The organism is Curtobacterium flaccumfaciens (genome assembly GCF_018598405.1).
Taxonomy (GTDB): Bacteria; Actinomycetota; Actinomycetes; order Actinomycetales; family Microbacteriaceae; genus Curtobacterium; species Curtobacterium aurantiacum.
Genome location: NZ_JAHEWS010000008.1, coordinates 56671 through 112922 on the forward strand (window position 1 = coordinate 56671; position 56252 = coordinate 112922).

Here is a 56252-nt window from a genome sequence, read left to right on the forward strand (position 1 = left end):
CTGCTTGGACAGGAACGCGCTGAGCACGCCGCCGGCGACGGCGATGACGCCAGTCAGGGCAGCAGTACCACCGGAGGCCGTCAGCATGTCCACCGTGTCGGTGATGGGCATGATGCCTCCTTCGGGGTTGGCCAGGTGCGGCCAGAACCCACCCGTCCTCGGGTGGGGGGTACGAGGGCGCCGGCGCGCGTCGAAGCGCGCTCGGCGGAAGGCAGGAGCGGAGAGAGCTTCCTGCGGATGCCCGAGTCAGATCAGGGTATGAAAAAGGCCGGTCCCGAGAGGGCCGGCCGGAGACAGCATCGTGCTGTCTTGAATGTCAGCGTACAGCGCCTATGCGACACCCCCGAGATTCCGGGCAGACGCGTGCCGAGCAGCCTCAGGGTAGCGGAGCAGGCGGGCATGAAAAAAGCCGATCCAGAGGACCGGCTGTAGGCGCGCACTATGAACGCAGGACGATTGTGACACGGCCGGCGGACATTCCGCAAGCACTTCGTGCCACCAGGTCGCGGTGGACTACTTCGCCGGCGCGGTGATGAGGCCCGCGAGAGTGTCGAGGGCGCCTGGGATGAGGGAGAAGTAGGCCCACGTTCCGCGCTTCTCGCGGTGGAGGATCCCGGCGTCGACGAGCACCTTGAGGTGGTGCGACACCGTGGGCTGGGAGAGGCCGAGCGGTTCCTGCAGGTCGCACACGCATGCCTCGGCGCCGTCGTGCGCGGCGACCATCGAGATCAGCCGGAGCCGTGCCGGGTCGGCGATCGCTTTGAGTGACTTCGCGAGGACCTCCGCGGATGCCTGGTCCATCGCTTCAGTGGTGACGGGTGAGCAGCACGCGGTGACGTCCTGGATGGGGAGCAGCTCGATCGTCATGGGCCCATCATCCCACGGACTTCGACGGGCGTCTATATTTGCATTCATCGATATCGACGTGCTTCGATGTACGCGCCGGCTCTCGGCTCCCGCTCGATCCGTGAAGGACCAGCCTGATGACTCACCTCCTCGCCGTCGGCGGCAGCGACGCCGGCATCGCCGCAGCGCTCCGCGCCCGCGAACTCGACCCGTCGACCGATGTGACGGTGGTGCTCGCTGACGAGTTCCCGAACTTCTCCATCTGCGGTATCCCGTATTGGGTGTCCGGCGACGTTGCTACGGAAGCGTCCCTCGCGCACCGCACCCGCGGCGACCTCGAAGCCGCCGGCATGACCGTGCGTTCTTCGACCTGGGCCTCGGCCGTCGACGTCGACCGCCGCCGGCTGACCGTCACCAGTCCCGCCGGCGAGGAGGAGATCTCCTACGACGAGCTGCTGATCGGCACCGGCGCTGAACCGGTCCGCCCGGCCGGGGTGCCGTTCGGGGAACCGGGCATCCACCTGCTGCACTCCATGACTGACGCCGAGCAGGTCGTCGCCGCCCTCGAGCTGCTGCCGGCGGGGAGCCGGGTGGCAGTCGTCGGTGCCGGCTACATCGGCCTGGAGATGACCGAAGGGCTCGTGGCACGTGGGTTCGACACGACGCTCATTCAGCGCGGTCCGGAAGTGCTCTCCACCCTCGACCCGGAACTTGGGACCCTTGTCACCGCCGAGGTCCGCCGGCACGGCGCGACCGTCCTGACCGGTTCCACCGTCACTGGGATCACCCCGGCAGGCGGTGGGCAGTGGCGCGTCGCCACCAGCTCCACCTTCGGTGACGCGGAGGGCACGTTCGCGCTCGTCGTGGTCTGTGTCGGTGTCCGCCCGGTCACGGACCTTGCCGTCGCTGCCGGCGTGCAGCTGGGCCAGGCCGGTGCGATCGTCGTCGACGCGTCCATGCGCACCGGGGTGCCGCACGTGTGGGCGGCTGGCGACTGCGTCGTGACGCACCACCGCCTCCTCGGCATGACCTGGTTGCCGCTCGGGACGACAGCGCACAAGCAGGGCCGCGTCGCCGGGGAGAACATGCTCGGCGGCTCGAAGACGTTCGCCGGCTCGAAGACGTTCGCCGGTTCGGTGGGGACGCAGGTGGTGAAGGTGTTCGATCTCGTCGCCGCTCGCACCGGCCTCCGCCAGCACGAGACCGCACCGCTGGAGGTGTCGGCATTGACGCGGGTCACGGTGGCGGATGACCACAAGCGGTACTACCCCGGCGCCGTCCCGCTGACGATCAGCGTCACCGGCGACCAGAGCACCGGTCGGCTCCTCGGTGCGCAGATTGTCGGCCAACGGACCGCGGAGATCAGCAAGCGCATCGACACGTTCGCCACCGCCCTCCACGCGGAGCTCAGCGTGGACGACGTCATCGACCTCGACCTCAGCTACACGCCGCCGCTCGGGTCCCCGTGGGACGCCGTACAGGTCGCCGCGCAGGGCTGGGAGCGCGCCGCCGCAGCGGCGAATCGGGCCGCAGTGAGCCAGGCTGCGGTGATCGCCTGATGGTGATGGCTGTGGTCGCTGCGGCGATCTTCGTCGCGACGCTCGTGGTGGTGATCTGGCAGCCTAAGGGCTTCCCGATCGGCTACACGGCGCTGATCGGCGCCGTCATCGCCCTCGCCACCACCGTCGTCGGCCTCTCCGACGTCCCGACCGTCGTCGGGCTCGTGTGGAACGCGACGCTGACGTTCGTCGCCGTGGTGCTGATCTCGTTGATCCTCGACGAAGCGGGGTTCTTCGAGTGGGCAGCGCTTCACGTTGCCCGCTGGGGGCGCGGCAACGGACGACTGCTGTTCGTCCTCATCGTCGGCCTCGGCGCGGTCATCGCAGCGGTGTTCGCCAACGACGGGGCCGCGCTGATCCTCACCCCGATCGTCGTTGGGATGCTTCGGGCACTGAACATGCCGCAGAAGGCAGCGCTCGGGTTCATCCTCGCCACCGGGTTCATCGCCGACACCGGCAGCCTGCCGCTGGTGGTGTCGAACCTGGTCAACATCGTCTCCGCCGACTACTTTCACCTCGGCTTCGCCGAGTACGCCGCCGTCATGATCCCCGTCGGCATCGTCTCCGTCCTCACGTCCCTCGGCATGCTGCTGCTGTACTTCGGCAAGAGCATCCCGAAGCGGTACGACGTCCTCGCCCTCACCAGCCCCACCGCCGCGATCACGGACCGGGCGACGTTCCGCGCCGGATGGGTCGTCCTCGCCCTGCTGCTGGTCGGCTACTTCGCCGCCGACCCGCTCGGCATCCCGCTCGCGGCCGTCGCCGGTGTCGGGGCGGTCGTCATCGTCGCCGTCGCGGCTCGGCAGCCCGCGTTCCTCTTCGCCCGCGCGGAGGCTGCACCGGTCCTCGTCGCCACGGGTGGTACCGCCACCGTCACTGCTGGTGGTGCTGGACTGGGTGCGCCGTCGGGGCGGGTGATTCCGGTGTGGAAGACGATCCGGGAGGCGCCGTGGCAGATCGTGCTGTTCTCCATCGGCATGTACCTCGTCGTCTACGGCCTGCAGAACCAGGGCCTGACTGACCACCTCGCGACGCTGTTCGACGTGTTCGGTGACCACGGGGTGCTCGTCACGGCGCTCGGCGTCGGGTTCACCATCGCGATCCTCGCGTCCCTGATGAACAACATGCCCACTGTCCTCATCGCCGCCCTCGCCATCGGCGGTGCCGGCGCGACCGGGCTGACGCACGAGGTGATGGTCTACGCCAACGTCATCGGCTCCGACCTCGGCCCGAAGATCACCCCCATCGGCTCCCTCGCGACGCTGCTGTGGCTGCACGTGCTGGAGAAGAAGGGCATCCACATCGGGTGGGGGCAGTACTTCCGCACCGGCATCGTCCTCACCATCCCCGTCCTCGCCATCACCCTCGCCGCCCTCGCCGGCTGGCTCACCCTCATCCACTGAACCCGGAAAGACACACACCTATGAGTGACAAGCCCACGATCCTGTTCGTCTGCGTCCACAACGCCGGACGCTCCCAGATGGCCGCCGGCTACGCCCAGGCCCTCGGCGGCGACCGCGTCGAGGTCCTCTCCGCCGGCAGTGCGCCGAAGGACCAGATCAACCCGATCGCGATCCAGGCGATGGCCGAAGACGGCATCGACATCGCCGGCAACCAGCCGAAGATCCTCACCACCGACGCCGTCCGCGACTCCGACGCCGTGATCACGATGGGCTGCGGCGACGCGTGCCCGGTCTTCCCTGGCAAGCGGTACGAGGACTGGGACCTCACCGATCCCGCCGGCCGCGGCATCGAGGACGTCCGCCCCATCCGGGACGACATCAAGCACCGCGTCCAGACGCTCCTGACCGAGCTGCTGCCCGCCGAAGCAACCGCGTAACAGAAGAAGGACCAGGACCATGACGCTCACCCTCACCGTCCCACCCCGGACCGACGCGGACCGCCTCACCGGGCTCCCCGTTGCCGTCATCGGCGCCGGCCCCGTCGGCCTCGCTGCCGCCGCGCACCTCCTCGAGCGCGGCCTCGACGTCGTGGTCTACGAAGCTGGGCCGACCGTGGGGACGAGCGTCCGCGCCTGGGGGCACACGCGCCTGTTCTCCCCGTGGCAGTACGTCATCGACCCCGCCGCCCAGCGACTCCTGGAAGCCACCGGCTGGGAAGTACCCCGGGCATCATCGCTGCCCACCGGTCGCGACCTCGTCGACACGTACCTGGCGCCCCTGGCAGCGACCCCGCAGCTCGCACCGGTGATCCAGTACGGCACCCGCGTGGAAGCGGTGTCCCGGCAGGGCATGGACCGCACCCGCTCCACCGGTCGCGCCGACACCCCGTTCCTGCTTCGCCTCCACACCGCAGACGGTGCACACGACGTCACTGCGCGTGCGGTCGTCGACACCTCGGGCACCTACACGTCCCCGAACCCCCTCACTGCCGCTGGCCTCGCACCGGCCGCGGATCTCGGCGACCGGGTCGTCCACGCACTTCCCGACGTCCTCGGCGCAAACCGGGCCCGGTTCGCCGGTCGACGGGTCCTCGTCGTCGGTGCCGGCCACTCCGCGGCGAACACGCTCATCAAGCTCGCCAGCCTCGCCAAGACCGCGCCGGGTACCGAAGCGCTGTGGGCTGTCCGGAACGCCGGCACGGCCCGGCTCGGCGCGGACGCAGCGGACGGGCTCGCCGCCCGCGGTCAGCTCGGTTCCACCGTCCACGGGCTCGTCGAGTCCGGTCAGGTGCAGCAGATCGCCTCGTTCGAGATCGACGACGTCCGACCCGACGGCGACCAGGTCACCGTCACCGGCCGCCGCGCCGGAGAGTCCTTCGCGGTGACCGTCGACGTGATCGTCAACGCGACTGGGTTCCGGCCCGACCTCAACATGCTCCGCGAGATCCGCCTCGGGCTCGATGACATCGTCGAAGCACCCCGAGCCCTCGCCCCGCTGATCGACCCGAACCTGCACTCCTGCGGATCCGTTCCCCCGCACGGCGTCGCCGAACTCGCGCACCCAGAGCCGAACTTCTTCATCGCCGGCATGAAGTCCTACGGCCGCGCACCCACGTTCCTGCTCCTCACCGGATACGAGCAGGTCCGCTCCATCGCCGCCGAACTCGCCGGAGACCACACCGCAGCCCGACAGCTCGAACTCGTCCTCCCCGAAACAGGCGTCTGCTCCACCGACATCGGAGGCAGCTCCTGCTGCACCACCCCCACCGCCACCGCCACTCCTGCCGCTGAGGACGCTGCCTGCTGCACTCCGCCAGAGCCGACTACTGACAGCACCTCGTGCTGCACCAACTGACCGGAGTCCCGCCCATGACCACGAAGCCCACTGTCCTGTTCATCTGCAAGCACAACGCCGGCCGCTCACAACTCGGGGCCGCCCTGCTCGAAGTCGCAGCCGCCGACCGGTACGCAGCCACCTCCGCCGGCATCAGCCCTGCCGACGAGGTGAACTCCTCGATTGCCGCGACCGTGGGCGAGCTCGGCCTCGACATCACCGGACGCGTGCCCCGGCGAGTGACGCCCGACCTGCTCGAGCAAGCGGACATCGTCGTCCTCATGAAGCCCGGCCTCGAGCTCCCCGCAGAACCACGCGGCACGGTCCTCGAGTGGGCCTTCCCCGACCCCACCTCCTGGTCACCAGAAGACGTGCGACCCATGCGGGACGCCGTCGCAGAACGCATCGAACGAGAGCTCCTGCAGCCGTAGCGACCGGGCTACCCGACACGAAGCGAAGCCAGAAGGACGACACAGAGCGAAGCTGTTCACACCTTCGACGCCTCCTTCTCGACACCGGCATTGCCGTGACGGTCACGGACGTCCCCCGACGGCAACCTCGAGCACGAGGACCGGAACTTCGTAGCCGAGATCACGGTGTGTCCGCACGGTGGGTGAGCCTCGCCCGTGACTCGGCCGCGTACCGACCGGAGGCGCGGTGCCAGCTGGCACCGCGCCTCCAGGCCTTTGTGGGGTCGCGTCAGTTCGCGGTGTCCTCGAGCGCGTCGAGCGCGGCCACGTCCTCGGCGGCGAGGACGAAGTCGACGTCGGCGTTCTCGGCGATGCGCGACGGGGTGGTGGACTTCGGCAGGGGCAGGACGTCCTTCTCGAGCAGGTAGCGGATGGCGACCTGGGCGACGGTCTTGTCGTACTTCGCCGCGATCTCGGCGATCTGCTGGTTCTCGAGCAGGCCACCGGTGGCGAGCGGGGAGTAGCCCTCGGTCAGGATGTCGTGCTCGCGGTCGAAGGTGGTCGTCTCGTCCTGGGTGTTGCCGATGAACCAGCGGATCTGGTTGGCGTGCGGGACGACGTCCGTGCGGCCGAGCAGGTCCTCGAGGTCGGCGACGGCGAAGTTCGAGACGCCGATGCTCTTGGTGCGGCCGGCGTCGTAGAGCTCCTCGAAGACCTTCCAGACCTCGACGTTGCCGTCGCGGTGGTCGGAGCCCATGTCGCTCCAGGGCCACGGTGCGTGGATCAGGTACAGGTCGACGTATCCGAGGTCGAGGTTGCGGCTCGACTCCTCGAAGGCGTCGCGGGCGCCCGAAGCCGTCTTGATCTCGGCCGGCAGCTTCGTGGTGATGAAGAGTTCGTCGCGGGGGATGCCGCTGTCGCGGACGGCCTCGCCGACGCTCGCCTCGTTGCCGTACGCCAGGGCGGTGTCGATGTGGCGGTAGCCGAGGTCGAGGGCGGTCTTCGTGGCGTCGTACACGTCGGAGCCGGACGGGATCTGCCAGGTGCCGAAGCCGATCTTCGGGATGTGCAGACCGTTGGACAGAGTGAACGTGTCGATGAGTGCGGGCATGCAGCGGACAGTACGCCGGTCGGGTTCAGCCACGGTCACGGTGCGGAACGCTGCTGCGCCCGGGCTTACGCACACTCGGGGAGGAAGTGCCGGTACTCATCCTTGCGGGCCGCGGTGCCCACTGCGCCATCGAAGTCGGTCTCCGGTACCACCCCGACCGCGACGTCCCCGTGGCCATTCCCATCGCAGACAGCGACGATGACGCCGTCCGCTCCGTCGGCTTCGGACAGGGTCGCTGGGCGATGGAGCACCTGTGGAGACAGGTCGTACCAGACGAAGGCGTCGCCGTCTGGGACGAGGGCACCGGCTTCGGTGACCGTCATCCCGACCCTGACGTCCGCGCGGGTCGGGTGACCTGCTGTGGAACATCCCGCCAACAGCAAGGCACCGACGGCGATGCTGGTCGCGCTGATGCTCAGGCGCAGGGCGGACATGTTCAGCGGTACCGGATGATGTCGCACGTCACGCGTGCACTGCCCGGGTTGAAGGCGTACAACCAGCCGGAACGACCTGTGACGTAGTCCTTCCCAGCGCCGGTCATGTGCTTCTCGATCTTGTACTTGTAGCGGCTCCCGACCGGGTAGGCGACGAGCATCCGTCCCTTGGGGACACGCTGCCTGCTGCAGGTCACCGAGACGCTCTGTGTGCGGGAAGCGCTGAAGGCGAGCTTGCCCGCGGCCCACTTCCTCGTCGCACCGAACTCCAGACCGATCGTTCGTGTTGCTGCGCGGCCCTTCGTGAGGCCGCAGTTCATCGAGGACGTGCGGGACCCGCAGGATGCGAGGATCTGCGAACCCGTGTGGTGGGACTTCTTCGACTTGTTGACGATCTTGTTGTAGTACCCCCACGCGGCTCGAGGCTCGTGCGGTTGCGTCGCTTCGGCTGCGGTGCCGCTGGCGAGCAACAGAGAGATGGTGGCGGCAGCGACGAGGGCGCTCTTGACGGAAGTCTTCATGAACGTCGAGCCTGGCGGAGAACCAATGAAATATGTAGAACATCAAACTTCGATGCGAAGCTGTTACCTCGCCTCCGACGCCAGCAAGGGCGTTCCGGGTTGCATGGCGCCCACCTCGAACGGACGGAAGGACGCCCCATGCCCCTGAACCCCACCGTGCACGACCGGAAGACCGGTGTCACCCCGCCCGGGGCGGCCGGCGGCTTCGAGCTCGCCCTGCTCGACCGCGGCGCCGACGCACTGCAGACCTCGGCGCCGCTGCGGGGCTTCGACGTCTACGTCGTCGGCTTCCACTGCGTGAAGGGCGAGCCCGACGTGCAGATGGAGGCGCACCACTTCTGCAAGGTGGTGAACGCCGAGATGCTGCAGTGCGTGCTCTTCGACGGCAACACCAAGGACGCGAACCTGATCGGCATCGAGTACATCGTGTCCGAGCGGCTCTTCGACTCCCTGCCCGAGGACGAGCAGGCGTCGTGGCACCCGCACAACCACGAGGTGTTCTCCGGCGAACTCGTCGCTCCGGGCCTGCCGATCGCGGTGGAGACCGAGCTGATGGGGCACCTGGTGAACTCGTACGGCAAGACCTGGCACACCTGGCACAGCACCCCGATGGGCTCGCAGCCCGCACACGACCTGCCGATCGGCGACCCGATGCTCATGTGGTCGTTCAACCGCGAGGGCGAGGTGGACAGCGCGCTGCAGCAGGACCGGAACCAGGCGATGCGCACGGATCCGGAACCGCGCAAGGAGTCGCGGGCGAAGTACCTCGACCAGGCACGCCCGCAGCGCGGTGTCGGCACGATGCGCGACGCCTTCACCGGCACCACCCCGACCCCGGGCGTCGTCGACGCGGACGACGGGCGCCCCTGACGACGGACGGGAGGCCCGTGGCGGTGTCGCCACGGGCCTCCCGTCCGTCATGTGGTGCGGTTCAGCGCGCGGTGCGCGTCCCGATCCGCGGCAGGACGAAGCCGAGCACGATCATCGCGACGGCCAGGAAGGCGTGGAGGACGTTGTCGGCGCTGTTCAGCGGGACGAAGTTCGCGGGGTCGGCCATGCCGGCGGTGAACAGGCCGTAGACGAAGAGCACCGCGTAGACGATGCCACCGGCGATGAGGTACAGGCGTGCCGAGGCGGCACGGCGGGCGGCGATGAGCCCGACGATGCCGAAGAGCAGGTGCACGATGTTGTGCAGGACGGACACCTGGAACAGGCCCAGGAGCAGGGCCATCGAGCCGTGTCCGGCCATGGACATCGAGCCCATGTCCATGGTGAGTCCGGGGACGAAGCCGGCGATGCCGACGATCAGGAAGACGACACCGAAGACGAGCGCACCCCGCTGGGTCCACGTCGATCCCGAGCCGGTGCGTGCGGTTGCTGCGCTGCTGGTCATGATCAGCCCTCTTTTCTCGTGCGCGCCGCAGTGTGCGGCACACATGACATTCGGAGCGCTTCCCCGGTCGGTTTGCAGGTCAGTGCTCGGCGGTCACCGCGCTCGTCAATCCGCGCACCAGCAACGCCCGCGATCGGGCGGTCGCGGTGCCGTCCGGATCGCTCCACGCGGCGCGGGCGAGCCCGTCCACCAGGGTGATCACGGCGTCGGCGACGACGGGCACCGGCTCGGACGGCGTCGTCCCGTGTCGTGCGGTCCAGCGCTCGATCCCGGCAACCACGCCGTCGCGCCAGAGCCGTCGTTCGGTGTCGAGCAGGTCCCCGTCGCCGTCCGGGGCGAGGGCCGTCGCGCTGAGGGCTTCGAGCACCCGGAACCGCTCGGGTTCGCGCCGCACCAGGTCGAGGTACGCCGAGATCGCCGCCTCGAGCGCGGCGGCGAGGTCGTCGTGCTCATCGGCGGCCGCGAGCACCGGCGGCAGGACCGCACGCGCCTGCCGTTCGAGCAGCGCGACGACCAGGTTGCGCCGTGCACCGAAGACGTAGTGGACGACACCGTGGGCGACGCCGGCACGAGCGGCGACGGCCCGGGTGGTGAGGCCGCGCAGGCCGTCGTCCCGCACGACCAGGGCGGCGGCGTCGAGCAGTTCCGCACGCCGGTCCTGTCGGCTGCGGTACCCGCGCGACTGCTGGTCCTCGGTCATCACAGGAAGCGTACGGGGCGCGTGCAGGACCGGCCGCGAAGATGAAGTCGGCCACGTGGCCAAATCAGCGAACCCGCGAGGAGTCAGCATGGAGATCGTCGTCCGAGCAGCAGGACCCGCCGAACTCGAGGCGGCCGCGGCCGTCCTCGCCGAGGCCTTCGCCGACGACCCGGTGCTCGCCGAGTTCCGGCCGCCGCGATCCGGTGAGGACCGCCCCGCCGTGCTGGCCGGGCTGTTCGCCGCGCTCATCCGGTCGGTGCCGCTGAGCGCGCGGCGGGTGGACGTGGCCACGATCGGTGACCGCGTGGTCGGCGCCGCGTTCTGGCAGGCGCCCGGGCGGCAGCCCGGAGGCGTGCGGGCCTTCGTGCGACAGGTGCCGGCGTTCCTCCGGACCCTGGGGCTCGGCGGGGCGCTCCGCGCGGTGGCCAACCTGCGCCGCATGGAGCGCGCTCGCCCGGTCGCCCCGCACTGGTACCTCGCCGAGATCGGGGTGTCGGCGTCGGCACGTGGTCGGGGCATCGGCGGACTGCTGCTCGGCCACGCACTCGAGCGCGCGGACCGGACGGCGGACGGTGCCTACCTGGAATCGTCCACCCCGGTGAACCGTCGGCTGTACCGACGGCACGGGTTCGCGGACGGCGCGCCGATCGCGGGGTTCCGAGCGGCGACCCCGATCGGCATGTGGCGTCCGGCGGTCGGCTGACCCGACGCCGGGGGACACCGACCCTGTACCGCCGTGCACGACCGCTGCCTACCGTCCAGGGCACACCACGACGAGAGGAAACACCATGGCAAGTGGAGTCGCAGCAGTCTGGGTCCCGGTCAGCGACATGGAGCGCGCCGTCGCGTTCTACCGCGACACGCTCGGTCTCACCGTCAAGGACCAGTCTGAGGACTGGAGCGAGATCGACGCCGGCGGCCTGATGATCGGCCTGAACGGACGCGAGTCGGCCAGCCAGGCGAGCGACGGCGGCGCCGTCGTGTCGTTCCAGCCGGACGGCAGCATCGAGGACGAGGTCGCGGAGCTGAAGAGCCGCGGCGCGGACATCCAGGGTGAGATCAGCGAGCACCCGTGGGGCAAGATCATCCCCTTCAAGGACAGCGAGGGCAACGACCTGCAGCTCTACTCGCCGCCGCAGGGCTGACCCCGCCGGGTGCGGGACGCACCCGATGGACCGACGGGAGGCCCGTGGCGATGTCGCCACGGGCCTCCCGTCCGTCCATGTGGTCGCGCTGGACGCTACGCGACCGCGATCTCGTTGGGCACGCCCGGCAGCTCGTCGCTGGAGGCGACGACCTTGCCGGTGGTCAGGTCGACCGCGTGGATCTTCTGCTCGGCGGTGTCGGTGACGTAGGCGACGTCGCCGTCGACCTTCAGTGCGGGGTGGGCGTCCTGCCACTCGGCCGGGCCCTCCCACGGGTCGATCACCGGGTACGACTCGAGCTGCTCGCCGGTCGTGCTGTCGAAGGTGTGCAGCGCGCCGTCGGAGCCGAGCACCACGGCCTCGTCACCGGGGCCACGGCCCAGGTCGCGGAAGGTGAAGCCGACGTCCTCCGGCATGTCCGCGACGGTGTACTTCCCGGACGCCGCATCGATCAGGGCGATCTGGTCGAGCAGGTAGCCCTCGCTGTCGGGGTCGTCGTTGTAGTCGCCGACCGCGACGGACGAGTCCTCGGTGGTGAACAGGTTGCCGGTGCGGCCGTACTCGGTCGGGGCGTCGATCTTCTCGAACGCGCCGTCGTCGTAGACCAGGGCGCCGTCGGTGCAGCCGAAGACCGCGACCTCACCCTTGACCGCACCCTCGCCGTGCACGTCGGGGCAGTCCTCGGAACGGGCGATCTCCTCGCCGTCGGCGTCGAGGGCGCGCACGCCGGTGCGGCTCTCCTCGGTGCCGATGGTGGTCAGGAGCGTGCCGTCCTCGAGCTCGATCGCGACGCCGTGGTGGGCGGCCTCGGACTTCGTCGTCTCGACCTCGGGCAGGTCGGCCCCGTCGAGCTCGGTGTGGTCGAACGTCGTCACGTCCCCGGTGCCGTCGGCGAACAGGGCGGTGCGGTCCCCGTGCACGACCGCGTGACCGCCGGTGTCCGCGGGGAAGACCGCGTCGGTCAGGGCGGGCTCGGCCTGTGTGTCGAGGACCCGGAAGCCCTCGGGCACGGTGACGAGCACGTGGCGCCCGTCGCCGGCCGGGTTGACCCGCGTGAAGCCGTCGATCGCGTCGTCGGTCACCACCTGCAGGTCCTGGTCGAGGACGAGGAGGCCGCCGTCGTAGGTCAGGGTGATGCGGGTTCCGTCGGCCTTCGGGGTCGCAGTGCTGTCGGACCCGGCGTCGGTGGCGTTCGTGGCGCACCCGGTCAGGGCCAGGGCGGCCGCGCCCAGCAGGGCGGCGGGCCACATGGCCCGGAGCATCTTCGTGTTCGTCATGTCGCTCACTGTATTGATTCTCATTCTCATTTACCAGTCGACAGGCCGTCGACGATGGCCTCGGTGTTCGAGCGCATCATGCCGAGGTAGGTGGAGGCGTCGCCGTCCTCGGTGAGGGACTCCGTCGCCAGGGGGCGGATCTCGACGTGCAGGTCGACCTCCTCGGCCAGCACCTCGGCCAGGCGCGCGGGCTGCGAGGCGTCCGCGAAGATAGTCGGCACCCCCGCCTCGTCGATGGCGTCGGCCAGGTCGCGCAGGTCGGCGGCGCTCGGGGAAGCCAGGGTGGTCCCGCTCGGGATCACCGCACCGACGACCCGGAACCCGTACCGGTCGGCCAGGTAGCCGAACACGTGGTGGTTCGTCACGAGGGCGCGGCGTTCCTCGGGAACGGTCCGGAACGCGCTCGTCATCGTGTCGTCCAGGTCGCGGAGCTCGTCCAGGTAGGCGTCGGTGCCGGTCGGCTCGATCCCGGCGTCGCGCAGGTCCTGGTCGAGCGCCTCGACCACGTCGACCATCCGGGCCGGGTCGGTCCAGAAGTGCGGGTCGGGGCCGCTGTCGTCCTCGGTGGTCCACTCGAGCGGGTCGAAGGCGTCCCCGGCGGTGGAGACCGGGACGCCGTCCTCCGCCGCGGCCGCGACGTGACGGGCGACGCCCTCTTCGAGTCCGAGTCCGTTCTCGACCACCAGGTCCGCGCTCCGCAGCCGGGCCGCCTGTTGCGCGGAGACCTCGAACGAGTGGGGGTCGGCCCCCGGGGGCATGAGGACCATGACGTCGGCCTGGTCCCCGACGACCTCGGTGACGACGTCGCCGAGGATGTTCGTCGTCACCGCGACGAGCGGACGGTCGGAGCCGGCTGCGGTGCACCCGGCGGTGGTGACGGCGACGGCGGCGGCGACGACTGCGGCGGTCAGCACGCGCTGTGCGGACCGGCTGGCCCGCGTGGTCCGCGTGGGCTTCGGGGCGCTCACAGCCCGACCTCCGCGAAGGCGACGGGGGTGACCGGCAGCTCGATGGTGCGGGTGACCCGGGCGTCGTCGGCGAAGTCGATCTCGTGCACGGTGCCGTCCGTGGGGTCGGCCAGGTAGGCGCGCTGCGCGTCGAGCTGCAGCAGCGGAGCGGCACCGGTGCCGGGGTCGATCAGTGGCTCGGTCGTCGCGACCGTCCCCGTCGAGGCGGTCACGACGACCACCCGGCCGGTGTCGTCGACCCCGACGACGTGCTCGTCCTCGTCGTCCACCGCCACCACGGCGCGCAGGGGTCGTTCGGTGGGCACGAGGCGCCAGGAGCCCTGTCGCACGTCGAGCAACCAGAACCCGGAGTCGCCCGCCAGTCCGGCGACGGTGGGACGCCCGGCACGGGCGGCGAAGGCCGTCGGCCGTTCGGCGCCGTCGGGCAGGTCGACGAACGAGGTCTCGCCGGTGTCGTCCACCACGACGGCTCCGTCGGCGCAGCCCACGACGGCTCCGACGCGGGTGACGATCCCGCCCGCGGGGTCGGTGCAGGCCTGCTCGGTGGCGTCGGCGTCGGCGTCGTCGGTCGCGCCGCCGTCCGCGTCGAGCACGCGGACCGCGCCGCCGTCGGCCGCCACGAGCTGCTCGCCCATCGGCAGCAGGACGCTCGCGTCGATCCGTGCGGTCTCGTCGACCTCGCCCTGCCCCAGGGCCTCGCGGTCGAGGACGACGGCCTCGGCACGGTCCGGCCAGGTGATCGTCGTCATGGTCTCGGACGAGTGGACCTCGACCCGGCCGCCCCCGTCGATCGTGCCGACGACCCGGGGCTCGGCGGCGTAGTAGTGCGTGTGGTCGCCGTGGTCGACCGTCCAGGACCCGCCGTCGACGATCGTGGTGCGGTCCGCATCGCTCGTCACGAGGAACCGGCCGTCGGTGGCCGAGTGCTCCGGTGCGTCCACACCGTCGAGGTCGGTGGACTCTTCGCTGAGCAGGTCGTGCAGTGCGGTCGCGCCGGATGTCGACACGGCCAGGAGGCGCAGCTGGGGTTCCTGGGACTCGCTCGCGCCCGCCACGTAGCCGTGGGGGCGGGCGGTGCCGGTCGAGCTGTCGGCCGACGGGGTGCCCGTGGAGCAGGCGGTGGCGGTGAGGGCCAGGCCGGTGGCGAGGCCGATGGTGGACAGGATGCGCGCGGGGGCGCGGGTGGTGGTCGAGTGCTTCATGCTCCCTCTCGAGACGGTGCGGCGGATCGTGGTGCTGTCGGCGCGGCCGCGCGCGCCGGTGTCGGGATCGGGGTGCGCCGCAGGACCACGGCGGCGAGGGCGCGCGAGACCACGACGCCGCCGACGGCGACCGCGGCGATGCTCGCGCCGGCGGCGGTGCCGGCGTGCCAGGAGACGAGCAGCCCGACGAGCACGGCGGCCGTGCCGATGCCGGCGCCGAGGAGCATCGTCGAGGCCACGTGGCGGGTCCACGCACGCGCGGCAGCAGCGGGCGCGAGCAGCAGGCCCACGACGAGCAGGGTCCCGACGGCCCGGTACGAGGCGACGACCGCCAGGGTGACGAGCCCGATGAGCACGACCTCGGCCAGGCGTGGGTGCAGTCCGAGCGTCGCGGCCTTCCGGGTGTCGAACGCCAGGGCGGTGAACGGCCGGTGGAACGCCACGGCGACGGCCAGGGCGACGGCGGCGGCGATCGCGAGCCCACCGACGTCGGTTCGGGTGACGGCGAGGACGTCCCCGAACAGGATCGCGGTGACGTCGGTGGCGAACGATCGCGAGGACGAGACGATGATCACGCCGAGCGCGAGCATCCCGACGAACAGCAGGCCGATCGACGTGTCGTACGACAGTCGGGCGCGCCGTCGCAATGCCCCGACGCCGAGCACCATCACGCCCGCGCTCACCGCGGCGCCGAGCACCGGCGGGACCCCCGTCAGGGTGGCGATCGCGACGCCGGGCAGCATCCCGTGCGAGAGTGCCTCGCCCAGGAACGCCATGCCCCGGACCAGCACCCACGTGCCGACCACGGCACACAGGACCGCCGCCAGGGAGCCGCCGACGAGGGCGCGCACCATGAAGTCGACGGAGAACGGATCGGTCAGCCAGGTCACGCCCCGAGACGCTACATGAAAACGAGTATCGATACTGATAGCGTCTTCAGGTGCCTCCGACCGCTCCGACCGAGCCCCGATCCGCCGTCCACCTCGACCGGGTGACGGCCGTCCTGGGCGACCGGACCGTCCTCGACGCGCTCGACGTGACGTTCCCCGCCGGGGTCGTCACCGCGCTCACGGGACCGAACGGATCCGGCAAGTCGACGCTGCTCGACGTGGTCGCGGACGTCGTGCGGCCGACCGCCGGGCGGGTGACGGGCCTCCCGTCCGACGGTGTCGCCTACGTGACCCAGTCCGTGCCGCCGACCACGCTCCCGCTCACCGTCCGCGCGGCCGTCACGATGGGGCGGTGGCGGCACCGTGCGTGGTGGCGGCCGCTCGGACGCGCCGACCGGGCGATCGTCGACGCGCAGCTCGAGCGGATGGCGATCACGGACCTCGCCGACCGGCCGCTCGAAGAACTGTCGGGTGGGCAGCGTCAGCGGACGCTCGTCGCACTCGGCCTGGCGCAGCGGGCGGGGGTGCTGCTGGTGGACGAACCGACCGCGGGGGTCGATGCGGAGTCGGCGGCGCTCGTGGTGGCGGCGCTCGCCGACGAGGCCTTGACCGGGGTGGTGGTCGTGCACGCGGCCCACGACCCGGGCGCCATCGCCGCGGCCGACCGCACCGTCACCCTGACCTGACCCCGCGTCCGTCGGGCCGATCCGCAAAACACCGGTGTTCGCCTGTCGAACCGCGGTCTGCGCGTGTTCAGTGCGCGAACACCGGTGTTTTGCGACCAGCCCCGACCGGCGTCAGGGGCAGGCGACGGCCACCGGGCCGGTCGGCGTCGGCTCGTCCGCGACCGGCTCGACCGCCGGCACGGCACTCGACTTCCGCAGGCCCATCGCGACGAGCACCACGGCACCGACGATCGCGACACCACCGGCCAGCCAGAAGTCGGCAGCCAGGCCGAACGACGACACCGCGGCACCGCCGAGCACCGACCCGGCGGCGATCGCGAGCTGGATCGTCGTGACGAACAGGGCCAGCCCGGTCTCGGACCCGGCCGGTGACGCCGTCGACATCCACGTCTGCATCCCGAGCGGCAGCGCACCCCACACCAGGCCCCACACGACGAGCAGCACGAAGACCCCCACGACGGAGTGGGCGAGCAGCGGCAGCAGCACGACGGCCGCCGCGAGCACGAACTTCGACGCCCCGATGGTGCCGAGGACACTGCGGTCGAGCGTGAAGCCCGCGGCGAAGTTCCCGATGATGCCCGCGATGCCGAACACCAGCAGCGCGATCGTCACGGTGTCCGGTCCGACCCCGACGAGCTCCTGCAGGTAGGGCGCGATGTAGGTGTACGCGGCGAACTGGGCGGCGAAGACGAAGGCCGCGGCGATGAGTCCGACGCGGGCGCGGGGCACGCGGAGCAGCGACCCGAGCGTGGCGAACCGCACCCGCTGCTGTGCGGGGATCCGCGGCAGCATCGCGAGCTGCAGGACGAGCGCGACGAGCCCGAGCGCCCCGCCGATCACGAAGCCGAGGCGCCAGCCGGCGAGCGACGACACCAGGGCGCCGAGCGGCAGGCTCACGACCGTCGCGACGGAGACGCCGGCCGTGATGAGCGAGGTCGCTCGGATCGTCAGCTCCGGCCGGACGAGTCGCCCGGCGATCCCGGCACCGATGGCCCAGAAACCGCCGATGCCGACGCCGAGCAGCATCCGTGCGATGAGCAGGACCGAGAACGACGGCGCGATCGCGGCGAGGCCGTCGGCGACCACGAGCAGCACGGTCAGGGACACGAGCACGACCCGGCGGTCGAGTCGCGAGGTCAGGACGGTGACGACCGGTGCCGCGACGGCGCCGACGAGTCCGGTGGCGACGACCATCAGGCCGGCGGTGCCGATGCCGACGTCGAGGTCGTCGGCGATGGCGGGGAGCAGCCCGATGGGCAGGAACTCGGACAGGACGAGGACGAACGATCCGAGTGCGACGGACGTGACGCTGAGCCACCCGCGGCGCGCTGCTGACGAGGTCATGGGGGCATCAAGCCCCGGAGTGTGACGATCCATTCCCGTCGGCACCGAGCTCGGTCCACAGGTGCGCGATCGTCGCCGCGCCGTCGAGCAGCGTCCGCAGGTCGACGCTCTCGTCGCTCGAGTGCCAGTGGTCCTCCGGCAGCCCCGTGCCGACGAACAGGACGGGGGCGTCGAACACCCGACCGAGCAGCTCCGCCGGACCACCCCCGGCGTTGCCCATCCGTCCCGCGGTCTCGGTGCCGTGCCCGAGTTCCATCGCCCGCACCAGCGCGTCGAGCGCCGGACCGGTCGGCGTCACGTACGGATCCTGGCCGGTCTCCTCGGGGATCTCCAGCTCGTAGGTCACCCCGTCGGGCATCGTGTCGGCGACGAACCGGCGCAGCTGTTCGGCGACCGCCGGCACCCGCTGCCCGGGGACCGTCCGGATGCTGATCTCGGCCGTCGCCTCACGCGGGACGACGGCGCGGGGGAACCCCGTCGGGTCACCGGCGAGCAGCGTGAGGACCTCGATCGCCGGGCGGGCCCAGAGCCGCTCCTCGACCGAGTACCCCGCCTCGCCGGTGATCGCCCCGGTCTCGGTGCGCTCGACCCACACATCCGGGTCGAAGTCGAGCGCGTGCAGCTCCTCGCGCCGCTCGTCGCTGAGCGCGTCGACGTCGTCGAGGAACCCGGGGATCACGATGCGCCCCTCGTCGTCGTGCATCGCGGCGAGCACGGTGACGAGCGCGTGCACCGGGTTCGGTGCGGGGCCGGAGACCGCGCCGCTGTGCACGTCACGTGCGGGTCCCGTGACGGTGAGGGTCGCACCGGTCATGCCGCGCATCGAGGTCACGACGGCCGGGTTGCCGGTCTTCCACTGCAGCGTGTCCGAGAACACGACGACGTCGCACGCCAGCCGCTCGTGCTCGGCGTCGAGCAGGTCGGCGAAGTGGCTGGACCCGAGCTCCTCCTCGCCCTCGACGATGAACTTCAGGTTCACGGCCGGGGTGCCGTCGGGACGGGTGGCGAGGTGCGCGCGGAGCCCCCACAGGTGGGCGAGCACCTGCCCCTTCGCGTCCGACGCCCCGCGCCCGTACAGGCGTCCGTCGCGGAACACCGGTTCCCACGGCGAGGTCTCGACCCACTCCTCGGGCTTCGCGTGCCGCACGTCGTGGTGGCTGTAGACGAGGACGGTCGGCAGCGCGGGGTCGACGAGCAGTTCGCCGTGGACGGCGGGCGACGGACCGGCCTGCAGGATCTCGGTCTCGAGCCCGACCTCACGCATCGCTCCGGCCAGCCAGTGCGCGGACCGGTCGACCTCGACGGAGCGTTCGGGTTGCGAGGCGACGGACGGGATCCGCACCCACTCGCTGAGCTGCCGAACGAGGTGCTCGCGGTGCTCCTCGAGGAAGCGCGCCACCTCGGCGCGGCGGGTGTCGGGTTCGGTGCTGTCGGTCACGGGAGCGGACATGGTTCTCCGTTCGGTCAGGTGGTGCCGACCGTAGGAGCGGGTCCCTCCGGGGGGTCACGGATTGGCCTGGAGGCGCGGTGCGCGTCCGCCACGCGCCGCCCCGAGGCCGCGGTGCGGGTCCGGGAACCCGTGCGGGTCCGGAACCCCTCAGGCGTCGAGCGCGCGCCGTGCGGCCGCGACGACCTCGGCGTCCGTGACGAAGTGCGCGGACCCGTCGTCACCGGCGCCCATCGGCACCCCGGCGTGTGCGCTGTCGGCGGCCGGTCGCTTGGCCGACAGGTGCACGGCGGCGGCACCCGTGGCGAGCAGCGCGCGGACGTCGGCGGGGGTGACACCGGCGCCGGCCATCACCTGCACGGGCCCGGCGGCTTCGACCATGCGCGCGATGGTGTCCGCGCCGGCGACCGCGGTGGGGGCGGCACCGGAGGTCAGGACGCGTGTGAACCCGAGCGCGGCGAGCGACCCGACCGCGGCGACGGGGTCGGTCGCGTGGTCGATCGCCCGGTGGAGGGTGACCTCGGCCGTGGCGCTGACCGAGCGGGCCGCGTCCACGAACCGGCGGAGGGCGTCGTCGTCGAGGGTGCGGTCCGGGCGCAGGGCCCCGACCACGACGCCGGCGGCCCCGGAGCGCAGGACCGTGCGGACCTCGCGCACCATGAGCTCGACCTCGTCGGGGGTGTGCACGAACCCGCCCGGGCGGCAGCGCACCAGGGCGTGTGCCGGGATCCCGGTCTCCTGGGTCGTCTCGACCAGCGCCTGGGACGGGGTGAGCCCGCCGAGCTCGAGACCGACGCAGAGTTCGACGCGGTCGGCGCCGCCGTCGCGCGCGGTGATCGCGCCGGCCGGTGAGGTGACGGCGATCTCGAGTGCGGCGGTGGTGCTCATGCAGGGGCTCCGAGCGGTTCGGTGGAGGCGGGGACGATGCGGGCGCGGAGGTCCGGTGCCGTCGGGAACACTCGATCGTAGGGGAACATCGGGCGCTCGATCCTGTGGTGCCCGAGGCGCAGCAGGTCCTGGTCGACACCGCCCGGGGTGAGCGCGAGCATCCAGTCGGCGGACATGTCGAACAGCTCCGGTTCGAGGTACCCGATCTTCACGATGACCACGTCCGCCTGCCGCGGCGCCAGGTCGAGGTCGGTGAAGTCCTGCTCGTGGTGGTACGGCTTCCGCAGCTTCGTCAGGATCGCGAAGACGCTGCCGACCTGCAGCACGACCTCGGTCTCGGCGTCGCGGTCACCGTGCTTGATCGCGTGCACCCGGCCGGTCATCGTGATCGGGCCAGCATGCACGTGGTCCACCGACGCGCCGGCGGTCACGGTGATCGTCGCACCGACGCCGGCTTCCACCGCCGCGGCGACGGCGGCTGGTCCGGGCACGCTCGCGTAGATGACCGTCGGGCCGGACGGGCCCTGGAACTCCGGACGCGCGAGCACCTGCGTCAGGCCCCACGTCATGTCCCCGGAGCCGCCGGCCGTCGGGTTGTCGCCCGAGTCCGAGACGAAGTACGGCTTGGCGGCGCCGGGTGCGAGCGCGGCGTCCAGGCACTCCTCGAACGTGCCGGTCGGTGCGACGAACGCGAAGTCCTCGCGGGCGTCCCAGAACGCTCGCGCCAGTCGTTCGGCACCGGCGGCGACGGCGGCCTCGTCCCACCCGGTCACGACGGTGACGGCCTGGTCGCGGGGCTGGTCGGCCCAGGCGTACCCGACCCAGATCGCGGCGTCGAGCACGCCCTCGGTCTGCTCGACGAGCGGGACCTGCGCGTACAGGGACTTCGCCGGCTCGAGGCGGGTCGAGGTCTGCTCGCCGGGTAGCAGGACGGGGATCGGGATCCAGGCCTTCACGGGCCGCTGCGCTCCGACGGGTCGTTCGGTCAGCACGTCGACGAGGTTCCGGACGGCACGCTCCTTCGTCTCGAGGGTGTCCTCGTGCGGGGCCATCCGGTAGCAGGTGACGAGGTCCACCCGGTGGGCGAGCTCGCGCGTGACGTTGCCGTGCAGGTCCATCGACGCGGACACGATGACGTCGGGGCCGACGACCGCGCGGATGCGGCCGAGCAGGTCCGTCTCGGCGTCGTCGAGGCCCTCGACCACCATCGCGCCGTGGATGTCGTACCACAGGCCGTCCACCGGGCCCATCGCACGCAGCCGCTCCACGATCTCGTCGGCCAGTTCCTCGTAGGACGCCCGGTCCACGATCCCGCCGGGCAGCGCGTGCCCGATGAGCGCCCCGCGGAAGTCCGCACGGTCGGCCATGGTCGCCAGGAACGGGTAGCGGGCGACGACCTCGTCCCCGCGGTCCGGGTGGAAGGCGGCGGCGTGGGTCCGGGTCGGCGTGAACGTCGAGGTCTCGATGGCCAGGCCGGCGATCGCGATGACCGGACGACGGACGCCAGCGGGGACGGTGGGGGTGACGGGGTCGGTCTCAGACACGGACGCTCCTGTTCCTGGTGGTGGACTGCGGGATGGGTGCGGAGAGCTCCTCGAGCGAGGCGGCGAGGCCCCGCTGCAGGGCGAACTGTCCGGCGCCGACGAGCCCGGCGTCGGCACCGAGCGACACCGGCTCGATGGCCAGGTGCTGGGTCATCAGCGGGTGGCAGCTCTCGTAGAGCTGGCTCCGCACGGCGGCGATGAAGGGGTCGAGGGTCGACAGGATGCCGCCCAGGTAGACGGCGTCCGGGTTGAAGAAGTTCACGTTGGCGGCGAGCACCTCGCCCAGGTACCTGCCCGCCATCCGGACGGCACGTGTGGCCTCGGGGTGCGCGTCCGAGGCGAGCCGGACGACGTCGGCGGTCGAGGCCACGTCGACCCCGGCGTTCGACAGGATCCGGACCAGGGCGGCGCCGGACGCCACCGTCTCGAGGCAGCCGGTGTTGCCGCACGAGCACGGGGTGTCCCCGGCGGCGTCGATGCGCACGTGCGTGATGTCCCCGGCCGCCCCGGTCGACCCGCGGTAGAGCCGGCCGTCGATGACGATGCCCGCGCCGATCGCCGAGCCGGCCTTGATCGTGATGGTCTGGCGTCGAGCGGGGTCCTGTACGGTCTGCTCACCCGCGGCCATGCAGTTCGCGTCGTTGTCGACGATCGCCGGCAGCCCGAAGCGCTCGCTCAGCCACGCGGCCACGGGGAACCCGTTCCACCCCGGCATCCGGCTCGGCAGGTCGACGACGCCGGCGACGACGTCGACGGGCCCGGGCAGGCTGAGCCCGACGCCCCGCAGCCCCTCGCGACCACGGTCGTCGGCGAGCCGCTCGAGCAGCGCGGCCAGGCGCTGGAGCCCGGCGGTCGGGCCGTCGGAGAGCGCGAACGGGACGTTCGCGACCGACTCGAGCGCGCCTCCAGGCAGGACCACGCCGATGCGCGCGTGTCCGCCGCCGACGTCCGCGGCGACCGCGTACTCGTCGACGCCGCCGATGCGGAGCACCTTGCGGGGGCGGCCGCCGGTCGAGACGTCGGTCCCTTCCTCGGCGAGGATCCCGTGCTCGAGGAGCTGCCCGACGACGTGCGAGACGGTCGACGGGGCGGCTCCGAGCACCTTCGCGATCTCGGTCCGGCTGGCGGCCTGCCCCGATGCGACGAGCTCGAGGACGCGGGCGCTGAGGTCGGCCACGACTTTCTCCAATCCGGGCGGAACGGGAACGGAACGCCGGTCGGTGGTCCGTTCTGCCGCGAGCCTACGGGGCGGATCGAGCGGTCCACCCTTTCGTCCGTTCGGCAGTAACGCAGTTTTTACATCGAGATGTTTGTTTTTCCAATCGCTTTGGTCCTTGACTGTCCTCGTGCCGCTCGGCACCCGTGCTCCACCTCCCCGAAGTCCCTCGCACAAGGAGACACCGCATGTCCAAGCCCCGTCGCTGGGCGCTCCTCACCGGAGCTGCGATCGCCGTGAGCGCGCTGCTCGCCGGCTGTTCCGGAGGCGGCAACGCCTCGCAGGGATCGACCGACGAGATCGACTACGCGCTCCCCGCCAACTTCACGCCGAACTGGATCCTGCCGATCGGCACCGCCGCGCACCTCAACACGAACAACGGCTCCATCGCCCAGTCGCTGTACGAACCGCTGGTCGCGTACGACGGCTCCACCGGCAAGATCGCGTGGAACAAGGCCGGCTCCGTCGCCACCGACGCGAAGTTCGCGGACGACGGCAAGAGCGTCACCGTGACGCTCGGTGACCGGCACTGGTCCGACGGCGAGGCGATCACGAGCCGCGACGTCGAGTTCTGGTTCAACCTGATCAAGGCGAACAAGGACCAGTGGGGCTCGTACTCCAAGGGCAAGGCACCGGACAACTGGACGTCGTTCAAGGCCGTCGACGACATGCACTTCACCATCACGTTCGACAAGGCCTACAACTCGGACTGGATGCTCGCCAACCAGCTGAGCCACATCATCCCGCTGCCCCAGCACGCCTGGGACAAGACCAGCGCCACCGCGCAGGTGACCGACGCCGACGAGACCACCGCCGGCGCGAAGCAGGTGTGGAAGTACCTCAACACCGCCGCCGGCAAGATCTCCGACTACGCCACCGACGACCTGTGGAAGACCATCTCCGGTCCCTACGGCGTCAAGGCCTTCACCACCGCCGGCAAGGTCACCCTGACGGCGAACGAGAAGTACGACGGTGGTGAGAAGCCGTCGATCGCGACGGTGAACCTGCTGCCCTTCACCACGGCAGACGCCGAGGTGAACGCGGTGCGCTCCGGCGAGGTCGACTACGGCTACATCAACGCCACCGACATGGACCAGGAATCGGCGTTCACGGCGAAGGGCTACGAGGTCGAGCCGTGGACCGGCTGGGCGATCACGTACATGCCGTACAACTTCAACAACCCCGACATGGGTGCCGTCTTCAAGCAGCTGTACGCCCGTCAGGCCGTCCAGATGTCGATCGACCAGACGTCGCTGTCGAAGGTCGTCTTCAACGGCACCGCCACCTCGACGTACGGTCCGATCCCGCAGGCACAGGAGTCCGACTACGTCTCCGACGTGCAGAAGTCGAACCCGTACCCGTTCAGCACCTCGAAGGCCAAGGACCTGCTGACCAGCCACGGCTGGGAGGAGCAGGGCGGCACGATGGTCTGCACCGACCCGGGCACGTCCGCCAGCCAGTGCGGCGAGGGGGTCGAGGAGGGCACGAAGTTCTCGATGCAGGTGCTGTCGCAGTCCGGTTCGACCGTGACCGACAACATGATGAGCGCGATCCAGTCCTCGCTCGAGAAGACCGGCATCGACTTCACCATCAAGACCGCACCGGTGTCGAGCGTGCTGTCGCAGACCCCGACCTGCACCTCGGACGAGGCCAGCTGCGACTGGGACCTGTCGTTCTTCGGCACCGCGGGCAGCTGGTACTTCCCGGCCTACCCGACCGGTGAGTCGCTGTTCCAGACCGGCGGTTCCGCGAACTTCGGCAGCTACTCCAACAAGGAGGTCGACTCGCTGATCGACGCGACCACCACCTCGACCGACGCCACCGCCGTGCAGGACTACAGCGCAGCGGTCGCGAAGGACCTGCCGGTGATCTGGCTGCCGAGCCCCGACTACCAGATCTCGGTCGTCAAGAAGGGCCTGTCCGGGTTCGACCAGGACTCGCTCGCCAACTTCCACCCGGCCCAGTGGAAGTGGACCAAGTAGGAAACCGACCCTGGAGGCGCGGTGCGCGTCCGACGCGCACCGCGCCTCCTCCCCGGCTCACGTCTCCAATCCGACCATCGGAAGCCGCATGACCACAGCTCTCTTCCTCACCAGGCGCGTCCTGCAGGCGCTCGCGGTGATCCTCATCGTCACCGTCGTGGTGTTCTGCCTGCTGCACGCGCTGCCCGGCGGCCCCGCCCGCGGCGTGCTCGGTGTCTCCGCGACCCCCACGCAGATCGCCCAGTTCAACCAGGCGCAGGGGCTCGACCAGCCGCTGCCCGTGCAGTACCTGCGGTTCCTCGGTCGCCTGCTCACCGGCGACCTCGGCACCTCGTACACGCTCAACGAGCCGGTCTCGCAGCTCATCGCCGAGCGCCTGCCGAAGACCCTCGTGCTCACCGGCATCTCCGCGGTGCTCGGACTCGTCGTCGCGATCCCGGTCGGCATGCTCCAGGCGGCCCGCCGCAACGGTGCGGTCGACTACGCCGCCACCGCCCTGGCCTTCGTCTTCTACTCGACGCCCGCGTTCTTCCTGGGCCTCGTCCTGATCATCGTGTTCAGCCAGCAGCTGCCGTGGCTGCCGTCCCAGGCGCCGAGCGGCAACACGTTGACCGAGGTGTTCCAGGACCCGGCCGGACTCGTGCTGCCCGTGGTGACCGGAGCCCTCGCGATGATCGCGGTGTTCAGTCGGTACATGCGCGCCTCGACGCTCGAGAACCTGCAGGAGGACTACGTCCGCACCGCCCGTGCCGGCGGCGCCTCGACCGCGACGATCCTGCGGCGGCACGTGTTCCGCAACTCGCTGACCCCGGTCGTGGCGATGCTCGGGTACTACCTTCCGGTGCTGTTCGGCGGCGCCCTGGTGACCGAGCAGCTGTTCAACTACCCCGGCATGGGGTTGCTGTTCTGGAACGCCGCGCAGTCGTCCGACTACCCGACGCTGCTCGGCTGCGTGCTCGTCATCTCCATCGCGACCGTCATCGGCACCCTGCTCGCCGACGTCGCCCAGTCCTTGATCGATCCCCGAGTGAAGGCGAGCCGCGCATGAGCGCCGTCCAGATGGCCCCCGAAGCCCCGGGCGCCCCCGTCACCGTCGCGGCCACCGGGTTCCGGCTCGCCGCCCGCCGGTTCCGGAGCAACACCCTCGCCGTGATCGGCCTCGCCCTGATCGTCGTCATCGTGCTGTTCTGCTTCGTCGGCCCGCTCCTGTACCCGACCGACCAGACCCACACGCTGCTCGAGCAGGCCAACCAGGGCCCGAGCGCCGCGCACTGGCTCGGCACCGACGCCGTCGGCCACGACGTCCTCGGCCGCCTGATGTACGGCGGCAAGGTCTCCCTGATGGTGGGCATCGCCGCCGGGGTCCTGGCCACCGTCGTCGGCACGCTGTGGGGCTCCGTCGCCGGGTACGTCGGCGGCTGGGTCGACGCCCTGATGATGCGCATCGTCGACGCCGGCATCGCGATCCCGGCCCTGTTCATCCTGCTCGTCATCTCGGCGATCACGAACCCCGGTGTCGGCGGCCTCATCGTCATCCTCGGCCTGGTGTCGTGGCTCGTGCCGTCCCGTCTGATCCGCGCCGAGACCCTGACGCTCAAGAACCGCGACTACGTCCTCACCCTGCGCGCGATCGGTGGCTCGCACGCCCGCGCCATCGGCAAGCACCTGCTGCCGAACTCGGTGTCGACGATCGTCGTCGCGGCGACGTTCCAGGTCGCCGACGCGATCCTCCTGGTCGCCTACGTCTCGTACCTCGGGCTCGGCGTGCAGCCGCCCGCGACGGACTGGGGCGGCATGCTCTCGGCGGGACTCACCGCCGCCTACTCCGGACGCTGGTGGCTCATCGTGCCGCCGGGTCTGGCCGTGATCCTGGTCGTCTGCGCGTTCAACGCGGTGGGCGACGGACTGCGGGACGCCTTCGACGTGCGGGGCCGCTGATGACCACCGAACCGATCCTCGCGACGACCGACCTCGGCGTCTCCTTCAGCACCGAGTCCGGCACCGTCGACGCCGTCCGGGGCGTGTCCCTGTCGGTCGCCCCCGGCGAAACCCTCGCGCTCGTCGGCGAGTCCGGCTCCGGCAAGTCCACCGTCGCGCTCGCCGCGATGGGCCTGCTCTCCGGCAACGCGACGGCCTCGGGCAGCGCCGTCGTCGCCGGGCACGAGGTCGTCGGGGCACCCGAACCCGCGCTCCGGGCACTGCGCGGCTCGACCGTCTCGATGGTCTTCCAGGAGCCCGCGACCGCCCTCGACCCGCTCACCCGTGTCGGCGCCCAGATCGCCGAGGTGATCCGGAACCACCGCGACGTCTCCGCGTCCGCCGCCGCGGCCGAGGCCGTCGACCTGCTCCGCCGGGTCGGCATCCCCGACCCCGAGTCGCGCACCCGGTCGTTCCCGTTCCAGCTGTCGGGCGGGCAGCGCCAGCGCGTGGTCATCGCGATGGCGATCGCGAACGCGCCGAAGCTGCTCATCGCGGACGAGCCGACCACCGCACTCGACGTGACCGTGCAGGCCGAGATCCTCGAGCTGCTCCGCGCGCTCGCCGTCGAGACCGGCACCGGCGTGCTGCTCGTCACGCACAACATGGGGGTCGTCGCGGACTTCGCCGACAGGGTCGCCGTGATGCTCCAGGGCGAGATCGTCGAGACCGGCGGCGTCGAGGACGTCCTGCTCCGCCCCGAGCACGAGTACACCAAGCGGCTGCTCGCCTCGGTGCCGCGGCTCGAGACGCCGGCGTCGTCATCCGACGCCGCCGAGTCGGCGAGACGCCTCCAGATCCGGGGGCGTGATGCGGAGACGCCGGCGTCTTCCGAACTGGGTACGTCCGACACGGCGGACGGGAGGCCCGGTGCGGCCCCGGTGGTCGACCTGCGGGACGTCTCGGTGACGTTCGGACGCGGGGCGCGCGCGGTCCACGCACTCGCGGGCATCGACATCACGGTGCACGCCGGCGAGACCGTCGGCCTGGTCGGCGAGTCCGGTTCCGGCAAGTCGACGGCGGCCCGGGTCGCGCTCGGGCTCATCACGCCGACGTCCGGCACGGTGTCGCTGTTCGGGCAGGACCTCCGGACGGCCAAGGGCCGTGACCGACGTGCCCTCCGGTCCGGCATCGGCGTGGTGCTGCAGGACCCGGTGGCGTCCCTCGACGCCCGGATGTCCGTGGCCGAGTGCATCGCGGAACCCCTCGCCGTGCACCGTCGCGGGATGTCCTCGGCCGACCGCCGTCGTCGCATCGACGAGGTGCTCGACGCCGTCCGGTTGCCGCGGACCCTGGCGTCCCGCGCTCCCCGGGAGCTCTCCGGCGGGCAGCGCCAGCGCGTCTCGCTCGCCCGTGCACTCGTGCTCGAGCCGCGGTTGCTCGTCGCCGACGAACCGACGTCGGCGCTCGACGTCTCCGTGCAGGAGACCGTGCTGGAGGTGCTCGGCGAGCTGCAGGACGACCTGGGGTTCGCGTGCCTGTTCGTGTCGCACGACCTGGCCGTGGTGCAGCACTTCGCCGAGCGCGTCGTGGTGATGCGCCAGGGCGTCGTCGAGGAGCAGGGCACCACCGGCACGACGCTGCTGCACCCCACCACCGACTACACCAGGCGCCTGCTGGCCGCGGTGCCGGTGCCCGACCCGGTGCTGCAACGACAGCGTCGGACCGAGCGCCTCGCATCGCTCGCGGCGGTGACCGCGTGACCCGGGTCCTGGCCGGGGTCGACATCGGGGGCACGAACACGAAGGTCGTCCTGACCACGCCCGACCTCGAGGTCATCGACCGCCTCGACCTGCCGACGCCCGCCCACGCGGGCGGGGCGGCGATCGTGACGGCCGCACTCGGGGCGGTGACGGGTCTGCTCGAGACGCACCGGGCCTCCCTTGCGGGTGTCGGGGTGGGCGCGGCCGGCGTGGTCGACCGGACCACGGGGACCGTCCTGGTCACCGGCAACTCGTTCACCGGCTGGGCCGGGTACGGGGTGACGCGCGCGGTCACCGACGCGCTCGGCGTGCCCGCGACCCTCGACAACGACGTGAACGCGTTCCTCCTCGGCGAGGTCGCCACGGGCGCGGTCGTGGGGGAGTCCGACGTGCTCGGGATGACCCTCGGCACCGGCGTCGGCGGTGCGCTCGTGCTCGACGGACGACTCTTCGCCGGCCCGAGGGGCGCCGCGGGCGAGATCGGCCACGTCCCCGGCTTCGGTGACGCCCGGTGCACCTGCGGGCAGATCGGACACCTGGAGACCATCGCCGGCGCGCGCGGCATCGCCGAGCGCTACGCGGAACGTTCCGGGCGGATGCTCTCGGCGCGGGACGTCGCCGTGGCAGCACGCGGTGGAGACGCCGACGCCGCCGCCGTCTTCGCCACCGCCGGGTGGGGACTGGCCCGCGCTGCGCTGCTGACCGCGGGGATCCTCGACGTCACCACCGTCCTGATCGGCGGCGGGATCGCGCGGTCCTGGGACCTGCTCGAACCCGCCATCACGGCGGCCATCGACGCGGAACCGCCCGTCAGCGGGGCGACGATCCGGCTCGCGCAGTCGACGCTCGGGTCCGACGCCGTGGCACTCGGCGCCGCTGCGCAGGTGCGGGCCCGGGTGCTGGAGCCGGAGACCGCGTAGCGGGGGAGCGCCGGGTCAGGGCACCCAGACGACGATGCCGCGCAGGTCGTGGAGCACGGCGGCGAGCCCGGCGCGCAGACCGCGAGCCGCGCGGTCCTCGGTGAAGGTCTCGGGGTCGTAGTGGCTCGACGGACCGAGGCCCTCGCCGCGGAACCCGCCGCCCGTCCAGTCCGCCGCCGTGACGTTCGACGTCGGTTCCGCGATCTCGGCACCGACGACCAGGAACTGCTGGTGGAGCGCGGTCGGCGAGACGGCCGCGAGCGGGTCGACCATGTGGTTGCCGACGGTGATGACCAGGTCGGGCTCCGCGTCGACCGCGCGGAGGACCGCGGCGATCCGGTCGTCGGCGTCCTTCGCCGAGACCGGGGTGACGGTGACGTCTTCGTCCGCGGCCCACGACTCGACGGCCTCGAGCAGGTTCCGGGTCGGGGTGTCGGCGGCGTCGGCTGCGTCGGAGAGGAGCACGACCTCGTAGTCCGACGGGGCGTGGACGCCCGACCACGAACCGGGTTCCGGGTGGATCGTGGCCTCGGGCGCCGGCGGCTGGTCCGGGTCGGAGAACCCGGTGCCCAGGACGCCGGCCGAGGCGTGCGCCGACGCGGTCGCCGTCGGGCCGGTGGTGCCGACGGACGCCGCGGAGCACCCGGCCAGCAGGGTCGCACCGGCGCCGACGAGGGCGACGGTGGTCAACAGGACGGTCGTCCGGGTGGCGAGGCGGGTCACGGGGTCTCCTGGGGCGAGCGGGGGCGGCACACGGCCGCGACGATCGGAACCATGGAAGCACGCCCGAGGGCCGCTCCGGGCCGGTCGGGGGACCTGTCCAACACCCGTCCCGTTGCCGGTCACCGGTTGTTCACCTGCCGGTCGCCTGCGAGCCGGATCGTCTGCGCGTGCCCTCCGGAACCACCGCCGCGCTCCTGCGCGCCCGCCCTGCCCGCTCCTCCCTCCTGTTCGCGTTCGCCGCACGGGCCGTCGCCGTCCTCGCGCTGTTCGCGGTGGTCGTGATCGGCGTGCTGGCGGGAGCGTCGCCGGCGTCCGCGCACGGCTTCAGCTCGGTCGTCTACGCGGACGTCACCTCGACCGAGCCGACCACCGTGCAGGCGAAGCTCGGGCTCGAGTACGACCTGATGCTCGTCTCCGTCGCGACGAGTGAGGACGACGACGCGCTGCACGAGCAGGGACAGAAGGCCTGGGACGACGGTGACTTCCCCGGCATGGTCTCGGCTGCCGAAGCGCACACCGACGCGATCGGGAAGTACGTCTTCGACCGGTTCACGGTGACCGGCGCCGGCGGACAGGCCTGCACGGGCACGCTCGACGACACCGTCACGGTCGACATGCAGGACGAGGTGCCCTACGCCCAGGTGACCGCGGACTTCACCTGCCCGGAACCGTCGGAGACGCAGTCCGGACACGTGGTGTCGTCGGAGCTGTTCCCCGACGACGAGACCTTCGTGCGCGACACGAAGACGATCGTCACGTACGACGTCGACGACCGGGAGGGGTCGGCCACCCTCGACGCCTCGCAGCGGTCGTTCTCCACCGAGCAGTCGGCGGGCGAGCGCTTCTGGGAGTTCTTCCGCCTCGGCGCCGAGCACCTGCTGTTCGGGATCGACCACATCCTGTTCCTGGTCGCGCTCATCGCCGGGTCCCGGCGCCTGCGCGAGGTCGTGTACACCGCGTCCGCCTTCACGATCGCGCACTCGATCACGTTCATCCTCGCCGCACTCGGGGTCGTGAGCCCGCCGGCGATCGTCGTCGAGCCGCTCATCGCGCTGTCGATCGCCGCGGTCGCCGGCTGGTACCTGTGGCGGCTGTGGCGCCGTCGGTCGCGGGCGGACGAACTGGTCGTCGCCGAGCACGGGCACTTCTCGCTCGACCGGGCCGGCTGGACCCGCCTGGCCGTCGTCTTCGCCTTCGGACTCATCCACGGGCTCGGGTTCGCCGGGGCGCTCGGCATCCACGAGGCGTTCTCGTGGCAGCTGCTCGTGTCGCTGCTCATCTTCAACGTCGGCATCGAGGCCGTGCAGCTCGCGATCATCGTCATCGTGTTCCCGCCGCTCTCGCTGCTGCGGCGGAAGGCACACCGGGTGTCGCTCTGGGTGACGGGAGCGGTGACCGCCGGGGTGTTCGTGATGGGGATGATCTGGTTCGTGGAACGGATAGCCGCGGGCTGACGATCCCCGTGTGCCGGCTGACAACCGGCGTTCGTGCCTGAACAGCGACGAGTTGTCACTCAGCGTTTACCAAGAAGTTTTGCAGTGCATGCAGAGTCTCCCGTGCTGCACCATCCCACGTCTGAGAAACGGACCCACATGAGTCTCCTGTCCGGCGCCCCTACCCGGCGCAGAACCACCACCCTCCGCGTCTGCGGAGCCGTCCTCGGGGCCGCGCTCATCGCCGGTGCCTCGATGGTCGGCACGAGCGCCGCCACCGCGGCGACGAACACCCCCACCACGAACATCTCGACCGGTGGCCCGATCCACGTCCTGCTCGGCGTCGGCGCGACCGAGAGCCAGCGCATCGCCTCGTGGTACTTCCCCACGAACGTCGCGCAGTCGCTCGAGATCCAGAAGACCGCGTCGATGACCGACGGCGTCTTCACGGACGCCAAGAAGACGATCGCCGCGTCGAAGGCCGCGAACACCGCCGCCGACACGAGCACGACCGACTCGAACACCCGGAACATCGAGGGCATCGCCGCCGAGTCGGGCTACATCAACGCGCACGCGACGATCTCGGACCTCGAGCCGAACACGTCGTACACGTACCACGTCGGTGCGGCGGACGGCTCGGCCTGGTCCGCGTCGTACACCTTCACCACGAAGAGCTTCTCCGGCGACTTCGACTTCCTGTTCTTCGGTGACCCGCAGATCGGGTCGTCGGGCTTCACCGACGACGACGGTGCGGGCTGGGCCGACACGCTGAAGTACGCCACGTCGACCGAGCCGGACGCCGAACTCCTGGTCTCCGGTGGCGACCAGGTCGAGCACGCCAACAACGAGTACGAGTGGGGTGCCTTCGCCGACAGCAGCGACGTGCTCAAGCGCTACCCGTGGGCGTCGACGATCGGCAACCACGACGTGGGCGGCAAGGCCTACGAGCAGCACAACCAGGTGCCGAACTCCCTCAAGGTGCCGGACTTCTACCCGGGCGGCAACTCCACCGCGAACTCGGGTGGCGACTACTGGTACATGTACAAGGGCGTCCTGTTCATCGACATCAACTCGAACGCCTACTCGGCCGGTTCGGACGGGGCCCACGTGAACTACGTGCGCGACGTCATCAACCGCCACGGCGACGACGCGAAGTGGACCACGCTGGTCTACCACCACTCGATCTACTCGCCCGCCGACCACGCGAACGACCGTGACAACCAGCAGCGCCGGTTCGACTTCACGCGTTCGTTCTCGGACATGGGTGTCGACCTCGTCCTGCAGGGCCACGACCACTCCTACTCGCGCAGCTACGCGATCAAGAACGGCAAGAAGGCCAACGTCAACGAGCAGCCCGCTGCTCCCGAGGTCTTCTCCGGCCCCGGCGGCGTCATCTACATGACGGCGAACTCGGCCTCCGGCTCGAAGTACTACGACCTCACCACCCCGGACGCCACCCAGGGCTACGGCGCGGACCCGCTCGACCCCACCGGTCAGCGTCACTTCGCCAACTCGGTCGAGAACCAGGAGCACGTCCGCACCTTCGTGAAGGTGTCGGTCACCGACGACAAGCTCGCCGTCGAGAACATCCGCGCCAGCGACTGCACCACGCTCAACTCGGCCGTGCAGCACGGCAAGGTCGACACCTGCGGCGTGACCCTCCAGCCGACGGCCACGGCCGACCCGGCCGCGATCGGTTCGACGGTCGACAAGTTCGACCTGCACGCCACGCTGCCGACGACCACCACCACGCTCACCGCGTCGGCCGCCGAGCAGACCTACCGCACCGCGAAGCCGGCCAAGGTCACCGCGACCATCGCCGGTGGCATCGGCACCCAGCAGGGCACGGTGACGTTCAAGGACGGCAGCAAGGTCCTCGGCACCGCCCCGGTGAAGGACGGCGCGGCCAGCATGACGCTGCCGAGCACGCTCGCCATCGGCAAGCACGCGGTCACGGCCTCCTTCGTCAACGCGGACCCGGTCTACTCGGGGACGAACTCGAAGACGGCGAAGGCCATGACGGTCACCGTCGAGAAGGCCCCGTCGCGCACCGCCATCAAGTACAGCGGTGGCAAGGCGACCGTCCAGGTGAAGGCCACCGGCTTCAGCGTCGACGGCACCGCCCGGATCTACCAGGGCTCGAAGCGCCTCGCCACCGTCACGGTGGAGGACGGCATGGTCACCTCGAAGCTCCCGCTGAAGAAGGGCACGCACACCCTGCACGCCGTCTTCGCCGGGACCTCGGAGCTCACCACGAGCACCAGCCCGACCGTCACGGTCGTCATCAAGTAGCACCCGGCACCAGCAAGGGCCCCGCGGTCTCGATCGCGGGGCCCTTCGCCGTGTGGTCCGGGGGTGGGCGACCGGTCCTACCCGAGACCGACGCCGCACCGGCTGACGGGAGACCCGAACTCCCAACCCGGCCGCCGCTGGTGAGAGCGTCCGGTCAACCTGTGGTGATCATGCGCTTGCGTTCCCCCGATCCGGCTGGGATACGGGCAGATTGTCAGGCTTTGACCGCATGTGCAGACATTCCTAGGTTTTGGCTGTGGAGAAGCGCATACTGCGAGCACACGAGAATGCGCGCTCGTCGCCGACGACCCCTCGCCTCTCCTGCAGGCAGAGGCTGGCCGTGCACACTCACCAATCCCGACGAGGCTCGATCCTCGTCATCTCGGCGGCTGCCGTCGCCGCACTGATCACCCTCGGGACCGGGGGCGGAGCATCGGCCGCCACGGTCATCGACGGTCCGGTCAACCTCGGCACCGCGTCGACCTACGGCGTCCTCGGCGCGAGCGCGGTCACGAACACCGGTCCCTCCGTGGTCAACGGTGACCTCGGCGTCTCGCCCGGGACCTCCATCACCGGCTTCGGTGGCGCACCGAACGGCGTCGTGAACGGCACGGTCCACCAGACCGACGCCGCCGCAGCACAGGCGCAGCGCGACACGACCACGGCGTACAACGTCGCGGCGTCGCTCTCCCCGACCCAGACCGGACTGACCGAGCTCAACGGCCTCTCGCTCTCTCCCGGCGTGTACTCCGGCGGCGCCCTCGCGCTCGCGAACAACGGCGCGCTGACCCTCGCCGGCAGTGCCGACTCCGTGTGGGTGTTCCAGGCGGCGTCGACCCTGACCATCGGGTCCGCCAGCCAGATCCTCATCACCGGCGGTGCCAGCTCGTGCAACGTCTTCTGGCAGGTCGGCAGCTCCGCCACCGTCGGCACCGGCGCACAGTTCCAGGGCACCGTCCTGGCGCAGCAGTCCGTGACCGCCACCACCGGCGCGACCGTGCAGGGTCGACTGCTGGCCCGCACCGGCGCGGTCACCCTCGACACCAACACGATCACCGCCTCGGCCGGCTGCCCCGCACCGGGCACCCCGTCGGAGTCGCCGACCATCACCTCGGGCAACCCGGCCGACGGCACCGTGGACGTGCCCTACTCGTCCACCGTCACCGCGACCGGCACCCCGAACCCGACCTTCACCGCCACGGGCCTGCCCGACGGCCTGACGATCGACAGCACCACGGGCGTCATCTCCGGTACCCCGACCACCCCGGGCACGTCCACCGTGACGATCACCGCGTCGAACGGCACCAGCCCGGACGACACCCAGACGGTGACCATCACGGTCCGCGCCCCGGCACCGGTGCCCACCGCGACACCCACCCCGACGGCACCCGCAGTGGTGCCCACCGACACCCCGAGCGGCCCCGTAGGCGCCGGCGGTGGCGGTAGCGGTGGAACCGACCAGCCCACCGGCCAGCTCGCGTTCACCGGTTCGGACCCGACCGTCCCGCTGAGCATCGCCGCCGCGCTGCTCGCAGCAGGTGCCACGCTCCTGGTCCTGCTCCGTCGCCGCCGCACCGCCGGCCGCATCTGACCCACCCGTACGATCGACGGCCCCGCGACCCTGGTCGCGGGGCCGTCTGCGTGCCGTCACCGGCCTTGCGGTCGGCCCACGTGCCCGAACGCCCGTGAACACGCCAACGGACTGCGGCTTCGACGACGTGCCACGCGCCTCCCGGCTCGTCGAGGACCAACGCCCGTCGTCGCACCCGTGAGGACCCTCAGGGACTGAGCGTCCACGTCATCCTCCAGGGTGATCCGTGGCGAGCGGCGCGCTCCCTACTGTTGGCGACGGAGCGTGCGGTGGCGCATGCCCACCGCACCAGGGGAGATCCGACGTGAACCGTTCGCCGAGACGCCGTTCCACCATCGCGCTGCAGATCGCGTGTTCGACACTCATCGCCGGGGCGCTCGCCGTCTCCGGCACGATCGCGGCACTGCCCGCGACCGCAGCACCGGGCAACGGGTCGACCCCCGCGACGGGGACGACCACGATCACGACGCCGGGCACGCCGATCGCGCAGGGCGACGACTGGACGGTCACGCCGGCCGACGGTGGGTACACGGTCGTCCTGACCCTCGCCGAGCCCCTGCCGATCCGGGCGGCGGCACCGGTCCTGCTCGTCGACGGCACGGACATCGGTGTCGCGCAGACCAGCCTCGACCAGCGACAGCTGACGGTCACGACGACCGACCCCACGGTCGCCGACGCCCGCAGCGTCGAACTCGGATGGACTGGCGAGACGGACCTGCAGGGCAACCGCCAGGCGGCGACCGCGCCGCAGACGGCGGTGCCGCGCGAGGCCCCGGCACCCCTGACCGACGATCCGGCAGCCACGGGCCAGTACGCCGTGACCCGCGCCGACTACGACCTCGGCAACGAGGCCGAGACGATCAAGGGCTTCGGTCGCAAGGGCGAGATGCGTGCCGCGGTATTCGTGCCGAAGGACGCCCCGGGCAAGCGTCCGGTCGTGGTGTTCCTGCACGGCCGCCACGAGGCCTGCTACGGCGGTACCTCCAACCCGAAGGCGTGGCCGTGTGGGAAGGGTCAGACCGACATCCCGAGCTACCTCGGCTACAACGCCGCGGCGACCGCCCTCGCGAGCCACGGCAACGTCGTCGTGTCGATCTCCGCGAACGCGATCAACGCCCTCGACGGCAGCTACTCAGACGACGGTGGAGCCGTGGCCCGAGGGCAGCTCGTCCTCGACCACCTCAGCCTGCTCCAGCGCGCCGACGCCGGACAGGAGCCCCGGCTCTCGCCGCTGCTCACGGGCAAGCTCGACCTGCAGCACGTCGGACTCATGGGGCACTCGCGCGGCGGTGACGGCGTGGTCCGAGCGGCCCTGCTCAACATGCAGCGCACCAGCCCCTTCGGCATCCGTGCGGTCCTGCCCCTGGCGCCGACCGACTTCGGTCGGATGACCCTGCCGGACACGAACACCGCCGTGGTCCTGCCGTACTGCGACGGCGACGTGTCCGACCTGCAGGGCCAGCACTTCTACGACGACTCCCGCACCGCCTTCGGGGACGACGTGCTGCGCTCCTCGGTCCTGGTGATGGGTGCGAACCACAACTTCTTCAACACGACGTGGACCCCGGGCAAGTACGCGAAGGCGTCGTCGGACGACTGGTACGACGAGTCCGACGCCGTCTGCGGCGCCAAGGGGAAGCGGACCACTCGACTGTCGTCCGACCAGCAGTACGCCGTCGGCACGAGCCTGATCAGCGGCTTCTTCCGGCTGACCCTGGACGGTGAGCAGCAGTTCCTGCCGATGTTCGACGGCACGAACCGCCAGCCGGCCGCCCTGGGCTCGGCCGACGTCCGGGTGACCGCCTCGCAGCCCGGCGCGAGCCGACGCGACCTCGCCCTGTTCGCCTCGGCGGACCCGGCGATCACCACCACCGGCGCCCTGACGGCGACGACCTGCGCGAGCACCGACGGCCTGCCCGCGAAGCAGAGCCTTCCGGCGTGCGTCTCGATCTCGTCCAACGCCCCGGACTACACGCCGGCGTACCTGGCGTCCTCGGTGCCGGCCACCCCGGCCCTGCACGTCTCGCCGACGGCTGCGGCGACGGGCGGTCAGGTGCACGTCCCGGTGGCCCCGGCAGCCGGTGACTTCACCGGGTTCCAGGCACTGTCGCTCCGCCTCACCCCGGACGACACGGCGACGACGAACGCCGACGTCTCGATCACCCTCCGCGACGCGACCGGCGCCGTGGCGACCCGACGCGTGTCCGACACCAGCCGTGCCGGACAGCTGCTCCCCGGCACCCGCATGGCCCCGCGCAAGACGATCCTGCAGCAGGCGCGCATCCCGCTCGACGCGTTCGCCGGCATCGACCTGGCGTCCGTGCGCGAGGTCACGATCGACGTCCCGCAGAAGAACGGCGGGGTCCTGCTGAGCGACCTGTCGCTCGTGCCCGCCGCGACCCTCGGCACCCCGGTGGTCACGAACCGTCCCACCGCCCGCATCGCCGACCGGTTCGTGGACGAGGGCCGCACCCGCACGGTGGTCCGGGCAGCGGTCGTGCTCTCCCGGCCGGCCGAACAGGCCACGACGGTGTACTTCGACCTCGACCAGGCCTACGACAACCGCATCCGTCCGGCGATGCAGCCCGTCACGTTCCAGCCCGGTGAGGTCTGCCGCGCGGTCGCCGTCTCGGTGAACGGTGACCGCACCCCGTCGTTCTCGCGGACGTCGGACTACGCGATGACGCTCAGCAACACCCAGGGCGGTTCGGTGATCGGCGACTCGATCGGCACGATGCGCATCCGCGAGGACGACGGCGTGCGCAGCGTGAACGGCCGTGCTGCGACTCCCGCTCCGGCAGTCGGCACCCCGGGGGACGCGTGCGCCGAGGCCCAGGCGACCCGCACGAGCATCGCGGTGACGCCGACGAGCGCTCGGAAGGGTGCCAAGGTCGCGATCTCGGCGACGGGGTTCCGCGCCGGCGAGTCGGTCACCGTCAGCATCGACGGCGGTCGGGCCACCCGCACGACGGCAGGTGCCGACGGCAAGGTCCGCCTGAAGATCACGAAGGCCGTGGCGGCGCTGGCACCCGGCTCGCACGTGGTGCACGCCCGGGGCTACGGCTCCGACCAGCGGGCCCGGGGCACCTTCACGACGACGAAGTAGCCGCGGGTCAGGAGGTCCCGTTCGTCGCGAGGTCTGCGAGCGGGACCTCGTCGCGGGCCACGGCGGCGGCGACCTGGCTCAGGGAGCGCTGGTTGGCACGGGCGTAGCGACGGATCATGCCGAAGGCCTCCTCGACGTCGACCCCGGCTGCGCGTGCGAGGTACCCCTTGGCCTGCTCGATGGTGACCCGGCTGTCGAGCGCGCGCTGCAGCTGCTCCGCGGTGAGGGTCGCGTGCTCGAGGGTCCGCTGCTGCAACAGGCTGATGGTCGCGACGTCGGCGAGGGCCTGGGCGGCTCGGGCATCGGCGCCGTTCAGCGCCCCCTCCGTCTCGCGGAACAGGTTCAACGACCCGACGGTGGTGTCCCGCAGCCGGAGCGGGATGGCGTGGACGCCCGCGTAACCGCGCGCCCGGGACGCCTCGGCGAACCGTGGCCAGTGCTGCCGCAGGTCGTCGGCGTTCTCCGACGTCACCAGCCGGCCGGTGGTGACGGCGGTGATGCACGGCCCCTCGCCGGCGTTGAGCTGGAGCAGTCCGATGAAGCTGCTCCGCTCGCTGGTCGACGCGACGACCCGCAGTTCGTCCTGCTTGTCGAGCAGGTGGATGGCACCCGCGGCGGCGTCGAACAGCTCGACGGCCCGGTCGACCAGCGTCTGCAGGACGTCGACCACGTCGTAGTCGGCGACGAGGCTGTCGGTGAGGGTCACGAACGTCTCGACCAGTCGTGCTTCGCGTACCTCGGTCATGTGGGGAACGGTCCTTCCGTCGAGCAGGCGGGACAACCGTAGCCGAGCAGCGGACACGCGGACCTGTAGCTTGCACCCAGGAGCGCGGCGGCTCTAGCGTTGGAGCAGCAGCCCCAGACCCCGGCCGCCGGAACGTTCTTCCATTCCGTTGACGACCAGGGAATCCATGACCACGCAGCACGCCGGTACCAGCCCACAGCGACAGACCGGTTCCACCCCCCTCGCCGGCGGCTACCGGAAGACCGGTTCCCCAGCCGGACCGCGGACGGGCGGCACCTCGTCGTACTCCGCGCTGCTCGCGCAGGTGAAGGAAGCCGGCCTGCTGCGCCGCCGTCGGGGGTTCTACTGGGCACTGTTCTCGGCGCTCATCGTGGCGACGGCGGCGTGCTGGGTCGCGTTCGCGTTCCTGGGTGACTCGTGGTTCCAGCTGATCGTGGCGGGTGCGCTGGGCGTGCTGTTCACGCAGTTCGCGTTCCTGTCGCACGAAGCCGCGCACCGTCAGGTGTTCGAGTCCCAGAAGTGGAACGACCGTGCGGGCCGCTGGCTCGGCACGTTCCTGGTGGGGCTCAGCTACTCGTGGTGGATGAACAAGCACACCCGCCACCACGGCAACCCGAACACGGTCGGCAAGGACCCCGACATCGCCCCGGACGCGATCCGGTTCCTGCCGGAGGACGCCGCCGCCGTGAAGAACGGGCCGCTCCGGCTGTTCGTGCAGTACCAGGGCTGGTTGTTCTTCCCGTTGCTCACGCTCGAGGGCATCAACCTGCACCGCGCTGCCGTCATGTCGGTGCTCCGCGGGACGGGCGGCCGCAGCGACGTCCGGGGGCGGGTCCTCGAGGGCATCCTGCTGGTGGCGCGGTTCGCGATCTACCTGACGGTGGTGTTCTGGTTCCTGCCGTTCGGGATGGCGTGTGCGTTCCTCGGGGTGCAGCTGGCCGTGTTCGGCGTGATGATGGGTGCCTCGTTCGCCCCGAACCACAAGGGCATGCCGACCATCGCCCACGATGCGAAGGTCGACTTCTTCTCCCGCCAGGTGCGCACGTCGCGCAACATCCGTGGCGGCTGGTGGGTGTCGTTCCTGATGGGTGGGCTGAACTACCAGGTCGAGCACCACCTGTTCCCGTCGATGCCGCGTCCGGCGCTGAAGCAGGCCCGGCTGCTCGTGCGTGACCACTGCGACACCCTCGACGTGCCGTACACCGAGACCACGCTGCTGCGTTCCTACGGCATCGTCGTCCGGTACCTCAACCGCGTCGGCCTCGCCGCCCGCGACCCCTTCGTCTGCCCCATGGTGACCGAGCTCCGGATCCACTGACACGCGCCGCCCGCCCGACCCCGCACGCACCACACCCACCGAAGGAACCACCACAGTGAAGACCGTCATCGTCCTCGTCGTCCTCTGGGCAGTCCTGTCCATCGTCGGCTTCGCCCTGCAGGGCCTGCTCTGGCTCGGTATCATCGGCATCGTCCTGCTGCTCGGCACGATCGTCTTCGGCGCCGTCCGCCGCAGCGGCAACAAGGCCCGCAACGCCGGCCGGACCAACTAGTCCGCCACTGGCGAAGCGCACCACCAGCAGGAATCCCCGTACCGACCGCATGCTGACGCCCCCGAACGAACCCGGCCAGCTGCGAGCTGCGGTGGTCGTGAACCCGACCAAGATCGACCAGGCCCGTCTCCGTGCAGTGCTCGGCGCCGAGGAGCGTGCACACGGCTGGGCCGAGTCGCTCTGGTTCGAGACGAGCGCCGACGACGACGGACGTGCCGCGGCCCGGGCCGCCCGTGACTCGTCCCCGGCGGTGGTGCTCGTGGCCGGCGGGGACGGCACGCTCCGGGTCGTCGCCGAGGAGCTCCGCGGCACCGGCACGCCGGTGGCGCTCGTCCCCAGCGGCACCGGGAACCTGTTCGCACGGAACCTCGGGCTGCCCCTCGGCGACCTGGTGCGCTCGGTCCGAGCGGGCTTCACCGGCACCGACCGTCCGATCGACGTCGGGCTCGCCGACCTCACCGATGCATCGGGTGCCACCACGTCCCACGCGTTCCTCGTGATGACGGGCATCGGGCTCGACGCCAGCATGGCGGCCGACACCAACGCCTGGGTGAAGAAGCGGTTCGGGTGGGTCGCCTACTCCGACCCCATCGCCCGCTCGATCATCGGCAACCGTCAGATCCCGGTGCACTACCGGATCGACCAGGGGGCACTGCGCGACATGAGCGCGCACACGATCATCGTCGGGAACTGCGGCACCCTCACCGCCGGCGTCCTGTTGCTCCCCGCCGCGGAACCGGACGACGGCCTGCTCGACGCGGTGGCGTTCCGGCCCGCCGGATGGTTCGGGTGGACCAAGGTGGGGTACGCCCTCACCCTGAACCGGTTCTACTCGCGCACCGGGTTCGGGCGACTCCTCGCTCGCGTGTTGCCGACCTCACGCGCGCTCCGGTACACCCGGGCACGGACGCTGCGGCTGACCGTTGACACCCCGGAGCGTGTGCAGCTCGACGGCGACGCCTTCGGCGAGGTGACGGCGGTGACCCTGACCACTGACCACCACGGCCTCACGCTGCGCACCCCGTCCGACGGACGAGAGCGAGCGCGGCGAGAGCGACACGAGGGACGCAGCCGGCGGGGTCGGCGCGACCGCCCGGGCCAGCGACCCGGAGTCGTTCCCTAGGCGGTCGTCCCGAGATCGGCACCGTGCCGCACGACGTCCTCGGCCATCGCCCGCATCCCGCGGCCGGCCCCGTGCGCAGCGCGTCGCAGGATCTGGAAGGCCTCGTCGATCTGGATGCCGCGCCGGTAGGCGAGCGCGCCCTTGGCCTGCTCGACGAGCACCCGCGCCTCGATCACGTCGTCGATCTGTTCCTGGAACGTGCGGGTCTGGCTGCCGTTCCGCTGCCGCACCAGGGCGGCGGACGCGGCGTCGGCGAGCAGTTGGATCAGGACGACGTCAGCGTCGTCGTGACCGTCGGTGTGCTCCGCGAAGAGGCACAGCGACCCGATGGTCCCGTCCCGCAGGCGGACCGGCTCGGCGAACGTGCCGCGGAGGCCTCGCTGGCGCATCGTCTCGGCGAACGCCGGCCACACGGACTCGTGCGTCGTGACGTCTGGGACGTCGATCGTCCGCCCCGTCCGGAAGCAGTCCAGACACGATCCCTCGTTCGTGCCGAGCTGCGCCTCTTCCGCGTCGCTGGTGCGCTCGCTCGTCGAGGCGATCACGTGCAGGGTCCCGGACGGATCGCCGAGGACGATCCCCGCCTCCGTCGCCGAGGTGAACTCGACGCACGCCGCGATCACTCGGTCCATCGCATCGAGGACCTCGAGTTGTGGCTCCAGGACGCCGTGCAGACCCGCGGACATCCGCTCGAAGCGGTCCTCACCTCGATGTGCCTCGGTCGTGGTCATGGCCCGAACCTACGACCAGACAGATGGCGCAGTTCTCAGCCAGGAAGCGCCACAGTGTCCACGGTCGCCGGTTCGTGCGCGTCGGCGACTCGTTGCCGGGTCTCGCTCGGCGTCTCGCCGTACCGCTCACGGTAGGCGGCGCTGAACCGGCCCTGGTTCGTGAAGCACCAGCGCGCGGCGATCTCCCCGATCGACGTCGACTGGTCGGTCAGCAGTTCGGCGTGGGCGCCGGCGAGCCGCGCATCGCGGACGTACCGCAGCGGGCTCGTCCCGAGCGAGCGCTGGAAGACCAGCTGCAGGGCGCGTGGCGAGACCCCGGCAGCCGCCGCGATCTCGTCGGCGGCGAGCGGACGGCGCAGGTTCGCCCGGATGTACGCCACGGCTCGACGGACCGTTCGGGGATGCTGCGAGTCACCGTGGTCGGGCCGGAGCTCCTGCGGAACGAGCTCCGCGGCCGCTTCGAGGTACTCCGAGGCGGCGACGCGAGCGGCATCGGTGCCACCGACCGGGTGGGCGAGGATGAACTCGACGTGCGATGACACGTGCGCCCAGTACTGGACGAGTACGGCGCGAGCGTCGGGGAGAGACGTGAGAAGGGAGATGGGGCCGGCCTCTGCGCACCATGGGGAGGAGGTGCCGCAAGATGCGTGAGAGACGGTACCGGGCAACTGCGTTGCCCGCGGAGCGTACCCCGGCCGACTGCGAGCCAGCGGTGCATGTGTCCGTCGAAGTGCGGACTGGTGCGACCCCTGAGCCGGGGGCCAAGATGACGCATCAGTTGCACAGAGCAACTGGCAGGTGCTTCACCGACAGAGGAGTCGTCATGAAGAAGTCCATCGCAGCCGCGTTCGCCGCGGTCGCCGTCGTCACCGCCGGCGTGTTCGCCGCCTCGCCCGCATCCGCGCTGCCCGTCAGCACGAAGATCGTCGGCGGCGAGAAGGCCCCCACCACCTCGTGGGCGGTGCAGCTCGAGGCGTCCGGCGGCTCGATCCCGTCCGGCTACGTCAGCACCTGCACCGGCGAGCAGCTCAACGCCTCGTGGATCCTCACAGCCCGGCATTGCATCGATGGCATCGGCGCGATGAACGTCTACCACTCCAACTCCACGGTCAACCGTGGCACGGCCGTCGCGGTCGACCGCGTCAGCACCGCTCCCGCGGGCGACATCGCGCTCGTGCACCTGCGGACCGCCTACCCGCTGTCCACGTACGCACCCCTCGACCTCACCGCGACCGCCAAGTCGAGCGGGACCGGCACCATCCAGGGCTACGGCCTGCGCGCCAACGCGACCCGGTCCGACGGCCTGTACCAGGCCACCGTCTCGCTCACCGGAGCGAGCACCGACGCCTTCAACGGTCGTGCCCAGCACCTCACCGGCGTGACCGGCGCCTCGAACCACGGCGACTCGGGCGGCCCGCTGCTCGTCAACGGCAAGGTCGTCGCCGTCTGCTCCACCGGCGACAGCGCCGACCCCGGCGCGAACACCAGGGCCGGCTCGAACTACGCCCTGCTGTCGCAGGCCTCGTCCTGGATCCGGACCACGGCCGGCGTCTGAACCACCTGACGGACTGGAGGCGCGGGGCCAGCTGGCACCGCGCCTCCAGTCCGTCCCACCCGTCTCCAGGGCGTTGCTCGCCTGCCCGGCGTCCGTCACCCACCAGCTGAGCGCCCGTGCGGCCGGAGCGACGACAGTAGGGCCATGAGCCAGTACGAGAAGCGCGATCCGAACACCCTCTACCCGGCACCGCCGTACCCGAAGCAGGAGCAGTCGCTGCCCGGTGCCGCGTGGAAGATGGACCCGAAGCCCGACCACGGCGAGGAGAGCTACACAGGGCTCGGTCGCCTGAAGGGGTACCGCGGCATCGTCACCGGTGCCGACTCCGGCATCGGCCGTGCCGCCGCCATCGCCCTGTCGCGTGAAGGCGCGGACCTGGTGCTGTCGTACCTGCCGGACGAGCAGGAGGACGCCGAACAGGTCCGTGACCTGCTCGAGTCCGAAGGTCGTCGGGCCGTGCTGTTCCCCGGGGACATCTCCGACGAGCAGTACTGCCAGGACCTGGTGCAGAAGGGCGTCGACGAGTTCGGCGGTCTCGACACCCTGGTCATGGTGGCGGGCCGAATGGAGAGCAACGAGGACATCCTCACGCTCGGCACCTCGATGTTCGACTCCACCTTCAAGACCAACATCTACTCGCTGTTCTGGCTGACCAAGGCCGCGGTGCCGCACCTCGAGCCCGGGTCGACCATCGTGACGACCGGTTCGATCCAGGCGTCGACGCCCTCGCCGGACAAGATCGACTACGCCGTGTCGAAGGGCGCGATCAAGCTCTTCACCGAGGCCGTCGCGCAGCAGCTCGCGCCGAAGGGCATCCGTGTGAACTCCGTCGCGCCGGGGCCGGTGTGGACGCCGCTGCAGCCGGGTTCCGACGACGCCGAGACGGTGTCGCACTTCGGTGAGAGCTCGCCGTTCGGCCGTCCCGGACAGCCCGCGGAGCTCGGTGCCGCCTACGTGCACCTGGTCAGCCCGGAGTCGAGCTACCAGTCGGGGTCGACGATCACGATCGCGGGCGGGACGCCGGCGTTCTGATCGCCGGTTCTTGCGTTCTGGCGTTGAGGAAGGGGACCACGTGTCCGGAGTGACGCACACCGTGCTGGTCGAGTGGGACGGGGAGGACCGGTCGTCCGAGGCCTCGGCCCTGTCGCGTGAGCACCTGCCGCGGATCGAGGGGGTCGAGTCGGTGCAGTCCGGCCCCAGCGTGAGCACCGAGGGGCTGGAGGGCGGGTTCCACTGGATGCTCGTCGTCCGGTTCCGCGACCGTGCGGCGCTCGCCGCGTACCTGCCGCACCCGGAGCACCGGCCGGTGGCCGAGTTCATCGGTGCGGCGAGTGCTCGGGTGGTCGTGTTCGACGTCGAGGATGCCGACTGACCGCTGCGCCGGAAGCTGTGTAACGCTCTGGTTGCGATGGCGGCCGAGGGGTTCCGTTCCTCGTGGAGGCTCGACGTACGGTGGATCGGCCATCGCAACGGCGCGGGGGTCATTGGCCGGCGCTGCGGCTCTCCGGAGCCCGCGCCGGTCGGGTCCCCGCCTGCGGGCGGGGACCCGTTCGACGTCCACCCGCGGAAGGACCAGACGATGATCGGCGACCAGACCCTGTGAACAGCACCATCCGGACCGCCGGCGTGACCCTCGGACTCCTCGCGGCGGCGACGCTGACCGCGTGTTCCGGGCCGTCCGCTCCGACGCCGACCCGGACCGTGACCGCGACGGTGACCCCGACGGCCGACCCCGGCACCCCGACGCCCACGCCGTCCCCGACCGCGACGGGAACGGCGTTCGACCTGTCGGACCCGGCAACCTGGACCATCTCCACGAAGGAGGTCGGGCCGATCGCGCTGGGAGGCGAGGTGGAGGGGGAGATCGACGACCTGGCAGCCGCCTACACCCGGAGCACGGATGCGTGTCCGGCCAGCCCGGAGACGACGTTCTGGAACCGAGATGACGCTCCCGGCCTCATCGTCGTCCCCCGCGACGGCAAGGTCGTCGGCGTGACCATCGGTGGGCTGGGGCCGGCTCCGGTGACGACGAACTCGCCCGAGACCGACGCCGGGATCGGCATCGGCACGCCCCTGACCGAGGTGCGCTCCGCGTACCCGAACCTGCAGTACACCGGCACGTACGGTGAGGACCAGGGGCCGTACTCGATGTGGAGCGTGCAGGCCGACGGACGCTACATGACGTTCCAGCTCGGGACGGACGGCGCCACTGTGGGCGCGATCTGGGTGGGGTCGACGGCGATGTTGTCGTACGAGTACTGCGCCTGAGGTACTCGGGGCCCGGAGCATCGCTGCTGGCAGGATGACGGGCATGGCCAGCGAAGTCCGTCTCATCCGGTCCGACGTCCTGAGCGATGTGGCGCAGTACGCGTACGCGTCGACCGTGCCGAGCGGGACGCGGCTCGTGTTCCTCGCCGGGGCCTGCCCGCTCGCGCCTGATGGGTCGACCGTCGCGGTCGGGGACTACGCGGGCCAGGCCGCCAGGTGCATCGAGACGATGCAGGAGGCGTTGCGTGCCGCTGGCGCATCCATCCGGGACGTCGTGAGCACCCGAGTGCTCGTGGCGTCCTCGCGGCAGGCCGACCTCGTCACCGCATGGGACGTTGTCCGCGACGCCTTCGGCACGCACGACGTGCCGAGCACCCTGCTCGGGGTCACGGTGCTCGGCTACGACGACCAACTGGTCGAGATCGAGGCGATCGCGGCGGTCCCCGACGATCTGCCCGTGTGACGGTGCAGAGCGCTCCGGGGACCACCTGGACCGCCCGATCCGGTCTGTCGGTGTCCTGCCCGGTGCTCCGGCCGGCCTCAGAAGCCGGGACCGGCTTTGACCAGGGCGATGCCGACACCGACGAGCGCGAGGACGAGGCCGGCCACGAACGTCCGAGGGGACGGGTTCTCCCCGCGGAGCCTGGCCACGACGGGCCCGAGGAGGGCGAGCCTGACCACGAGGTACGCGATCGCGATGATCTCGGCCGCGAGCCCGGACGTGCCGGTCAGCCAGGCGTAGGCGAGGACGGCAGCCGGCAGGAAACCGGAGGTGAGGATGGGCAGCGAATCTCGCAGCTCGGCGCGGAGGGTCTCCCCGGTGAGGCGGTGGTCGCTCCGCGCACGTCGTCCGACCGATTCGGCGAAGGTGTGTGCGAGGAAGGTCGAGAACGCGGTGGCGAGGACGTACCAGAGCCCCCGACCGCTCTCGGCGGTATCCGGGACCATCGGTGCGATCGTGCCGAGGATCACGATGTTGCCGTACACGAACGCGGTGATGCGGCTCGAGGCGTCCTCACGCGACAGGCGCTGCCGGCCCACGGAAGTCCTCTCGTGCGGGCTCAGTAGTACTCACCCTGTCGGTAGTCCCAGCTGGTGAAGGTGTCGGCCAGCAGCCCCATGATCCGGTCGACGTCGAGCCCCTTGCGGATGAGCGTCGGTGCGGGAGTGATCGAGCGCTGTCCGTCCTGCGCCGGGATCAGGGCTCCCGTGCTGTCGACCATCGACACCATGACGCCCTGCTCGTAGCGGGTCTCGGCGCTCTGCTCCGGCTGGATGGACGCGACGTAGTCGTCCGCCTCGACGATCACGTCGGCGCGCTCGGCGATGCGCTCGCCGATGCCGTCGACGACGCCACGGTTGCCGGTACCGGACGGGTTGGCGGAGCTCGCGAAGGCGAACTTGCCGTGCTCGGTCCAGAGCTCGCGGGCGGCGAGCTCACCGGGGACGCCGAACTTGATGACGAAGCAGGACGTGCCGCGGGTGTCCATCATGAGTTCGTCGGAGCCGTCGGTCGGCAGCGCCGCTCGACCCTCGTCACTCCAGGGCAGGATGCACCCGAGCAGGATGTCCTCGTCCCAGCACCGCTGGTACAGGGCGTCGATCTCGGGGGTGAGCTGCGCGATGCTCCGGAGCATCTCGAGCGAGCTCACGAGCACGACGCCGGGCTTGTTCCGGTTGCGTTCCTTCGCGTCGAACTTGCGCTCGAGGCCAGCGCGGTCCGAGGTCATCAGGATGTAGCCGACCTTGGTGGGGACCACCGCCAGCCCGCCGTCGTGCAGCAGGGCATCCACCGCACTGCGGGGGACACCGCCGGCCCAGTGCACCCGGTTCATGCTGACCTGCGTGTCGTCGTTCATGCCCGTCCTCGTTCCGCTCGTACGCCAGACGATCGTCTGACAGCGGGAGCCTATGGACGCCGGGGGAGCCGGACAAGGGCGGCGGACGCCACCTGTGGGCCTTCTCCGAAGGGTTCAGGCGGGCTCGCAGCGAACCGGTACCCGCACGGTCGCACCGTCGAGGTCGGCGCCGCGACGATCCCGGACCCGGAGGGCCCCACCGGAGTGTTCCTGGAGGACGGCCAGCCGCTCGGGTGGTGACGCCGTGACGGCCGGGAGGCTCGTGGCGGCGCCGCCACGAGCCTCCAGGCCGTCGTCTGGTCGCGCCTACAGCAGCTGCCGCGCGTTCGTGGACGCGAGGTCCAGCAGCTCGTCGCCGCGGCCCGACAGCACCGTGCGGATGGCGTAGAGCGTGAAGCCCTTCGCCTGCTTGAGCGTGACCGCCGGGGGCATGGAGAGCTCCTGACGGTTCGCGCGGACCGACACGAGCGCGGGACCGTCGTGCGCGAGCGCGGCGGCCATCGCGTCCTCGAAGTCGTCGGACACGTCGACCTTGAACCCCTTGATGCCGATCGCCTCGGCGACGGCGGCGAAGTCCGGGTTCTGCAGCTCGGTGCCGTAGTTGACGAAGCCGGCGGCCTTCATCTCGAGCTCGACGAAGTTGAGCGACGAGTTGTCGAACACGACGATCTTCACCGGCAGCTTGTTCTGCACGATCGTGATGAGCTCGCCGAGGAGCATCGTCAGGCCGCCGTCGCCGGCCAGCGCGATCACCTGCCGGTCCGGGAACGCCGTCTGCGCACCGATCGCCTGCGGGACGGCGTTCGCCATCGTGCCGTGCACGAACGAGCCGATCAGCCGGCGCTTGCCGTTCATCGTGAGGTAGCGCGAGGCCCAGACGACGGGGGAGCCGACGTCGGGGATGAAGACGGCGTCCTCGGCGGCGAGCCGGTCGAGCACCCGGGCGACGTACTGCGGGTGCAGGGGCTTCTTCTTGCCGGCGGGGACCGCCAGGTCGTCGAGCTTCTCGCGGGTCCTCCGGTAGTGCTTCAGCGAGTCCTCGAGGTGCTTCGTCGGGTGCGACCCGGTCAGCAGCGGGAGGAGCGCGAGGGCGGTGTCCTTCACGGTGCCGACCATGCCGATGTCGACCGGGTGGCGCCGGCCGAGCTGCGAGCCGCGGATGTCGACCTGCACGTGCTTCGCCTTCGCGGGGAAGAACTGCTGGTAGGGGAAGTCCGTGCCGAGCATGAGCACGACGTCGGCGTCCTCCATGGCGCGGTAGCCGGAGGCGAAGCCGAGCAGCCCCGTCACGCCGACGTCGTAGGGGTTGTCGTACTCGATGTACTCCTTGCCGCGCAGCGCGTGCACGATCGGGGCCTGCAGTCGCTCGGCCAGGGCGACGACCTCGTCGTGGGCGTCCGCGACCCCGGCTCCGGCCAGGATCGTGATCCGGTCGGCGCCGTTCAGCAGGTCGGCGGTGCGCTGCAGCTCCGTCTCGCTCGGCACGATCCGCGGGGTCGTCCGCTCGATGCGGGTGACGCGGTCGTCCTTCGCCTCGGCGAGCAGGACGTCGCCCGGGATCACGAGCACGGCGACACCGCGCTTCTCGATCGCCTCACGCATGGCGATCTCGAGCAGGCGGGGCATCTGCACCGGGTCGGCGACGTACTCGACGTAGACGGAGCACTCGCGGAACAGCTCCTGCGGGTGGGTCTCCTGGAAGTAGCCGGACCCGATCTCCGCCGTGGGGATGTGCGCGGCGATCGCCAGCACCGGCACCCGCGAACGGTTCGCGTCGTACAGGCCGTTGATGAGGTGGAGGTTGCCGGGCCCGCAGCTGCCGGCGCAGACCGTCAGGTCACCGGTCAGGGCGGCTTCGGCAGAGGCGGCGAACGCGGCCGCTTCCTCGTGACGGACGTGCTCCCACCGCATCGTGCCGTCCTTGCGCAGGGCGTCGGTGAAGCCGTTCAGGGAGTCCCCGGGCAGACCGTAGACCCGGTGGATGTCGTTGGCGCGGAGGGTGGCGACGATGTTCTCGGCAACGGTGGGCATGCGTCCTGTCTACTCGCGACCGCTGCGCTGAACGCATTCGGATGATCGTGAGGCTCGCTCGCCCCTGCCTGTCGAACTCGGGCTGCGACGATGGCCGGATGACCGACGACGCGCCGCTCCTCCGTCCCCGCCGACGGGAGCCCGCCGCGGACGGGATCCTCGAGCGCTCGCCGTACCCGCTCGTCTCGGTGGCGATCGCCGTCATCGCGGTCGTCGTCATCACCATCGTCGGGTTCACCCTCGGCACGGTGGACCTCGGACTGTCGAAGGCCCTCAACGCGCTGCACACCGGGTTCATCGGGGCGTTCAGCACGGCGGTCTACCACGTGATCAGTCCGGCTCCGGCGATCGGCATCACGGTCGTCGTCGTCGCCGTGATCTGGTGGCGGACACGCGACCTGCGGCCGGCCCTGGCGTTCGGCGGGACCATCGCGATCACGTGGGTGCCGTCCGCGATCGTGAAGGAGATCGTGCACCGCGCCCGGCCCGACGTCGCCGTGCTGCCGCACCCGTTCCCCGTGCAGCCCGACCCGGGGTACCCGAGCGGGCACACGGTCTACATCACGGCGTTCGTCATCGCCCTGATCTGGCTGCTGCGTGAGACCCGGTGGCACCGGCCCGCCCTGACGCTCGGGGTCGTGGCCATCGTGATCGTGTTCTTCGCGGTGTCGATCGACGCGGTCCACTACCCGACCGACGCCGCCGCCTCGATCCTGTGGGCACTCGCCGTGGTGCCGGGGGTGCGGGTGGTGTGGGTCGACTGGCTCATGCCGCGGGTGCCGTTGCTGCGGCCGGGGCGGGGCTGACGCCGAGCCGGTTGGGGCCGGGGGGCGGTCTGGTCGACGCGGAACGACACTGTCGATGTCGGGCGACGTCGACAGTGTCGTTCCAGGTCAGCGGGCGGTGTCGTTCCGGGTCAGCGGAGCGTACTGGTCCGGCCCCGCGCCGCGAGCAGCGCCACGACGGCGACCACGGCGGCCGCGAGCATCACGATCGCCAGCGGCGCCGCGGTGTCCGAGCCGCCGATGCTGACGAGCGGCGACACGAGCGCCGCGAGCCCGAACTGCAGGGCGCCGAGCACGGCTGAGGCGCTGCCGGCGGCCGACGGCACGGCACCGAGGGCGAGTGCCGTGGCGTTGCCGAGCACCAGACCGAGCGAGCCCACCGCGGTGAACAGCGGTACTGCGAGCCAGATGACCGGCGCCCCGGAGACGACGAGCACCGCGAACGCCACGGTCGACGCGAGCACCAGCACGATGCCGAGCGACAGCACGCCGGTGACCGACCGGGTCGCGGTGAGCTTGGCGGACAGGATGCTCACGCCCATCAGTGCCAGCGCGTTCAGTCCGAAGGCCAGGCCGTAGCCGACCGTGCCGAAGCCGATCATGTCCTGGTACAGGAAGGGTGATGCGGAGATGTAGGCCATCATCACGGCGAACGCGAAGCCGAACACCGCGGTGTAGCCGAGGAACGTGCGGGAGCGCAGGGCACGCAGGGCCGAGCCCGAGCCACGGCGTTCCTCGCGCAGGGCGTCGCGGTGTTCCTTCAGGTGGGTCTCGCGGATCACGGCGAGGACCGCGACGAGCATGACGACCGACAGGCCGAGCACGATCGAGAGCAGGCCACGCCAGCCGATCGGGCCGGTGAGCAGCCCGCCGAGCAGCGGTGCGACGACCGGGGCGACCCCGCCGACGATCATCATGAGCGAGAACGCGCGGGCGGCGGACTTGCCGGTCGCCAGGTCGGAGATGACCGCACGGCTGATCACCATGCCGGCCGCACCGCCGAGGCCCTGCAGCAGGCGGGCCGCGATGAGCACGCCGATGTTCGGCGCGAGCACCGCGGCGATGCTCGCGAGCACGCACACGGCCGCGCCGGCGATGAGCGGCGGCACGCGGCCGAACCGGTCGGACAGCGGGCCGAACACGAGCTGGCCGGCGGTCACGCCCACCAGGAACGCGGTGAGGGTGAGCTGCACGGCGGTGGCGCTCGCCCCGAGCTCGGTGGTCATCTGCGGGAACGCCGGCAGGTACAGGTCGGTGGCGAAGGGGGCGACGGCACTGAGCAGGCCGAGCACCAGGAGCAGCGCGGTCGTGATGCCCTGCTGCTTGGTCGTGGGTGTCGCGATCGTCGCGCGGATGGTTCCGGTGTCCGTGGTCATTGTTATGAAAGCATAACTCATCGCCGGAGATCGGTACAGTACGGTCATGTCCTCCGCCGTGTCCGACCACGTCCTCGCCGAGTTCGCGGACGTCCTGCTCCGGATCGCGCGCGACATCGACCCGCACGGCTCGGAGACCCTCGACATCGTGCCGTTGACCGGTACCGAGGCGCTCGTGATGCGCTGGATCAACCGCAACCCCGGCACCTCGCCCAGTGCCACCGCCGAGGCGACCGCCCTGCAGCGCAGCAACCTCAGCGTCGCACTCCGGTCGCTCGTGGCGAAGGGCATGGTCGAGCGGCGTCAGGACCCGGCGGACGCCCGGACCGTGCAGCTGCACCCGACCGCGCTGGCAGAGGAGAGCGTCGACCGGCTCTACCGGCACTGGTCCGGGAAGCTCCGAACGGCCCTCGGTGGCGACGAACGGGGTGCGATCGAGGGGCTGGAACTGCTGCAGCGGATCGACGACGGACTGCGCGCCAGCTAGGCGACAGCGTCCTCCGCGGCGGCGGCGGCGACGGCGACGGCGGCGGCGGGGTCGTCGGCGTCGTCGGCAGTGGTGTCGGCATCGTCCTGGATCGGCAGCAGGCGACGCGCACCGTGCCCCTCGTCACCCAGCGCATCACCGGGGTTCACGACCGAGCAGGCCCCGAGCGAGACGCAGCCGCAGCCGATGCACTGCGTCATCTCCTGCTGCAGCCGCTCGAGCTCGAGCTGGCGGGCCCGGAGTCGTGCGCGCCACCGTTCGTTCAGCCGGTTCCAGTCGCGCAGCGAGGGCATCCGGTCGGCGGGCAGGGCCTCGAACTGCTCGGCGACCTCGCTGAGCGGGATGCCGAGGCGCTTGGCCACCTGGATGATCGCGATCCGCCGCTCGACGTGCCGCGGGTACATCCGTGTGCCGCCGTCGGTGCGCTCCGGGTGGATCAGTCCCTTGCGCTCGTAGAAGTGCAGGGCCGAGGCCGCGACCCCGGTCCGACGGACGATCTCGCCGATGGGCAGCAGGTCGGTCGGTCGCGGTGGGTGGATCTCGACCATGGTGGAGATCCTATTGCTGGAACGACTCCCAGAGCAGGAACCCGGTGAACAGCACGAACGGCGTGCAGGCGACCACGTTCAGCCAGCGGTGCTCGACGATCACGGCGGCGAACTCCCGCAGGAACGCACTCGGGACGTAGTAGGCGGCCGTGCGCGCGCCGACGACCTGGGCCGGCAGGTCGAGCCTGCGGGCCAGGGTGGCGGCCCGCAGCACGTGGTAGTTGTTCGTCACGACGACCATCTGGCCGTCCCGCCCGGCCGCCGTCTGCACGTCCCGCGAGAACCGCAGGTTCTCCCGGGTGTTCCGCGACGCGGTCTCCGCCACGACGTCGTCCGCGTCAGCACCGTGCGCCACCAGGTACTCGGCCATCGCGGTGCCCTCGGGGCGGGGTTCGTCGTCGCCCTGTCCGCCAGACGGCACGAGGAGCGGATGGCGTCCGGCGGCTCGTTCGGCCCGGTAGACGCCGAGCGCCCGGTCCAGCCGGCTCCGCAGCAGGGGTGGGACCTCGCCGTGCACGAGCCCGGAGCCGAGGACCACGATCGTGTCGGGGACGATGCCGTGCCGCGTCCGCCCGTAGACCACGGAGTACAGCGCGAACGCGACCAGCGACAGCGCGAAGTACCCGCAGACGAACACCATCAGGACGGCGATCGCGATCTTCGTGCCGTCCCAGAGCGTGAAGCCCGCGCCGCTGCCCGAGACCAGCAGCGCGATGGCGACCGCGGGCAGCACGAACACGGCCACCCCGGCGGCGAGCGACAGCAGGTTGCCGACACTGCGTCCCTCGGCGCGGAGCATCTGCAGGCCGTTCGCGACGAGGGCGACCCCGAGCACCACGACCGCGAGCGGCACGAGCAGCAGCACCACGGCGACGAGCAGGCTGAACCCGGGCACCACCCTGGTCAGGACGGCCACGACCGTCGCGAGCCCGAACAGCACGGCCGCGGTCAGGAACACCCCGTTGCGGAGCATCCGCGGGTCACGGCGGCGCCCCAGGACGTACAGCACCAGGAACAGCAGGGCGAAGACGGGAGCGGCGCCCAGCCCGAGCACCGTCAACCGACCGAGCGGCGGATCAGCTCGGCCACCCGTGCCTCGTCGGCCTCGGAGAACTCCGGCGTGATCGCCCACGACGTCGGCCAGAAGGTGCCGTCGTCGAGCGTGGCCGAGTCCTGGAACCCGAGCGTCGCGTAGCGGGCCGTGAACTTCGCGGCGTCCTGGAAGAAGAACACCGCCTTGCCGTCCCGGGCGTAGGCGGGCATGCCGTACCAGAGCTTCGGCGCGAGCTCGGGCGCGACTTCGAGCGCGATGCGGTGGATGCGCTCCGCCAGACCCCGGTCAGGCTGGGGCATCTCGGCGATCTTGGCCTCCACCGCAGCGGCGTCGGCAGCGGCCTTCTCGGCCTTGGTGCCCTTCGTGCCGCGGGCGCGCTTGACCTCGGCCGCGTGCTCCTGCATCGCCGCGCGCTCCTCGTCGGTGAAGGTGGTCTCGGTCTTCGTCGTCCGTGCCATCGTCGTCTCCTCGTGGTCTCGTGCACCCATCATGGGTCCGCGAAGCGAAGCATGCGAGGCCCGGGTCCGATCGAGTGCCAGGCTCGACCCATGACCTACATCGCCAGTGACGACCGCTACGACTCGATGACGTACCGCCGGACCGGCCGCTCGGGCCTCGACCTGCCGCTGCTCTCCCTGGGCTACTGGCACAACTTCGGGGACGACATGCCCTTCGAGAACCAGCGCGCCATCAGCCGTCGGGCGTTCGACCTCGGGATCACCCACCACGACCTCGCGAACAACTACGGCCCGCCCTACGGTGCCGCCGAGGTGAACTTCGGCCGCCTGATGCGTGAGGACTTCCGGCCGTACCGTGACGAGATGGTCGTCTCGACCAAGGCCGGCTGGGACATGTGGCCCGGGCCGTACGGCCAGGGCGGTGGCTCGCGCAAGTACGTGCTCGCGTCGCTCGACCAGTCCCTGCAGCGGACGGGCCTGGACTACGTCGACGTCTTCTACTCGCACCGTCTCGACGCCTCGACCCCGCTCGAGGAGACGATGGGTGCCCTGCACACCGCCGTCCAGCAGGGCAAGGCGCTGTACGTCGGGATCTCGTCGTACGACGCCGAACGCAGCCGGCAGGCAGCGGAGATCCTCCGTGACCTCGGCACCCCGCTCCTCATCCACCAGCCCTCGTACTCGATGCTCAACCGCTGGATCGAGACGGAGGGCCTGCTCGACGCCGCCGGCGAGCTCGGTTTCGGCGTGATCGGCTTCACCGCGCTGGCGCAGGGGCTGCTCACCGGCAAGTACCTGAACGGGGTGCCCGAGGACTCCCGCGCGGCAGCGGGCAAGTCCCTCGACGCGTCGAGCATCACGCCCGAGGTCGTCGAGCACCTCCGAGCCCTGAACGACGTCGCGGCCGCTCGCGGACAGTCCCTCGCGCAGCTCGCCCTCGCCTGGGCGCTCCGCGACGAGCGGGTGACCTCGCTCGTGATCGGGGCCTCGCGGGTGTCGCAGCTCGAGGACAACGTCGCCGCGCTGTCGAACACGTCGTTCACCGACGAGGAGCTCCGCGTCATCGACGAGCACTCGGTCGGCATCACCGACGTCGACCTGTGGGCGGGAGCCCGCGCGGGCGAGGTCTCCTGACCCG

General features: G+C 71.0%; 56 protein-coding genes (1 of these 56 running past the window's edge). 29 read left to right on the forward strand and 27 right to left on the reverse strand.

The window, feature by feature from the left end:
• A protein-coding gene (locus KK097_RS06845; RefSeq protein WP_051805400.1) for a hypothetical protein crosses the window boundary here: on the reverse strand, positions 1 to 111 show its beginning. 117 nt of this gene lie to the left of the window's left edge; the window shows 111 of its 228 coding nt (coding positions 1-111); it begins with the start codon at positions 109 to 111; its stop codon lies beyond the left edge, outside the window.
• A gap of 402 nt (positions 112 to 513) precedes the next feature.
• Positions 514 to 867: an ArsR/SmtB family transcription factor gene (locus KK097_RS06850; RefSeq protein ID WP_038566171.1), complete on the reverse strand. Its 354-nt coding sequence runs from the start codon at positions 865 to 867 to the stop codon at positions 514 to 516.
• Positions 868 to 983: 116 nt separating this feature from the next.
• Between KK097_RS06850 and KK097_RS06855 the strand changes: the two genes are divergently transcribed.
• Genes KK097_RS06855 through KK097_RS06875 form a run of 5 tightly spaced genes read left to right on the forward strand, consistent with a single transcriptional unit; the run spans position 984 to position 6072 of the window.
• Positions 984 to 2405 (forward strand): FAD-dependent oxidoreductase, encoded by a 1422-nt coding sequence (locus KK097_RS06855; RefSeq protein ID WP_214544147.1) that lies wholly within the window; start codon positions 984 to 986, stop codon positions 2403 to 2405.
• 5 nt (positions 2406 to 2410) lie between these two features.
• Positions 2411 to 3808: an arsenic transporter gene (locus KK097_RS06860; protein ID WP_214530566.1), complete on the forward strand. Its 1398-nt coding sequence runs from the start codon at positions 2411 to 2413 to the stop codon at positions 3806 to 3808.
• A gap of 20 nt (positions 3809 to 3828) precedes the next feature.
• A complete protein-coding gene (locus KK097_RS06865) occupies positions 3829 to 4245 on the forward strand; it encodes an arsenate reductase ArsC (protein WP_214530565.1) in 417 nt (138 codons plus the stop codon).
• Positions 4246 to 4264: 19 nt separating this feature from the next.
• The gene (locus KK097_RS06870; protein WP_214530564.1) at positions 4265 to 5662 is read left to right on the forward strand and encodes an FAD-dependent oxidoreductase; all 1398 of its coding nucleotides are present in this window, start codon (positions 4265 to 4267) and stop codon (positions 5660 to 5662) included.
• Between the two features lie 14 nt (positions 5663 to 5676).
• Entirely contained in the window at positions 5677 to 6072 is a 396-nt protein-coding gene (locus KK097_RS06875; protein WP_214544148.1) for an arsenate-mycothiol transferase ArsC, read from the forward strand.
• Between the two features lie 268 nt (positions 6073 to 6340).
• Here KK097_RS06875 and KK097_RS06880 read toward each other — a convergent pair whose 3' ends face one another.
• The 3 genes from KK097_RS06880 to KK097_RS06890 form a co-directional block, all read right to left on the reverse strand.
• Complete coding sequence (locus KK097_RS06880) at positions 6341 to 7162, reverse strand: aldo/keto reductase (protein WP_214544149.1); 822 nt, start codon at positions 7160 to 7162, stop codon at positions 6341 to 6343.
• Positions 7163 to 7227: 65 nt separating this feature from the next.
• Complete coding sequence (locus KK097_RS06885; protein WP_214544150.1) at positions 7228 to 7596, reverse strand: hypothetical protein; 369 nt, start codon at positions 7594 to 7596, stop codon at positions 7228 to 7230.
• 2 nt (positions 7597 to 7598) lie between these two features.
• Complete coding sequence (locus KK097_RS06890) at positions 7599 to 8117, reverse strand: hypothetical protein (protein ID WP_214544151.1); 519 nt, start codon at positions 8115 to 8117, stop codon at positions 7599 to 7601.
• 138 nt (positions 8118 to 8255) lie between these two features.
• Between KK097_RS06890 and KK097_RS06895 the strand changes: the two genes are divergently transcribed.
• Positions 8256 to 8987, forward strand: a complete 732-nt coding sequence (locus KK097_RS06895) for an OBAP family protein (protein WP_214544152.1) — start codon at positions 8256 to 8258, stop codon at positions 8985 to 8987.
• 61 nt (positions 8988 to 9048) lie between these two features.
• On the opposite strand, the gene KK097_RS06900 is transcribed toward KK097_RS06895, so the two are convergent.
• Both KK097_RS06900 and KK097_RS06905 read right to left on the reverse strand, forming a co-directional pair.
• Complete coding sequence (locus KK097_RS06900; RefSeq protein ID WP_214544153.1) at positions 9049 to 9510, reverse strand: DUF4383 domain-containing protein; 462 nt, start codon at positions 9508 to 9510, stop codon at positions 9049 to 9051.
• Between the two features lie 79 nt (positions 9511 to 9589).
• Positions 9590 to 10210 carry a TetR family transcriptional regulator gene (locus KK097_RS06905; protein ID WP_214544154.1) on the reverse strand — a complete coding sequence of 207 codons (621 nt, stop codon included), beginning with the start codon at positions 10208 to 10210 and terminating at the stop codon, positions 9590 to 9592.
• A gap of 88 nt (positions 10211 to 10298) precedes the next feature.
• Between KK097_RS06905 and KK097_RS06910 the strand changes: the two genes are divergently transcribed.
• Positions 10299 to 10913, forward strand: coding sequence for a GNAT family N-acetyltransferase (locus tag KK097_RS06910; RefSeq protein WP_214544155.1), 615 nt, complete (start codon positions 10299 to 10301; stop codon positions 10911 to 10913).
• Between the two features lie 85 nt (positions 10914 to 10998).
• Positions 10999 to 11355: a VOC family protein gene (locus KK097_RS06915; RefSeq protein WP_214544156.1), complete on the forward strand. Its 357-nt coding sequence runs from the start codon at positions 10999 to 11001 to the stop codon at positions 11353 to 11355.
• A gap of 95 nt (positions 11356 to 11450) precedes the next feature.
• Here the strand turns inward: KK097_RS06915 and KK097_RS06920 are convergent, their stop codons facing one another.
• The 4 genes from KK097_RS06920 to aztB are packed head-to-tail and all read right to left on the reverse strand — an operon-like array spanning position 11451 to position 15692.
• On the reverse strand, positions 11451 to 12632 hold the full coding sequence (locus KK097_RS06920) for a hypothetical protein (protein ID WP_250896534.1): 1182 nt from the start codon (positions 12630 to 12632) through the stop codon (positions 11451 to 11453).
• Between the two features lie 26 nt (positions 12633 to 12658).
• On the reverse strand, positions 12659 to 13543 hold the full coding sequence (locus KK097_RS06925; RefSeq protein ID WP_214544203.1) for a metal ABC transporter substrate-binding protein: 885 nt from the start codon (positions 13541 to 13543) through the stop codon (positions 12659 to 12661).
• A 53-nt stretch (positions 13544 to 13596) separates the two neighbouring features.
• Positions 13597 to 14802 carry a YncE family protein gene (locus tag KK097_RS06930; protein WP_214544158.1) on the reverse strand — a complete coding sequence of 402 codons (1206 nt, stop codon included), beginning with the start codon at positions 14800 to 14802 and terminating at the stop codon, positions 13597 to 13599.
• Entirely contained in the window at positions 14799 to 15692 is an 894-nt protein-coding gene (gene aztB, locus KK097_RS06935; RefSeq protein WP_214544159.1) for a zinc ABC transporter permease AztB, read from the reverse strand. Before aztB ends, KK097_RS06930 begins: the two co-directional genes overlap by 4 nt.
• A 50-nt stretch (positions 15693 to 15742) precedes the next feature.
• Here aztB and KK097_RS06940 point away from each other — a divergent pair, with 50 nt between their 5' ends.
• A complete protein-coding gene (locus KK097_RS06940) occupies positions 15743 to 16378 on the forward strand; it encodes an ATP-binding cassette domain-containing protein (protein WP_307858345.1) in 636 nt (211 codons plus the stop codon).
• 111 nt (positions 16379 to 16489) lie between these two features.
• On the opposite strand, the gene KK097_RS06945 is transcribed toward KK097_RS06940, so the two are convergent.
• The 5 genes from KK097_RS06945 to KK097_RS06965 form a co-directional block, all read right to left on the reverse strand.
• Complete coding sequence (locus KK097_RS06945; RefSeq protein WP_214544160.1) at positions 16490 to 17722, reverse strand: MFS transporter; 1233 nt, start codon at positions 17720 to 17722, stop codon at positions 16490 to 16492.
• A gap of 7 nt (positions 17723 to 17729) precedes the next feature.
• Positions 17730 to 19160 (reverse strand): M20/M25/M40 family metallo-hydrolase, encoded by a 1431-nt coding sequence (locus KK097_RS06950; protein WP_307858346.1) that lies wholly within the window; start codon positions 19158 to 19160, stop codon positions 17730 to 17732.
• 159 nt (positions 19161 to 19319) lie between these two features.
• Entirely contained in the window at positions 19320 to 20057 is a 738-nt protein-coding gene (locus KK097_RS06955) for a copper homeostasis protein CutC (protein WP_214544162.1), read from the reverse strand.
• On the reverse strand, positions 20054 to 21601 hold the full coding sequence (locus tag KK097_RS18635; RefSeq protein ID WP_307858347.1) for a M81 family metallopeptidase: 1548 nt from the start codon (positions 21599 to 21601) through the stop codon (positions 20054 to 20056). The genes KK097_RS06955 and KK097_RS18635 overlap by 4 nt, the downstream gene beginning before the upstream one ends.
• The gene (locus KK097_RS06965; RefSeq protein ID WP_214530551.1) at positions 21594 to 22778 is read right to left on the reverse strand and encodes an ROK family protein; all 1185 of its coding nucleotides are present in this window, start codon (positions 22776 to 22778) and stop codon (positions 21594 to 21596) included. Before KK097_RS06965 ends, KK097_RS18635 begins: the two co-directional genes overlap by 8 nt.
• Positions 22779 to 23005: 227 nt before the next feature.
• Between KK097_RS06965 and KK097_RS06970 the strand changes: the two genes are divergently transcribed.
• The 5 genes from KK097_RS06970 (at position 23006) to KK097_RS06990 (ending at position 29399) form a co-directional block, all read left to right on the forward strand.
• Positions 23006 to 24799, forward strand: coding sequence for a peptide ABC transporter substrate-binding protein (locus KK097_RS06970; protein WP_214544163.1), 1794 nt, complete (start codon positions 23006 to 23008; stop codon positions 24797 to 24799).
• Positions 24800 to 24887: 88 nt separating this feature from the next.
• Positions 24888 to 25847, forward strand: coding sequence for an ABC transporter permease (locus KK097_RS06975; RefSeq protein WP_214544164.1), 960 nt, complete (start codon positions 24888 to 24890; stop codon positions 25845 to 25847).
• Complete coding sequence (locus tag KK097_RS06980) at positions 25844 to 26737, forward strand: ABC transporter permease (RefSeq protein WP_214544165.1); 894 nt, start codon at positions 25844 to 25846, stop codon at positions 26735 to 26737. The genes KK097_RS06975 and KK097_RS06980 overlap by 4 nt, the downstream gene beginning before the upstream one ends.
• Complete coding sequence (locus KK097_RS06985) at positions 26737 to 28479, forward strand: dipeptide ABC transporter ATP-binding protein (RefSeq protein WP_214544166.1); 1743 nt, start codon at positions 26737 to 26739, stop codon at positions 28477 to 28479. The genes KK097_RS06980 and KK097_RS06985 overlap by 1 nt, the downstream gene beginning before the upstream one ends.
• Entirely contained in the window at positions 28476 to 29399 is a 924-nt protein-coding gene (locus tag KK097_RS06990) for an ROK family protein (RefSeq protein WP_214530546.1), read from the forward strand. The genes KK097_RS06985 and KK097_RS06990 overlap by 4 nt, the downstream gene beginning before the upstream one ends.
• A 15-nt stretch (positions 29400 to 29414) precedes the next feature.
• Here KK097_RS06990 and KK097_RS06995 read toward each other — a convergent pair whose 3' ends face one another.
• Positions 29415 to 30122: a type 1 periplasmic-binding domain-containing protein gene (locus KK097_RS06995; protein WP_214530545.1), complete on the reverse strand. Its 708-nt coding sequence runs from the start codon at positions 30120 to 30122 to the stop codon at positions 29415 to 29417.
• Between the two features lie 167 nt (positions 30123 to 30289).
• On the opposite strand from KK097_RS06995, the gene KK097_RS07000 reads away from it, so the two are divergent.
• The 4 genes from KK097_RS07000 to KK097_RS07015 all read left to right on the forward strand — a co-directional run bounded on the left by KK097_RS07000 (position 30290) and on the right by KK097_RS07015 (position 38544).
• Entirely contained in the window at positions 30290 to 31576 is a 1287-nt protein-coding gene (locus tag KK097_RS07000) for a HupE/UreJ family protein (protein WP_214544167.1), read from the forward strand.
• 138 nt (positions 31577 to 31714) lie between these two features.
• Positions 31715 to 33847 (forward strand): Ig-like domain repeat protein, encoded by a 2133-nt coding sequence (locus KK097_RS07005; protein WP_214544168.1) that lies wholly within the window; start codon positions 31715 to 31717, stop codon positions 33845 to 33847.
• Positions 33848 to 34187: 340 nt separating this feature from the next.
• On the forward strand, positions 34188 to 35438 hold the full coding sequence (locus tag KK097_RS07010) for an ice-binding family protein (protein WP_214544169.1): 1251 nt from the start codon (positions 34188 to 34190) through the stop codon (positions 35436 to 35438).
• A gap of 304 nt (positions 35439 to 35742) precedes the next feature.
• On the forward strand, positions 35743 to 38544 hold the full coding sequence (locus KK097_RS07015; protein ID WP_214544170.1) for an alpha/beta hydrolase: 2802 nt from the start codon (positions 35743 to 35745) through the stop codon (positions 38542 to 38544).
• Positions 38545 to 38551: 7 nt separating this feature from the next.
• Here the strand turns inward: KK097_RS07015 and KK097_RS07020 are convergent, their stop codons facing one another.
• A complete protein-coding gene (locus tag KK097_RS07020) occupies positions 38552 to 39289 on the reverse strand; it encodes a GAF and ANTAR domain-containing protein (protein WP_214530540.1) in 738 nt (245 codons plus the stop codon).
• A 166-nt stretch (positions 39290 to 39455) separates the two neighbouring features.
• On the opposite strand from KK097_RS07020, the gene KK097_RS07025 reads away from it, so the two are divergent.
• From KK097_RS07025 to KK097_RS07035, 3 genes are read left to right on the forward strand one after another with little or no spacing between them, the layout of a single operon-like run.
• Positions 39456 to 40607, forward strand: a complete 1152-nt coding sequence (locus KK097_RS07025; protein ID WP_214544171.1) for a fatty acid desaturase family protein — start codon at positions 39456 to 39458, stop codon at positions 40605 to 40607.
• 55 nt (positions 40608 to 40662) lie between these two features.
• Complete coding sequence (locus KK097_RS07030; RefSeq protein WP_181243008.1) at positions 40663 to 40839, forward strand: hypothetical protein; 177 nt, start codon at positions 40663 to 40665, stop codon at positions 40837 to 40839.
• A 49-nt stretch (positions 40840 to 40888) separates the two neighbouring features.
• The gene (locus tag KK097_RS07035; RefSeq protein ID WP_214544172.1) at positions 40889 to 41962 is read left to right on the forward strand and encodes a diacylglycerol/lipid kinase family protein; all 1074 of its coding nucleotides are present in this window, start codon (positions 40889 to 40891) and stop codon (positions 41960 to 41962) included.
• Here the strand turns inward: KK097_RS07035 and KK097_RS07040 are convergent.
• A complete protein-coding gene (locus KK097_RS07040) occupies positions 41959 to 42693 on the reverse strand; it encodes a GAF and ANTAR domain-containing protein (protein ID WP_214544173.1) in 735 nt (244 codons plus the stop codon). The genes KK097_RS07035 and KK097_RS07040 overlap by 4 nt on opposite strands.
• A 35-nt stretch (positions 42694 to 42728) precedes the next feature.
• Positions 42729 to 43235, reverse strand: coding sequence for a helix-turn-helix domain-containing protein (locus tag KK097_RS07045; RefSeq protein WP_214544174.1), 507 nt, complete (start codon positions 43233 to 43235; stop codon positions 42729 to 42731).
• Between the two features lie 281 nt (positions 43236 to 43516).
• Here KK097_RS07045 and KK097_RS07050 point away from each other — a divergent pair, with 281 nt between their 5' ends.
• The 5 genes from KK097_RS07050 (at position 43517) to KK097_RS07070 (ending at position 46979) form a co-directional block, all read left to right on the forward strand.
• Positions 43517 to 44248: a S1 family peptidase gene (locus KK097_RS07050; protein ID WP_214530535.1), complete on the forward strand. Its 732-nt coding sequence runs from the start codon at positions 43517 to 43519 to the stop codon at positions 44246 to 44248.
• A 144-nt stretch (positions 44249 to 44392) separates the two neighbouring features.
• A complete protein-coding gene (locus KK097_RS07055; RefSeq protein WP_214544175.1) occupies positions 44393 to 45280 on the forward strand; it encodes an SDR family oxidoreductase in 888 nt (295 codons plus the stop codon).
• Between the two features lie 40 nt (positions 45281 to 45320).
• Positions 45321 to 45620 carry a Dabb family protein gene (locus KK097_RS07060; RefSeq protein WP_214524475.1) on the forward strand — a complete coding sequence of 100 codons (300 nt, stop codon included), beginning with the start codon at positions 45321 to 45323 and terminating at the stop codon, positions 45618 to 45620.
• A gap of 227 nt (positions 45621 to 45847) precedes the next feature.
• Complete coding sequence (locus tag KK097_RS07065) at positions 45848 to 46516, forward strand: hypothetical protein (RefSeq protein ID WP_214544208.1); 669 nt, start codon at positions 45848 to 45850, stop codon at positions 46514 to 46516.
• Positions 46517 to 46559: 43 nt separating this feature from the next.
• Positions 46560 to 46979, forward strand: a complete 420-nt coding sequence (locus KK097_RS07070) for a RidA family protein (protein WP_214530532.1) — start codon at positions 46560 to 46562, stop codon at positions 46977 to 46979.
• Positions 46980 to 47056: 77 nt separating this feature from the next.
• On the opposite strand, the gene KK097_RS07075 is transcribed toward KK097_RS07070, so the two are convergent.
• From KK097_RS07075 to poxB, 3 genes are all read right to left on the reverse strand, one after another.
• The gene (locus tag KK097_RS07075; protein WP_307858348.1) at positions 47057 to 47557 is read right to left on the reverse strand and encodes a hypothetical protein; all 501 of its coding nucleotides are present in this window, start codon (positions 47555 to 47557) and stop codon (positions 47057 to 47059) included.
• Positions 47558 to 47577: 20 nt separating this feature from the next.
• Positions 47578 to 48375 carry an L-threonylcarbamoyladenylate synthase gene (locus KK097_RS07080; protein ID WP_214530531.1) on the reverse strand — a complete coding sequence of 266 codons (798 nt, stop codon included), beginning with the start codon at positions 48373 to 48375 and terminating at the stop codon, positions 47578 to 47580.
• 306 nt (positions 48376 to 48681) lie between these two features.
• Positions 48682 to 50406: a ubiquinone-dependent pyruvate dehydrogenase gene (gene poxB / locus KK097_RS07085; RefSeq protein WP_214544176.1), complete on the reverse strand. Its 1725-nt coding sequence runs from the start codon at positions 50404 to 50406 to the stop codon at positions 48682 to 48684.
• Positions 50407 to 50504: 98 nt separating this feature from the next.
• Between poxB and KK097_RS07090 the strand changes: the two genes are divergently transcribed.
• Positions 50505 to 51212 carry a phosphatase PAP2 family protein gene (locus KK097_RS07090; RefSeq protein ID WP_214544177.1) on the forward strand — a complete coding sequence of 236 codons (708 nt, stop codon included), beginning with the start codon at positions 50505 to 50507 and terminating at the stop codon, positions 51210 to 51212.
• A 110-nt stretch (positions 51213 to 51322) separates the two neighbouring features.
• Here the strand turns inward: KK097_RS07090 and KK097_RS07095 are convergent, their stop codons facing one another.
• Positions 51323 to 52567 carry a multidrug effflux MFS transporter gene (locus KK097_RS07095; protein ID WP_214530220.1) on the reverse strand — a complete coding sequence of 415 codons (1245 nt, stop codon included), beginning with the start codon at positions 52565 to 52567 and terminating at the stop codon, positions 51323 to 51325.
• Between the two features lie 46 nt (positions 52568 to 52613).
• Here KK097_RS07095 and KK097_RS07100 point away from each other — a divergent pair, with 46 nt between their 5' ends.
• Entirely contained in the window at positions 52614 to 53054 is a 441-nt protein-coding gene (locus KK097_RS07100) for a MarR family winged helix-turn-helix transcriptional regulator (RefSeq protein ID WP_250896538.1), read from the forward strand.
• Here the strand turns inward: KK097_RS07100 and soxR are convergent.
• Genes soxR through KK097_RS07115 form a run of 3 tightly spaced genes read right to left on the reverse strand, consistent with a single transcriptional unit; the run spans position 53051 to position 55114 of the window.
• A complete protein-coding gene (soxR, locus tag KK097_RS07105; RefSeq protein WP_214544178.1) occupies positions 53051 to 53602 on the reverse strand; it encodes a redox-sensitive transcriptional activator SoxR in 552 nt (183 codons plus the stop codon). The two genes, KK097_RS07100 and soxR, sit on opposite strands and share 4 nt — an antisense overlap.
• Before the next feature lie 10 nt (positions 53603 to 53612).
• A complete protein-coding gene (locus KK097_RS07110; RefSeq protein WP_307858349.1) occupies positions 53613 to 54656 on the reverse strand; it encodes a YdcF family protein in 1044 nt (347 codons plus the stop codon).
• Positions 54657 to 54658: 2 nt separating this feature from the next.
• A complete protein-coding gene (locus tag KK097_RS07115) occupies positions 54659 to 55114 on the reverse strand; it encodes an iron chaperone (protein ID WP_214544180.1) in 456 nt (151 codons plus the stop codon).
• A gap of 90 nt (positions 55115 to 55204) precedes the next feature.
• Here KK097_RS07115 and mgrA point away from each other — a divergent pair, with 90 nt between their 5' ends.
• Positions 55205 to 56248 carry an L-glyceraldehyde 3-phosphate reductase gene (gene mgrA, locus KK097_RS07120; protein WP_111047715.1) on the forward strand — a complete coding sequence of 348 codons (1044 nt, stop codon included), beginning with the start codon at positions 55205 to 55207 and terminating at the stop codon, positions 56246 to 56248.
• The last annotated feature ends 4 nt before the right edge of the window (positions 56249 to 56252 follow it).

Bases quoted from the DNA above. Each gene is read 5' to 3' on its own strand.
- KK097_RS06850 (WP_038566171.1), bottom strand. From the start codon at position 867: ATGACGATCGAGCTGCTCCCCATCCAGGACGTCACCGCGTGCTGCTCA.
- KK097_RS06855 (WP_214544147.1), top strand. From the start codon at position 984: ATGACTCACCTCCTCGCCGTCGGCGGCAGCGACGCCGGCATCGCCGCA.
- KK097_RS06860 (WP_214530566.1), top strand. From the start codon at position 2,411: ATGGCTGTGGTCGCTGCGGCGATCTTCGTCGCGACGCTCGTGGTGGTG.
- KK097_RS06865 (WP_214530565.1), top strand. From the start codon at position 3,829: ATGAGTGACAAGCCCACGATCCTGTTCGTCTGCGTCCACAACGCCGGA.
- KK097_RS06870 (WP_214530564.1), top strand. From the start codon at position 4,265: ATGACGCTCACCCTCACCGTCCCACCCCGGACCGACGCGGACCGCCTC.
- KK097_RS06875 (WP_214544148.1), top strand. From the start codon at position 5,677: ATGACCACGAAGCCCACTGTCCTGTTCATCTGCAAGCACAACGCCGGC.
- KK097_RS06880 (WP_214544149.1), bottom strand. From the start codon at position 7,162: ATGCCCGCACTCATCGACACGTTCACTCTGTCCAACGGTCTGCACATC.
- KK097_RS06885 (WP_214544150.1), bottom strand. From the start codon at position 7,596: ATGTCCGCCCTGCGCCTGAGCATCAGCGCGACCAGCATCGCCGTCGGT.
- KK097_RS06890 (WP_214544151.1), bottom strand. From the start codon at position 8,117: ATGAAGACTTCCGTCAAGAGCGCCCTCGTCGCTGCCGCCACCATCTCT.
- KK097_RS06895 (WP_214544152.1), top strand. From the start codon at position 8,256: ATGCCCCTGAACCCCACCGTGCACGACCGGAAGACCGGTGTCACCCCG.
- KK097_RS06900 (WP_214544153.1), bottom strand. From the start codon at position 9,510: ATGACCAGCAGCGCAGCAACCGCACGCACCGGCTCGGGATCGACGTGG.
- KK097_RS06905 (WP_214544154.1), bottom strand. From the start codon at position 10,210: ATGACCGAGGACCAGCAGTCGCGCGGGTACCGCAGCCGACAGGACCGG.
- KK097_RS06910 (WP_214544155.1), top strand. From the start codon at position 10,299: ATGGAGATCGTCGTCCGAGCAGCAGGACCCGCCGAACTCGAGGCGGCC.
- KK097_RS06915 (WP_214544156.1), top strand. From the start codon at position 10,999: ATGGCAAGTGGAGTCGCAGCAGTCTGGGTCCCGGTCAGCGACATGGAG.
- KK097_RS06920 (WP_250896534.1), bottom strand. From the start codon at position 12,632: ATGACGAACACGAAGATGCTCCGGGCCATGTGGCCCGCCGCCCTGCTG.
- KK097_RS06930 (WP_214544158.1), bottom strand. From the start codon at position 14,802: ATGAAGCACTCGACCACCACCCGCGCCCCCGCGCGCATCCTGTCCACC.
- KK097_RS06945 (WP_214544160.1), bottom strand. From the start codon at position 17,722: ATGACCTCGTCAGCAGCGCGCCGCGGGTGGCTCAGCGTCACGTCCGTC.
- KK097_RS06955 (WP_214544162.1), bottom strand. From the start codon at position 20,057: ATGAGCACCACCGCCGCACTCGAGATCGCCGTCACCTCACCGGCCGGC.
- KK097_RS06970 (WP_214544163.1), top strand. From the start codon at position 23,006: ATGTCCAAGCCCCGTCGCTGGGCGCTCCTCACCGGAGCTGCGATCGCC.
- KK097_RS06975 (WP_214544164.1), top strand. From the start codon at position 24,888: ATGACCACAGCTCTCTTCCTCACCAGGCGCGTCCTGCAGGCGCTCGCG.
- KK097_RS06980 (WP_214544165.1), top strand. From the start codon at position 25,844: ATGAGCGCCGTCCAGATGGCCCCCGAAGCCCCGGGCGCCCCCGTCACC.
- KK097_RS06985 (WP_214544166.1), top strand. From the start codon at position 26,737: ATGACCACCGAACCGATCCTCGCGACGACCGACCTCGGCGTCTCCTTC.
- KK097_RS07005 (WP_214544168.1), top strand. From the start codon at position 31,715: ATGAGTCTCCTGTCCGGCGCCCCTACCCGGCGCAGAACCACCACCCTC.
- KK097_RS07020 (WP_214530540.1), bottom strand. From the start codon at position 39,289: ATGACCGAGGTACGCGAAGCACGACTGGTCGAGACGTTCGTGACCCTC.
- KK097_RS07025 (WP_214544171.1), top strand. From the start codon at position 39,456: ATGACCACGCAGCACGCCGGTACCAGCCCACAGCGACAGACCGGTTCC.
- KK097_RS07035 (WP_214544172.1), top strand. From the start codon at position 40,889: ATGCTGACGCCCCCGAACGAACCCGGCCAGCTGCGAGCTGCGGTGGTC.
- KK097_RS07040 (WP_214544173.1), bottom strand. From the start codon at position 42,693: ATGACCACGACCGAGGCACATCGAGGTGAGGACCGCTTCGAGCGGATG.
- KK097_RS07050 (WP_214530535.1), top strand. From the start codon at position 43,517: ATGAAGAAGTCCATCGCAGCCGCGTTCGCCGCGGTCGCCGTCGTCACC.
- KK097_RS07055 (WP_214544175.1), top strand. From the start codon at position 44,393: ATGAGCCAGTACGAGAAGCGCGATCCGAACACCCTCTACCCGGCACCG.
- KK097_RS07070 (WP_214530532.1), top strand. From the start codon at position 46,560: ATGGCCAGCGAAGTCCGTCTCATCCGGTCCGACGTCCTGAGCGATGTG.
- KK097_RS07080 (WP_214530531.1), bottom strand. From the start codon at position 48,375: ATGAACGACGACACGCAGGTCAGCATGAACCGGGTGCACTGGGCCGGC.
- poxB (WP_214544176.1), bottom strand. From the start codon at position 50,406: ATGCCCACCGTTGCCGAGAACATCGTCGCCACCCTCCGCGCCAACGAC.
- KK097_RS07090 (WP_214544177.1), top strand. From the start codon at position 50,505: ATGACCGACGACGCGCCGCTCCTCCGTCCCCGCCGACGGGAGCCCGCC.
- KK097_RS07095 (WP_214530220.1), bottom strand. From the start codon at position 52,567: ATGACCACGGACACCGGAACCATCCGCGCGACGATCGCGACACCCACG.
- KK097_RS07100 (WP_250896538.1), top strand. From the start codon at position 52,614: ATGTCCTCCGCCGTGTCCGACCACGTCCTCGCCGAGTTCGCGGACGTC.
- soxR (WP_214544178.1), bottom strand. From the start codon at position 53,602: ATGGTCGAGATCCACCCACCGCGACCGACCGACCTGCTGCCCATCGGC.
- KK097_RS07115 (WP_214544180.1), bottom strand. From the start codon at position 55,114: ATGGCACGGACGACGAAGACCGAGACCACCTTCACCGACGAGGAGCGC.
- mgrA (WP_111047715.1), top strand. From the start codon at position 55,205: ATGACCTACATCGCCAGTGACGACCGCTACGACTCGATGACGTACCGC.